Annotated in this window: 52 protein-coding genes and 1 pseudogene (1 of these 53 only partly in view); 26 read left to right on the forward strand and 27 right to left on the reverse strand. The window is 70.6% G+C overall.

Annotation, left to right across the window (positions count from 1 at the left end):
• Positions 1-265, reverse strand: a 265-nt coding sequence (locus tag IMZ11_RS11470) for a hypothetical protein (protein WP_228640523.1), incomplete at its 3' end; no start/stop codon positions are given.
• A gap of 252 nt (positions 266-517) precedes the next feature.
• On the opposite strand from IMZ11_RS11470, the gene IMZ11_RS11475 reads away from it, so the two are divergent.
• From IMZ11_RS11475 to IMZ11_RS11490, 4 genes are read left to right on the forward strand one after another with little or no spacing between them, the layout of a single operon-like run.
• The gene (locus IMZ11_RS11475) at positions 518-1,408 is read left to right on the forward strand and encodes an ABC transporter ATP-binding protein (protein WP_228640525.1); all 891 of its coding nucleotides are present in this window, start codon (positions 518-520) and stop codon (positions 1,406-1,408) included.
• Positions 1,405-2,472 (forward strand): ABC transporter permease subunit, encoded by a 1,068-nt coding sequence (locus tag IMZ11_RS11480; protein WP_228640527.1) that lies wholly within the window; start codon positions 1,405-1,407, stop codon positions 2,470-2,472. Before IMZ11_RS11475 ends, IMZ11_RS11480 begins: the two co-directional genes overlap by 4 nt.
• Entirely contained in the window at positions 2,469-3,890 is a 1,422-nt protein-coding gene (locus IMZ11_RS11485) for a S41 family peptidase (RefSeq protein WP_228640529.1), read from the forward strand. Before IMZ11_RS11480 ends, IMZ11_RS11485 begins: the two co-directional genes overlap by 4 nt.
• A 12-nt stretch (positions 3,891-3,902) precedes the next feature.
• On the forward strand, positions 3,903-5,057 hold the full coding sequence (locus tag IMZ11_RS11490) for an alpha/beta hydrolase (RefSeq protein ID WP_228640531.1): 1,155 nt from the start codon (positions 3,903-3,905) through the stop codon (positions 5,055-5,057).
• A 99-nt stretch (positions 5,058-5,156) separates the two neighbouring features.
• Here IMZ11_RS11490 and IMZ11_RS11495 read toward each other — a convergent pair whose 3' ends face one another.
• On the reverse strand, positions 5,157-5,912 hold the full coding sequence (locus tag IMZ11_RS11495; RefSeq protein ID WP_228640533.1) for an SDR family NAD(P)-dependent oxidoreductase: 756 nt from the start codon (positions 5,910-5,912) through the stop codon (positions 5,157-5,159).
• Entirely contained in the window at positions 5,912-7,093 is a 1,182-nt protein-coding gene (locus tag IMZ11_RS11500) for an acyl-CoA dehydrogenase family protein (protein ID WP_228640535.1), read from the reverse strand. Before IMZ11_RS11500 ends, IMZ11_RS11495 begins: the two co-directional genes overlap by 1 nt.
• 83 nt (positions 7,094-7,176) lie before the next feature.
• Here IMZ11_RS11500 and IMZ11_RS11505 point away from each other — a divergent pair, with 83 nt between their 5' ends.
• Together IMZ11_RS11505 and IMZ11_RS11510 are read left to right on the forward strand one after the other, a co-directional pair.
• Entirely contained in the window at positions 7,177-8,541 is a 1,365-nt protein-coding gene (locus IMZ11_RS11505) for an enoyl-CoA hydratase-related protein (protein ID WP_228640537.1), read from the forward strand.
• A 15-nt stretch (positions 8,542-8,556) separates the two neighbouring features.
• The gene (locus tag IMZ11_RS11510; protein WP_228640539.1) at positions 8,557-9,669 is read left to right on the forward strand and encodes a CaiB/BaiF CoA-transferase family protein; all 1,113 of its coding nucleotides are present in this window, start codon (positions 8,557-8,559) and stop codon (positions 9,667-9,669) included.
• Between the two features lie 43 nt (positions 9,670-9,712).
• Here IMZ11_RS11510 and IMZ11_RS11515 read toward each other — a convergent pair whose 3' ends face one another.
• The 4 genes from IMZ11_RS11515 to IMZ11_RS11530 all read right to left on the reverse strand — a co-directional run bounded on the left by IMZ11_RS11515 (position 9,713) and on the right by IMZ11_RS11530 (position 14,015).
• Positions 9,713-10,696, reverse strand: a complete 984-nt coding sequence (locus tag IMZ11_RS11515; protein ID WP_228640541.1) for a nitronate monooxygenase family protein — start codon at positions 10,694-10,696, stop codon at positions 9,713-9,715.
• 69 nt (positions 10,697-10,765) lie between these two features.
• Positions 10,766-11,587, reverse strand: a complete 822-nt coding sequence (locus IMZ11_RS11520) for an SDR family NAD(P)-dependent oxidoreductase (RefSeq protein ID WP_228640543.1) — start codon at positions 11,585-11,587, stop codon at positions 10,766-10,768.
• Positions 11,587-13,209, reverse strand: a complete 1,623-nt coding sequence (locus IMZ11_RS11525; RefSeq protein ID WP_228640545.1) for a class I adenylate-forming enzyme family protein — start codon at positions 13,207-13,209, stop codon at positions 11,587-11,589. Before IMZ11_RS11525 ends, IMZ11_RS11520 begins: the two co-directional genes overlap by 1 nt.
• The gene (locus IMZ11_RS11530) at positions 13,206-14,015 is read right to left on the reverse strand and encodes an enoyl-CoA hydratase/isomerase family protein (protein ID WP_228640547.1); all 810 of its coding nucleotides are present in this window, start codon (positions 14,013-14,015) and stop codon (positions 13,206-13,208) included. Before IMZ11_RS11530 ends, IMZ11_RS11525 begins: the two co-directional genes overlap by 4 nt.
• 115 nt (positions 14,016-14,130) lie before the next feature.
• Here IMZ11_RS11530 and IMZ11_RS11535 point away from each other — a divergent pair, with 115 nt between their 5' ends.
• From IMZ11_RS11535 to IMZ11_RS46155, 6 genes are read left to right on the forward strand one after another with little or no spacing between them, the layout of a single operon-like run.
• On the forward strand, positions 14,131-15,009 hold the full coding sequence (locus IMZ11_RS11535; protein ID WP_061252775.1) for a branched-chain amino acid ABC transporter permease: 879 nt from the start codon (positions 14,131-14,133) through the stop codon (positions 15,007-15,009).
• Positions 15,009-16,820, forward strand: a complete 1,812-nt coding sequence (locus tag IMZ11_RS11540; RefSeq protein WP_228640549.1) for an ATP-binding cassette domain-containing protein — start codon at positions 15,009-15,011, stop codon at positions 16,818-16,820. The genes IMZ11_RS11535 and IMZ11_RS11540 overlap by 1 nt, the downstream gene beginning before the upstream one ends.
• The gene (locus IMZ11_RS11545) at positions 16,817-17,512 is read left to right on the forward strand and encodes an ABC transporter ATP-binding protein (protein WP_228640551.1); all 696 of its coding nucleotides are present in this window, start codon (positions 16,817-16,819) and stop codon (positions 17,510-17,512) included. Before IMZ11_RS11540 ends, IMZ11_RS11545 begins: the two co-directional genes overlap by 4 nt.
• 36 nt (positions 17,513-17,548) lie before the next feature.
• Positions 17,549-18,760, forward strand: coding sequence for an ABC transporter substrate-binding protein (locus IMZ11_RS11550; protein WP_228640553.1), 1,212 nt, complete (start codon positions 17,549-17,551; stop codon positions 18,758-18,760).
• Positions 18,761-19,927 carry an acyl-CoA dehydrogenase family protein gene (locus tag IMZ11_RS11555; RefSeq protein ID WP_228640556.1) on the forward strand — a complete coding sequence of 389 codons (1,167 nt, stop codon included), beginning with the start codon at positions 18,761-18,763 and terminating at the stop codon, positions 19,925-19,927.
• Positions 19,917-20,870, forward strand: a complete 954-nt coding sequence (locus tag IMZ11_RS46155; protein WP_228640558.1) for an acyl-CoA dehydrogenase family protein — start codon at positions 19,917-19,919, stop codon at positions 20,868-20,870. The genes IMZ11_RS11555 and IMZ11_RS46155 overlap by 11 nt, the downstream gene beginning before the upstream one ends.
• Positions 20,871-20,939: 69 nt before the next feature.
• Here the strand turns inward: IMZ11_RS46155 and IMZ11_RS11565 are convergent, their stop codons facing one another.
• The 5 genes from IMZ11_RS11565 to IMZ11_RS11585 all read right to left on the reverse strand — a co-directional run bounded on the left by IMZ11_RS11565 (position 20,940) and on the right by IMZ11_RS11585 (position 25,278).
• The gene (locus IMZ11_RS11565) at positions 20,940-21,752 is read right to left on the reverse strand and encodes a FadR/GntR family transcriptional regulator (protein WP_228640560.1); all 813 of its coding nucleotides are present in this window, start codon (positions 21,750-21,752) and stop codon (positions 20,940-20,942) included.
• Complete coding sequence (locus IMZ11_RS11570) at positions 21,752-22,576, reverse strand: SDR family NAD(P)-dependent oxidoreductase (protein ID WP_228640562.1); 825 nt, start codon at positions 22,574-22,576, stop codon at positions 21,752-21,754. The genes IMZ11_RS11565 and IMZ11_RS11570 overlap by 1 nt, the downstream gene beginning before the upstream one ends.
• On the reverse strand, positions 22,573-23,679 hold the full coding sequence (locus IMZ11_RS11575) for an acyl-CoA dehydrogenase family protein (protein WP_228640564.1): 1,107 nt from the start codon (positions 23,677-23,679) through the stop codon (positions 22,573-22,575). The genes IMZ11_RS11570 and IMZ11_RS11575 overlap by 4 nt, the downstream gene beginning before the upstream one ends.
• Positions 23,676-24,758, reverse strand: coding sequence for an acyl-CoA dehydrogenase (locus IMZ11_RS11580; protein ID WP_228640566.1), 1,083 nt, complete (start codon positions 24,756-24,758; stop codon positions 23,676-23,678). Before IMZ11_RS11580 ends, IMZ11_RS11575 begins: the two co-directional genes overlap by 4 nt.
• 259 nt (positions 24,759-25,017) lie before the next feature.
• Positions 25,018-25,278, reverse strand: coding sequence for a hypothetical protein (locus IMZ11_RS11585; RefSeq protein WP_228640568.1), 261 nt, complete (start codon positions 25,276-25,278; stop codon positions 25,018-25,020).
• A 26-nt stretch (positions 25,279-25,304) separates the two neighbouring features.
• On the opposite strand from IMZ11_RS11585, the gene IMZ11_RS11590 reads away from it, so the two are divergent.
• The gene (locus IMZ11_RS11590; protein WP_228640571.1) at positions 25,305-26,015 is read left to right on the forward strand and encodes an NAD-dependent epimerase/dehydratase family protein; all 711 of its coding nucleotides are present in this window, start codon (positions 25,305-25,307) and stop codon (positions 26,013-26,015) included.
• On the opposite strand, the gene IMZ11_RS11595 is transcribed toward IMZ11_RS11590, so the two are convergent.
• The 3 genes from IMZ11_RS11595 to IMZ11_RS11605 form a co-directional block, all read right to left on the reverse strand.
• Entirely contained in the window at positions 25,994-26,935 is a 942-nt protein-coding gene (locus IMZ11_RS11595) for an RNA polymerase sigma-70 factor (RefSeq protein ID WP_228640573.1), read from the reverse strand. The two genes, IMZ11_RS11590 and IMZ11_RS11595, sit on opposite strands and share 22 nt — an antisense overlap.
• 156 nt (positions 26,936-27,091) lie before the next feature.
• Positions 27,092-27,568 carry a carboxymuconolactone decarboxylase family protein gene (locus tag IMZ11_RS11600; RefSeq protein WP_228640575.1) on the reverse strand — a complete coding sequence of 159 codons (477 nt, stop codon included), beginning with the start codon at positions 27,566-27,568 and terminating at the stop codon, positions 27,092-27,094.
• Between the two features lie 646 nt (positions 27,569-28,214).
• Positions 28,215-29,123: a hypothetical protein gene (locus tag IMZ11_RS11605; protein WP_228640577.1), complete on the reverse strand. Its 909-nt coding sequence runs from the start codon at positions 29,121-29,123 to the stop codon at positions 28,215-28,217.
• Between the two features lie 301 nt (positions 29,124-29,424).
• On the opposite strand from IMZ11_RS11605, the gene IMZ11_RS11610 reads away from it, so the two are divergent.
• The 3 genes from IMZ11_RS11610 to IMZ11_RS46680 all read left to right on the forward strand — a co-directional run bounded on the left by IMZ11_RS11610 (position 29,425) and on the right by IMZ11_RS46680 (position 31,356).
• Positions 29,425-30,411 (forward strand): DUF1259 domain-containing protein, encoded by a 987-nt coding sequence (locus IMZ11_RS11610; RefSeq protein ID WP_228640579.1) that lies wholly within the window; start codon positions 29,425-29,427, stop codon positions 30,409-30,411.
• A gap of 362 nt (positions 30,412-30,773) precedes the next feature.
• A complete protein-coding gene (locus IMZ11_RS11615) occupies positions 30,774-31,316 on the forward strand; it encodes a Chromate resistance protein ChrB (protein WP_308066782.1) in 543 nt (180 codons plus the stop codon).
• Positions 31,294-31,356, forward strand: coding sequence for a hypothetical protein (locus tag IMZ11_RS46680; RefSeq protein ID WP_374462262.1), 63 nt, complete (start codon positions 31,294-31,296; stop codon positions 31,354-31,356). The genes IMZ11_RS11615 and IMZ11_RS46680 overlap by 23 nt, the downstream gene beginning before the upstream one ends.
• A gap of 111 nt (positions 31,357-31,467) precedes the next feature.
• On the opposite strand, the gene IMZ11_RS11620 is transcribed toward IMZ11_RS46680, so the two are convergent.
• Positions 31,468-32,808 carry a M1 family metallopeptidase gene (locus IMZ11_RS11620; RefSeq protein ID WP_228640583.1) on the reverse strand — a complete coding sequence of 447 codons (1,341 nt, stop codon included), beginning with the start codon at positions 32,806-32,808 and terminating at the stop codon, positions 31,468-31,470.
• A 77-nt stretch (positions 32,809-32,885) separates the two neighbouring features.
• Here IMZ11_RS11620 and IMZ11_RS11625 point away from each other — a divergent pair, with 77 nt between their 5' ends.
• Positions 32,886-33,467 carry a tyrosine-type recombinase/integrase gene (locus IMZ11_RS11625; RefSeq protein ID WP_228640585.1) on the forward strand — a complete coding sequence of 194 codons (582 nt, stop codon included), beginning with the start codon at positions 32,886-32,888 and terminating at the stop codon, positions 33,465-33,467.
• On the opposite strand, the gene IMZ11_RS11630 is transcribed toward IMZ11_RS11625, so the two are convergent.
• Complete coding sequence (locus tag IMZ11_RS11630; protein ID WP_228640587.1) at positions 33,382-33,756, reverse strand: DUF1622 domain-containing protein; 375 nt, start codon at positions 33,754-33,756, stop codon at positions 33,382-33,384. The genes IMZ11_RS11625 and IMZ11_RS11630 overlap by 86 nt on opposite strands.
• Positions 33,757-33,927: 171 nt before the next feature.
• A complete protein-coding gene (locus IMZ11_RS11635; protein WP_228640589.1) occupies positions 33,928-34,803 on the reverse strand; it encodes a DMT family transporter in 876 nt (291 codons plus the stop codon).
• Between the two features lie 668 nt (positions 34,804-35,471).
• On the opposite strand from IMZ11_RS11635, the gene IMZ11_RS11640 reads away from it, so the two are divergent.
• Together IMZ11_RS11640 and IMZ11_RS11645 are read left to right on the forward strand one after the other, a co-directional pair.
• Complete coding sequence (locus IMZ11_RS11640; RefSeq protein ID WP_228640591.1) at positions 35,472-35,861, forward strand: hypothetical protein; 390 nt, start codon at positions 35,472-35,474, stop codon at positions 35,859-35,861.
• Positions 35,862-36,279: 418 nt separating this feature from the next.
• Positions 36,280-36,780 carry a hypothetical protein gene (locus IMZ11_RS11645; protein ID WP_228640593.1) on the forward strand — a complete coding sequence of 167 codons (501 nt, stop codon included), beginning with the start codon at positions 36,280-36,282 and terminating at the stop codon, positions 36,778-36,780.
• A 187-nt stretch (positions 36,781-36,967) separates the two neighbouring features.
• Here the strand turns inward: IMZ11_RS11645 and IMZ11_RS11650 are convergent, their stop codons facing one another.
• The 3 genes from IMZ11_RS11650 to IMZ11_RS11660 form a co-directional block, all read right to left on the reverse strand.
• Positions 36,968-37,366: a hypothetical protein gene (locus IMZ11_RS11650; protein ID WP_228640595.1), complete on the reverse strand. Its 399-nt coding sequence runs from the start codon at positions 37,364-37,366 to the stop codon at positions 36,968-36,970.
• Positions 37,367-37,675: 309 nt separating this feature from the next.
• Positions 37,676-38,296, reverse strand: a complete 621-nt coding sequence (locus tag IMZ11_RS11655) for an L-threonylcarbamoyladenylate synthase (RefSeq protein ID WP_061261631.1) — start codon at positions 38,294-38,296, stop codon at positions 37,676-37,678.
• Between the two features lie 344 nt (positions 38,297-38,640).
• Positions 38,641-41,307: a helix-turn-helix transcriptional regulator gene (locus tag IMZ11_RS11660; protein ID WP_228640597.1), complete on the reverse strand. Its 2,667-nt coding sequence runs from the start codon at positions 41,305-41,307 to the stop codon at positions 38,641-38,643.
• 207 nt (positions 41,308-41,514) lie between these two features.
• On the opposite strand from IMZ11_RS11660, the gene IMZ11_RS46160 reads away from it, so the two are divergent.
• Positions 41,515-44,316, forward strand: coding sequence for an AAA family ATPase (locus tag IMZ11_RS46160; RefSeq protein WP_228640599.1), 2,802 nt, complete (start codon positions 41,515-41,517; stop codon positions 44,314-44,316).
• On the opposite strand, the gene IMZ11_RS11670 is transcribed toward IMZ11_RS46160, so the two are convergent.
• The 4 genes from IMZ11_RS11670 to IMZ11_RS11685 form a co-directional block, all read right to left on the reverse strand.
• Entirely contained in the window at positions 44,247-45,602 is a 1,356-nt protein-coding gene (locus tag IMZ11_RS11670) for a discoidin domain-containing protein (protein WP_228640602.1), read from the reverse strand. The two genes, IMZ11_RS46160 and IMZ11_RS11670, sit on opposite strands and share 70 nt — an antisense overlap.
• 100 nt (positions 45,603-45,702) lie before the next feature.
• Positions 45,703-47,022 carry a discoidin domain-containing protein gene (locus IMZ11_RS11675; RefSeq protein WP_228640603.1) on the reverse strand — a complete coding sequence of 440 codons (1,320 nt, stop codon included), beginning with the start codon at positions 47,020-47,022 and terminating at the stop codon, positions 45,703-45,705.
• A 106-nt stretch (positions 47,023-47,128) separates the two neighbouring features.
• Positions 47,129-48,370, reverse strand: a complete 1,242-nt coding sequence (locus IMZ11_RS11680; RefSeq protein WP_228640605.1) for a heparin lyase I family protein — start codon at positions 48,368-48,370, stop codon at positions 47,129-47,131.
• A gap of 63 nt (positions 48,371-48,433) precedes the next feature.
• Positions 48,434-48,982 carry a hypothetical protein gene (locus tag IMZ11_RS11685; protein ID WP_228640608.1) on the reverse strand — a complete coding sequence of 183 codons (549 nt, stop codon included), beginning with the start codon at positions 48,980-48,982 and terminating at the stop codon, positions 48,434-48,436.
• A 239-nt stretch (positions 48,983-49,221) separates the two neighbouring features.
• On the opposite strand from IMZ11_RS11685, the pseudogene IMZ11_RS11690 reads away from it, so the two are divergent.
• Both IMZ11_RS11690 and IMZ11_RS11695 read left to right on the forward strand, forming a co-directional pair.
• A pseudogene (locus IMZ11_RS11690) lies at positions 49,222-49,476 on the forward strand (response regulator transcription factor); the annotation flags it as partial.
• A gap of 164 nt (positions 49,477-49,640) precedes the next feature.
• Positions 49,641-50,282, forward strand: a complete 642-nt coding sequence (locus IMZ11_RS11695; RefSeq protein WP_228640610.1) for a gamma carbonic anhydrase family protein — start codon at positions 49,641-49,643, stop codon at positions 50,280-50,282.
• On the opposite strand, the gene IMZ11_RS11700 is transcribed toward IMZ11_RS11695, so the two are convergent.
• Positions 50,200-50,835: an FAD-dependent oxidoreductase gene (locus tag IMZ11_RS11700; protein WP_228640612.1), complete on the reverse strand. Its 636-nt coding sequence runs from the start codon at positions 50,833-50,835 to the stop codon at positions 50,200-50,202. The genes IMZ11_RS11695 and IMZ11_RS11700 overlap by 83 nt on opposite strands.
• A 12-nt stretch (positions 50,836-50,847) precedes the next feature.
• On the reverse strand, positions 50,848-51,924 hold the full coding sequence (locus tag IMZ11_RS11705; RefSeq protein ID WP_228640614.1) for an NAD(P)/FAD-dependent oxidoreductase: 1,077 nt from the start codon (positions 51,922-51,924) through the stop codon (positions 50,848-50,850).
• Positions 51,925-51,988: 64 nt separating this feature from the next.
• Between IMZ11_RS11705 and IMZ11_RS11710 the strand changes: the two genes are divergently transcribed.
• The 4 genes from IMZ11_RS11710 to IMZ11_RS11725 all read left to right on the forward strand — a co-directional run.
• Positions 51,989-52,309 (forward strand): helix-turn-helix transcriptional regulator, encoded by a 321-nt coding sequence (locus IMZ11_RS11710; RefSeq protein WP_228640616.1) that lies wholly within the window; start codon positions 51,989-51,991, stop codon positions 52,307-52,309.
• Between the two features lie 188 nt (positions 52,310-52,497).
• On the forward strand, positions 52,498-53,883 hold the full coding sequence (locus IMZ11_RS11715; RefSeq protein ID WP_228640618.1) for an FAD-dependent oxidoreductase: 1,386 nt from the start codon (positions 52,498-52,500) through the stop codon (positions 53,881-53,883).
• A gap of 12 nt (positions 53,884-53,895) precedes the next feature.
• Positions 53,896-54,168 carry a hypothetical protein gene (locus IMZ11_RS11720; protein ID WP_228640620.1) on the forward strand — a complete coding sequence of 91 codons (273 nt, stop codon included), beginning with the start codon at positions 53,896-53,898 and terminating at the stop codon, positions 54,166-54,168.
• On the forward strand, positions 54,165-55,335 hold the 5' portion of the coding sequence (locus tag IMZ11_RS11725) for an MFS transporter (protein ID WP_228640623.1). The gene runs 86 nt beyond the window's last position; only the first 1,171 of its 1,257 coding nucleotides appear in the window; the start codon lies at positions 54,165-54,167; its stop codon lies beyond the right edge, outside the window. The genes IMZ11_RS11720 and IMZ11_RS11725 overlap by 4 nt, the downstream gene beginning before the upstream one ends.

Consider the following 55,335-nt stretch of genomic DNA (forward strand, 5'->3'; position numbering starts at 1 on the left):
GCGGTGTGTGCGGGGAGGCGGGTGGGAGGCGCAAGTACTCGATCACCGCGGGTCGATCCGCGCTTGGACCGTGGTGCCCCGACACGGTCACCGCGATGACCGTCAGGACGATCGCGACCACCACGTCGGCGGCGAGTGCTCTGCGGGACGGTCTCGGGGGTTCGTCGCCATTCGGCCCCGGCGTGTCGTCCAGGTAGTCGTCATCCGGCCGGCCGCCCAGGTCGGGCACATGCCGCCACCACGGTGGTCGTTCACCGATCTCCACCGGCACATTGTCACGCCTGCCCGTCCCTCCCGCATCGGCCGTCGTGACGGGGCTCATGGTCCTGGGGGAGTACATCGCAGGGATGACTCGGCGGCCCTTCGTTCTCAGGAGGTACGCGATCTCGGTAGGACGGCCGACGCGCACCGGCAGGGGAGTGCCTAGTTTCGTTCCCGCCGGCCCGCCGCTCTGGAGCCGCGATCTCGGCGAAAGCGGCGCGACGCCGTTCATGACCGCCTTTCAGGAGGACATAGCGTGACTTCTGTCCTGCAGGCCCAGGCACTGGGCAAGAGGTACGGCAAGCGCTGGGCGCTGCGCGAGTGCACCATCGACATTCCGGCGGGCCACGTCGTCGGGTTGGTGGGTCCCAACGGGGCCGGCAAGACGACGCTGCTGAAGCTGGCCGGCGGCCAGCTGGTACCGACCACGGGCGGCATCACCGTGCTCGGCGGCCGGCCCGCGGGCACGCCCGCGCAGCTGGCCAGGGTCGGGTTCGTCGCCCAGGACACCCCCGTCTACGCGGGCCTGACCGTCGCCGATCACCTGCGGCTGGGAGCTCGGCTCAACCCACGCTGGGACGCCGCCATGGCACGGGAGCGCATCGCGCAACTCGGTCTCGCCCCCACCCAGCGGGCGGGCAAGCTGTCGGGCGGCCAGCGCGCCCAGCTCGCCCTCACCCTTGGGCTGGCCAAGCGGCCCGAGCTGCTGATCCTGGACGAGCCGGTCGCCTCGCTCGACCCGCTGGCCCGCCGCGAGTTCCTGCAGGGGCTGACGGAGGCCGCCGTCGCGCACAAGCTGAGCGTGCTGCTCTCCTCCCACCTGGTCTCCGACCTGGAACGGATCTGCGACTACGTGATCGTCCTCGTCGACTCCCGCGTCCACCTGGCCGGGAAGGTCGGCCGGTTACTGGCCGCCCATCACCGGCTCACCGGCCCACGCCGCGACCCCGACCGGCTCCCCGCCGGCCAGCACGTCGTCTCCGCCGGCCACACCGACCGGCAGAGCACGTACGTGATCCGGACCGACACCCCGATCCACGACCCCGCCTGGACGGTCACCCAGCTCAGCCTGGAAGACCTCGTCCTCGCCTACATGGACAAGCGCACCACCGACAACCGGCGAGCCGCCCTGGAGGTGCAGCGATGATCTGGCTGACCTGGCGACAGTTCCGCGGCTCGGCCACGATGATGGCCGCCGTACTCGTGGTTCTCGCCGCCGCCCTGGTCCTGACCGGCCCGGATCTGGCCTCCGGCTACGCTGCCGGGATCGCCGACTGCACTCCGGACGACACCTGCCGCGACTTCTTCGACCGGTTCTTCGGCGAGTACGACATCCCCTTCCTGACCCTCACCCTCGTCGTGCTGATCCTGCCGGCGCTGATCGGGCTCTTCTGGGGAGCTCCGTTGATCACCCGGGAGCTGGAGGCGGGCACGCATCTGCTGGTGTGGAACCAGAGCGTCACCCGCGGCCGCTGGCTGGCGGTCAAGCTCGGGTTCACCGGCCTGGTGGCCATGGCCGCCGCCGGCGTGTGCGGCCTCGCGGTGACCTGGTGGTCCGACCCCCTGGACAGGTCGGCCGTTCCGGAAATGGCGCAGATGGCTCCCGTGGTGTTCGGCGCGCGCGGTTTCGCCCCGATGGGGTATGCGGCCTTCGCCTTCGCCCTCGGGGTGACCGTGGGCATGCTGGTGCGCCGCACCCTGCCCGCCATGGCCCTCACCCTGGCCGTCTTCGTCGCGATCCAGATCGCCATGCCGCTGCTCGTCCGTCCTCACCTGATGCCCCCGGTCACCGGGACCTTCGAGCTCGGCCGGGAGAATGTGGACGGCCTCGGCGCGCCGAGAGGCGGATCCCTGCAGATCTTCCTGAGGACGTCGGCCGTTCCCGGCCACGCGGGCGCCTGGGTCCTGTCCAGCAAGCTGGTCGATCCGTCCGGACGTACGATCTCCAGAGGAGACGGGAGCTCGGGACCGTCGTCGACGATCGTGCGGGCCGTCCCGGTCTCCACGACGTCGGGACCCTGCTCACCGCAGGGACTACCCGCGGGTGGGTGCATAGCCGAGATCAACCGGCTCGGCTACCGGCAGCAGGCGACCTACCAGCCCCTTGAGCGCTTCTGGCCCTTCCAGTGGATCGAGACCGGGATCTACGCTCTGCTCACCCTCGGCCTCACGTGGTTCTCCTTCTGGTGGGTCCGGAGGCGCCTGTCATGACCGTGATCAGGACCGCGGCCTCCGCCGGGCTCGCCCTCCTGCTGGCGGCGGCCTGCACGGCGCCGACGCCACCGCGTGGCCAGGCGGGCACACCAGCCGGTACGGTCTGCGCGCCACCCTCGGGAGTCCCCGGGGCGGAGACGGCCACCACGATCGACGTCATCGAGCAGGCGTACTTCTGCATCCTCGGCGACTACTACAGCGGCGCCACCCTGGACGCCCGCTCGCTGCTGACCGCCGGATTCGCCGCCCTGACGCAGGAGCTCAACCGCGACGGGCGCGACGTGCCCGGCGCCACCATGCCGGCGCTGACCGGTGACCGGAAAGCCGACTGGACCGCTTTCGAGACCGCCTACAGGAAGATCACCGATCAGGTCCCCGACCTGCGCGACAAGCTGGCCGTCGCCACCCTCCAGGCCGTCGTGGCCGCCCTCGGCGACAACCACGCCCGCTGGACGCACGACCTCAAGCGGCCGCTCGACTACTACGACGGCGACGGCTACGGCCTGGGCCTCGAAGCGAACGTCAACGGCCCGCAGGTGGACGGCAACCCCGGCGTCGCCCTCGGCCCGTTGTTCGTCACCACCGTGCTCGGCGGCGCCGCGCAGGCCGCCGGACTGCGCTCCGGCGACATCATCGAATCGATCAACGGATCGGCGCCCTTCATCGACGGCGAGGCCACCCCGGCGATCGCCGCTCTCTATCCCGAGTACCCGGAGGCGCGGCCGGTGCGGCTGCGGCTGCTGCGGCAGAGCGACGGCCGCCGCTGGAGCGTGACCCTCAAACCCGGCCTCTACCCGCGAGACCTGGCCACCCTGCGAGTAGTGCGGTCGAAGCTGCTGGACGACGACATCGCCTACGTCCGGATGACCGGATTCGCCCCCGACTCCGCGAACCGGGTCCTACGGGCGATCACCAGGCTGCGCACCGGCCAGACCATCACCGGCGTCGTACTGGACCTGCGCGGCAACGGCGGCGGCAACCCCGCGGAGGCGACCCGGCTGCTGAGCGCGTTCGTCCACGGCAGGAACACCGCCTACCAGTGCACCGTCGACGGCACATGCCAGGCCATGCCGACCGATGACACCGTCGAGTTGCTCAACCTGCCGCTGACGGTGCTCACCGACCGCGGCTGCGCCTCGGCCTGCGAACACTTCAGTTCCGCGGTCAAGGACCTGCGCATCGGCCCGCTCGTCGGCACCAGAACCGCCGGCGTCATCTCCGGCCCGGCGCGGACGTACCTGCTCGCCAACAACACCATGCTGAGCTTCCCCGCCAGGCACCACCTCGGCCCCGACCGCGAGGTGATCGACCGGATCGGCGTGCCGCCCGACCACTACGTGCCCCTGACCCCGAAGGACGCGGCCGCCGGACGCGACCCCGCCCTGGCCAAGGCCCTGACCCTGCTGCACACGTGAAGGGACCTCGCCATGAGAAGACTCCTGACCCTCGCCGCGGGACTGGCCGTCTACGCCACGTCCGCCTGCTCCGCGCCCGCACCGCCCAGAGCCGACGCCCCGCGGGCCGAACGGACCGGCCCCGCCACCCTGCCCGCCCCGACCGGCCCCCATCCGGTCGGCACCACCGTCCTGTATCTGAAAGACGCCTCCCGCCCCGATCCCTGGAACCTCGACGCCGATGCCAGGGAGCTCAAGGTCACCCTGTGGTATCCGACCAAGCAGCGCGACGGGCAGCGCTCGCCGTACATGACAGCCAAGGAGGCGGAACTGCTCCTGAGGGGCTCAGGGGTCTCGACCGCGCCCTACGACACGCTGAGCAAGACGCGAACGAACGCCGTCAAGGACGCCGAACCTGCGGGGCGGAAGCTTCCGCTGGTGGTGCTCTCCCCGGGCTTCACCAAGCCGGTGAGCACGCTCACCTCCCTGGCCGAGGAGCTGGCCAGCCGAGGGTACGTCGTGGCCGGGATCGACCACACCTACGAGAGCTACGCCACCACCCTGTCCGACGGCCGGGTCGCCGAATGCCTCGCCTGCGACAGCGACACCGACCCCGGCTTCGGCACGGGGGTGGTCCAGGGCCGGGCGGCCGACGTCTCCTTCGTCCTCGACCACCTGGCCTCCAAGTGGCAGCATTCCGACCTGATCGACCGCGAAAGGATCGCGATGGTAGGCCAGTCGATCGGCGGGGCCGGCGCCGTGGCGGCCATGATCAAAGACCCACGCGTACGCGCCGGAATCGATATGGACGGCACCACCTACGCCCGGATCTCCACGAGCGGCCTCTCCCGGCCGTTCATGTTCCTGGGCTCGGCGCAGCACGTCCCCGGCGGCCGCGACAATTCGTGGGACCGTGACTGGAAGTTACTGACCGGGTGGAAGCGCTGGCTCGTGCTGTCGGACGCCGAACACCAGTCCTTCACCGACATCCCGTTGGTGGCAGACGTCATCGGCCTCGAACCTCTCCCTGGCATGCTGCCCGCGGCCCGTGGCGCAGAACTCACCCGCACGTACGTGGCGGCCTTCCTCGACCAGCAGCTGAAGTCGCAGCGGCAGCCCCTCCTGGACAAGCGGTCATCGCGCTACCCCGAGGTCACGTTCTGCCCCGCGACCTGCGGTCGATCCTGAACCCCCGCGCATCTCGATGTGCGGGTAGCCGGCCCCAGCACGGGCGCTGCCCCCACCACTGGTTTCTGGAGAGTTCTGCCGGGTCCGTGACTGCTGAGGTCAGCGGGGTGTCATCCGGAGCGCGCCGTCCATCCGGATGACCTCGCCGTTGAGGTAGTCGTGGTGGATGATCGTCAGCGCCAGGTGGGCGTACTCGTCCGGGCGGGCCAGCCTCCGCGGGAACGGAACGCCGGCCGCCAGACCCTCCCGGAATTCCGCGGAGACCGTGGCCAGCATCGGCGTCTCCACGATGCCCGGGGCGATGGTGTTGACCCGGATGCCGTGCTGGGCGAGGTCGCGCGCCGCGGGCAGGGTCAGCCCGACGATGCCGCCCTTGGACGAGGAGTACGCGGCCTGCCCGATCTGCCCCTCGTAGGCGGCGACCGAGGCGGTGTTGACGATCACGCCGCGTTGGCCGTGCTCGTCCGGCTCGGTGCGGGCGATCGCCTCGGCGGCCAGGGCGAGCACGTTGAAGGTCCCGACGAGGTTGACCTGCACGACGCGCGCGTACAGGTCGAGGTCGTGCACGCCGTTCGTGCCCAGGATCCGCGCCGACGGGCCGATGCCCGCGCAGTTGACGACCGCGCGCAGCGGTCGGCCGGCGGCGGCCGTCGCGACGGAGGCCCGCACCTCCTCGGGGCTGGTGACGTCGGTGGGGAGGTACTCCACCCCCGGCGCCGGGTCCACGGCGTCGATGCTCTGCTTGAGATCGAGCACGAAGACGTGCGCGTCCTCCTTGGCCAGCAACTCGGCGGTCGCGGCGCCGAGGCCGGAGGCCCCGCCGGTGACGATGACTGCGCTGTCGGCGACCTGCATCAGTGCGTCTCCCTGCTGACTGCGGTGATCACGGGTGGGGTGTTCCCGGCGAGTGAGCGGCCGATGACCATGCGCTGGATCTGGTTGGTGCCCTCGAAGATCTGCATGACCTTCGCCTCGCGCATGTAACGCTCCACCGGGAAGTCGCGGGTGTAGCCGTAGCCGCCCAGCACCTGGACGGCGTCGGTGGTGGCCTTCATGGCGTTGTCGGTGGCGACCATCTTGGCGATGGACGCCTCCCGGCCGAACGGCAGGCCGAGGTCTTTCAGCCGGGCGGCGTGCAGCGTCATCGCGCGGGCGGTCTGCACGGCCGCCTCCATGTCGGCCAGCAGGAACGCCAGGCCCTGGTGCTCGATGATCGGCCTGCCGAACGTCGAGCGCTCCTTCGCGTACGCCACGGCGTGGTCCAGCGCGCCCTGGGCCAGGCCGGTGGCGACGGCGGCGATGCCCAGTCGGCCGGAGTCGAGGGCGGCCAGCGCGATGCCGAGACCGTCGCCCTCCGCGCCGATCCTGCGCTCGGCCGGCACCCGCACGCCGTCCAGCCGCATCGTCGCGGTCGGAGAGGCGGTCAGGCCCATCTTGTGCTCGGGCGGGTCGGCGCTCAGGCCCTCGGCGCCGGCCGGGACGAGGAAGCAGGAGATGCCCCTGCGGTCGTCCGAGGTCCGCGCCATCACCGTGTAGAAGTCGGCGCGCCCGCCGTGCGTGGTCCACGCCTTCGCGCCGGTGAGCACGTAGTCGTCGCCGTCGCGGACGGCGCGGGTGGTCATGGCGGCGGGATCGGAGCCGGCGTGCGGCTCGCTCAGACAGTACGCGCCGAGCAGTTCGCCGCCGAGCATGTCGGGCAGCCAGGCCCGCCGCTGATCGTCGGTGCCGAAGTCGAACAGCCCGAAGCACGACAACACGTGCACGCTGGTGCCGACGGCGACGCTGGACCAGACCCGGGCGACCTCCTCCAGCACCTGTAGGTACACCTCGTAGGGCTGACCGCCGCCGCCGTACTCCTCGGGGTACGGCAGGCCGAGGACGCCGATCGCGCCGAGCGTGCGGAACACGTCGCGCGGGAAGTCCTCGTCCGCCTCGGCCTTCGCGACCCGGGGGGCCAGCTTCCCGTCGGCGAGGTCCCGGACGATCTCGATCAGGTCGGCACTCTCTGCGCTTGGCATGACACGCGATGCGGGCATCGAAGCTTCCTTTAGAGTACGAAATCGAGTACCAAAGTATCAGAAATTGTACTGATTGCCAGGGGCGCCGTAGAGTCGGTGCCATGCCGTCGCCCGACAGGACTCGCACCCGGCGCGAGGAGACACTGGCGCAGCTCCGCGAGCTGTTCCTGGCCGAGGGATTCGCGTCGTTCAACATCGGCGACCTCGCCGAGCGGCTGCGCTGCTCCCGGACCACCCTGTACGCGGTGGCGCCCAGCAAGGAGCAGATCGTGGTGGCCGCCGTCCGCTCGTTCTTCAAGGCGGCGGCCGACCGCATCGAGGCCCGGGTCGCCGCCTCCGGCGACCCGGCCCGGCAGCTCGCCGTCTACCTGGAGGCCGTCGCCGCGGAGCTGCAGCCCGCCTCGGCCGCGTTCCTCGCGGACGTGGCCGCCTTCGGCCCGGCCAACGAGGTCTACCAGGAGAACACCCGGTACGCCGCGGAGCGGGTGCGGAGCCTGGTGACGGAGGGGGTCAGGGCCGGGGTGCTGCGCCCCATCCCCGCGTCGTTCGTGGGGGCCGCGGTGGCCGAGGTCATGAACTCCATCCAGCGCGGCGCCATCCGGTCTGCCACCGGGTTCGACGCCGCGCAGGCCTACCGGCACCTCGCCGACCTGGTCCTCGCCGGCCTGACCACCGCACCGGTGGACGAACAGGCGGTCACCGGGACCTCGGTGCGGTACGAGGTCGCCGACGGGGTGGCGACCATCGAGCTCGACCGGCCGGAGTCCTCGAACGCGCTGGACCTGCCCATGGCGCGGGCGCTCGGCGACGCTGTCGAGGCCGCGGCGGCCGACCCGGGGGTGCGCTGCGTGCTGCTGCTCGGCCGCGGCCGCACCTTCTGCGCCGGAGGGGACGTCATCGCGATGCACGGCGCCGCCGACCGCGCCGGCTACGTGCTGGAGCTGGCCCGGACGGCGCACCGCGCGGTGCTGGCCCTCGCCGGGCTGGAGGTCCCCGTCGTGGCCGCCGTCCAGGGCGCGGCGGCGGGCGCCGGACTGGCCCTCACCCTGGTGGCCGACGTGGTGCTCGCCGGCGAGTCGGCGACGTTCCTGACCGCGTACGCCCAGGCGGGGCTGACCCCGGACTGCGGCACGTCCTGGCTGCTGCCGCAGGTGGTGGGGCTGCGCCGGGCGCTCGCTCTGACGTTGACCGATCGCCGGCTGACGGCAGGGGAGGCCGCCGACTGGGGGCTGGTCACCGACGTCCACCCCGACGAGGGGCTCGCCGAGTCGGCCCGGCAGGCCGCGGCGCGGATCGCGGCCGGGCCGTTCCCGGCGCTCGGCCGGACCCGGCGCCTGCTCCGGGATGCCCCGGCGCGATCGCTGGCCGACCAGCTCGGCATCGAAGCCGCGACGATCGCCGAGGCCGCCGCGTCCGCCGCGGCCGGGGCCCGTCTCGACGCGTTCGTGAACGGCAAGCGCAAGTAGAGAGGCGGGAACCCGATGAAGGACGGCCCCCTGGCGGGACTGCGAGTGGTGGAACTGGCCGGGCTCGGCCCGGCCCCGCACGCGGCCATGGTGCTCGCCGACCTCGGCGCCGACGTGGTCCGGATCGAACGGCCGGCGGGCCGCGGGCTCCGGTTCGGCGCCCCGGACGCGACCGACGCCGTGCTGCGCGGTCGGCGCCCGGTCCACGCCGACCTGAAGTCCGCCGACGGGCGGGCCGTCGTCCTCGGCCTCGCCGAACGCGCGGACGTGCTGATCGAGGGACTGCGCCCCGGCGTGGTGGAACGGCTCGGTGTGGGCCCGGACGCCTGCCTGGCCCGCAACCCCGGCCTGGTCTACGCCCGGATGACCGGGTGGGGCCAGGACGGGCCGTGGGCCGGCCAGGTCGGCCACGACATCAACTACATCGGCCTGACCGGCGCGCTGCACGCCATGGGCCGCGCCGACCGGGCCCCGGCGCCTCCGCTCAACCTGGTCGGCGACTTCGGCGGCGGGTCCATGCTGCTGCTCGTCGGCGTGCTGGCCGCGCTGTTCGAACGGTCCCGGTCCGGCCGCGGCCAGGTGGTCGACGCCGCCATGGTCGACGGGACCGCGCTGCTCAGCCAGATGACCCTCGCCCTGCGCGGCATGGGGGCCTGGCGCGACGAACGGGAGGGCAACCTGCTCGACGGCGCCGCGCCCTTCTACGACACCTACACCTGCGCCGACGGCGGGTTCGTCGCGGTGGGCGCGCTGGAGCCGCACTTCTACGCGGCGCTGCTGGCCGGGCTGGACATCGACCCGGCCGAACTGGGCGCGCAGAACGACCCGGCCAACTGGCCGGCGATGCGCAAGCGGTTCACCGCCGCGTTCGCCTCCCGCACCCGCGACGAGTGGGCCGCGCACTTCGCCGGCACCGACGCGTGCGTCACCCCGGTGCTCAGCTTCGCCGAGGCCCCCGGCCACCCGCACCTGGCGGCGCGCGGCACGTACGCCGAGGCGGACGGCGTGGTCCAGGCGGCCCCGGCGCCCAGGTTCTCCCGCACCCCGGCCGCCCCGGTGGCCTCGGTGCCGCGGACGGCGGCTGACGCGGCGGACGTGCTGCGCGAGTGGGGGCGGCCGGGGAACTGACCGCCCGGTGCCGGGAGCGGCCACACCGCGGTGCCGACGCGGGTCAGACCGCCGGCAGGTACCCCGGCAGCCGGTGGCGGATGAGCTCCTCGGCGTCCGCGACGATCCGGTCCACCACGTTCCGGCAGCTGTCCACCTCGGTGACGAGCCCCTGGGCCTGGTTGGCCCACCACAGCCCGTCCTCCATGTCGCCCGCCCCGAGGACGCGTTCCCGTCCCCGTACCCCCGAGGCGAGGTGGGCGACGTCCTCGAAGGACGAGCCCGGCCGGCGTGAGATCTCGGCGATCTCCTCCGACACCGAGTTGCGCGCCACCCGCGCCGAGTTGTGGAACTCACGGAAGACGATGATCGAGTCCCGTTCGGAGTTCGCCACGATCTGCCGCTTGACGTTGTCGTGGACGGGCGCCTCGGTCGTCGCCATGAACCGGGTGCCCATGTTCGCCGCGCACGCCCCGAGGGCCAGCGCCGCCACCAGGCCGGCGCCGGTGGCGATGCCGCCGCTGGCGATGACCGGGACGTCCAGCGCGCGGCTGGCCGCGGCGATGAGCACGAGGCCGCCGATGTCGTCCTCGCCGGGGTGGCCGGCGCACTCGAAGCCGTCGATGCTGACCGCGTCCACGCCGAGCGCCTGCGCCTTGACGGCGTGCCGTACCGCGACCGCCTTGTGGATGACCTTGACCCCGGCGGCCTTGAAGTCGGGCAGGTGCGCGTCCGGGTTGCCACCGGCCGTCTCGACGACCGTGATCCCCGACTCGATGATCGCCGCCCGGTACTCGTCGTAGGGGACCGGGCGGATGGTGGGCAGGATGGTGAGGTTCACCCCGAACGGCTGGTCGGTCAGCTCGCGGGTGCGCTTGATCTCCAGGGTGAGCGCCTCGGGCGTCGGCTGGGTCAGCGCCGTCAGGAACCCGAGGGCGCCGGCCTCGGCGACGGCCGCGATCAGTTCGGCCCGGCCCAGGCCGGTCATCCCGCCGCACAGTAGTGGGTGCCGCACGCCGAAGGTCTCGGTGAAGGCGGTAGTGATCATTTCAGCGGTGGCTTTCGTCTCGAAACGGTGGTCCGGCCGCGGACCCGGGCCGGGGTGGACAGGGGGTGTTCAGGCCGCGGCGGGGCCGCCGATCCGGGCCAGGACCCCCGCGATCGACTCGGCGGGGTCCCTGGCCGTCCAGCCGGTGACCGGGGTGAGGGCTTCCGGCGTGTACACGCCGAGATCGGTGCCGTCGAAGCGGACGATCCGGCCGGTCACGCCGCGGGTGGCGTCGCTGAGCAGCGCGACCACCACCGGCGCCACGTCCCCGGGCGCGCCCATCGCGGGCCGGTCGGGCCGGGTGTCCAGCGCCGCCATGCCGGTCTCGGCCAGCGGTGACACGGCGTTGACCCGGATGCCGGCGGACGCGCAGTCCCGCGCCCAGCCGGCGGTCATCGCGGCCACCGCCCCCTTCGTGGCGCCGTAGGCGCTCATGCCGGGGATGCCGAACCGGGCGCCGGACACGATCGTGACGATCGACCCGCCGGCGCCCCGCCGGACCATCGCCCGCATGGCGTGCACCGCGGCGAACTGCACGCCGAGCACGTTGACCTCGGTTATCCGCCGCAGCCGCGCCTCGTCCTCCTCCCACGGCAAGGCGTGGTGGGTGATCCCGGCGTTGGCGACGAGGCCGTCGAGCCGGCCGAACTCCAGCTCCGCCGTCCCGGCCAGCCGGGCCGCCACCTCCCACGACCCGGCGGATCCCGGTTCCGCCACCGCGTACCCGCCGGCGGCGGCGATCTCCGCGGCCACGGCGTGCGCGGCGGCCCCGTCCACGTCGTTGACCACGACCCCGGCGCCGTGGGCCGCGCACGCGAGCGCGTAGGCGCGGCCCAGGCCCATCCCGGCGCCCGTCACGACGACGCAGCGCCCGTCCAGCAGGCCGCCCATCAGTCGGTTTCCGGGTCGAACAGCTCGACCACCGCGGCCTTGTTGATCTTGCCGGTCGGGTTGGTCGGCAGCGAGCGGACCACCCGCAGCAGCTCCGGCTGCTTGTGCCGAGCCAGCCCCTGGCCGGTCACCGCGCGGCCGACCTCCTCCAGGGTCAGGTCCTCCCGGTCCGAGACGACGGCCGCGCCGATCCGCTCACCGAGCCGGCCGCCGGGCACCGGGACGATCGCCACGGCCGCCACGTCGGGGTGCCTCACGATGGCGTCCTCGATCTCCCTGGCCGAGAACTTCTCGCCGCCGCGGTTGATGACGTCCTTCAGCCGGCCGGCGATCCGCACCTGCCCGTCGGCGGCCCGCGAGCCGAGGTCTCCGGTGCGGAACCAGCCGTCAGGGGTGAACGCGTGCGCGTTCAGCTCCTCGCGCACGTAACCGAGCATCATCTCCGGGCCGTGCAGCAGCAGTTCGCCCACCTCGCCCGGCTCGACGTCCCGACCCGAAGGATCCACGACGCGCAGTTCCACGCCCGGCGCGAGCCGGCCGTCGGTCTCCGCTCGGAACTCCAGCGGGTCCAGCTCGTTGGGCAGCGTCGCGGTGGGCAGCTCGGTCATGCCCCACGCCCGGTACGCCGCGATGCCCAGCTCGTCGGCGCGCCGGATGAGGTCCGGGGGCACCGCCGCGCCGCCGCAGCAGTACTGGCGCAGCGGCGACCGGTCGCGCCCGTCAGCGGCGTACACGTCGAGCAGCTCGCGCAGGAACGGCGTCGCGCCCGCCATGTAGGTCGCGCCGGTCCGGTCGGCCAGCTCGGCGCACACGGCCGGGTCCCAGCGTTCCATCAGCACCGCGGCGGCCCCCACCCGGCAGGGGATCATGAAGCCCTGCAGCAGGCCGGTGATGTGCGTGATGGGGGAGGCCATCACCATCCGGTCGCGGAACGTCAGGCCCCACTCCACGACGGTCATCCGCAGCTCGTGCCGCAGCCCCGCCACGGAGTGCACCACGCCCTTGGGCTCGGACTCGGTGCCCGAGGTGAACAGCACCAGGCAGGGGTCCGCGGGGGCGGCGGGTTCGATCCCGGACGGGAGCGAACCGGTCCCGGCCTGGTCCGCCGCCCGCCAGCCCGCCGACCGGCCGGTGGTGAGCAGCCGTACGGCGGGCTCGTGCGAGAGGTCGCGCAGTGCCTCGTCGAACTCGTCCGGGTAGGCCCGGCGCCGGTCGTCGGCGTACGTGACGATGGCCGCCGGCCGGATCTGGTCCAGCACGGTGCGGATCTCGCGCGGGCCGTACAGCGGCACGATCGGGCTGCTGATCGCCCCGATCCGCCAGATCGCCGCCGCGACGGCGACGGCGTCCGGGCCGGTCGGCAGCAGCCAGCAGACGGCGTCACCCGGCCGTACCCCGCCGGCGATCAGGGTCCGCGCCACCGCGGCGGACTTCGCGGCCAGCTCGGCGAAGCTCGTCTCACCGTGCGTGGTGATGATCGCCGGTCGGTCCGGCCACCGCGTCGCCCCGTGGTCCAGCAGGTCGCCGATCCGCTCCTCGGTGAGGAAGCCCCGGCGGCGCCAGACGTCCGCGAGCTCGGGGGTGACCACCCGCGGCCTGCGGTTCCAGTCGGCTGTCTTCACGACGTCGTCCACTTCGGTTCGCGCTTGTCCAGGAAGGCGGCCGGGCCCTCGACGGCGTCCGGGTGGTACCGGTGCCGCCGGATCAGTTCCCAGCCGAGGTCCATGTCGGTGGCGATGAGCCGTTCCTCGAACGTGCGCAGCACCCGGCGGCTGAGCCGCACCGCCTCCGGCGAGTTCCGCCCGATCATCGCGGCCAGCTCCATCCCCCGGTCGAGGAGCGCGTCCGGCTCGACGACCTCGGAGACGAGACCGGCGCGCTCGGCACTTTCGGCCGACAGCGACTCGTGCCGGCCGAGCAGGACGAGGCGGGTCAGCAGGTCCGGCCGCATGCGCAGCCGCAGCTGCAGCGGTTCCAGCGCGGACACCTGGCCGACGCTGACGTGCGGGTCCAGGAAGCGGGCCGCCGGCGACGCGATGCAGATGTCGGCGTCCGCCACGAAGTGCAGGCCGCCTCCGGCGCACACCCCGTTCACCGCGACGATCACCGGTATCCCCAGGCGCGGTCCGGGCAGGAAGTCGAGCTCCTCGGCCGCGGTGTCGCCCACCTTCGCCCTCGGCACCGAGAGCATGGACACGTCCGCCCCGGCGCAGAACGCCTTGCCCGCCCCGGTGAGCAGCACCGCGCGCAGCTCCGGCGCCCCGGCCGCCGCCCGCCACAGGTCCGCCAGCCCGTCCATGAGCTCGTCGTCAAGGGCGTTGGCGGATTTCGGACGGTTGAGGGTCACGACCAGCGTCCCGCCGACGACCGTGCTGAGCAGCACCCCATCCGCACGTTCCAGGCCTGCTCGGCCGCTCTTCCCCGACACGGGCGCCTCCCCACGGGCGCCGAGACGCCCTTCTTGACTGTCATCCAAATCATATATACGTTTCGCGCCATGGTGAAGAGAGACGTCATGTCACGCGCCGGGAGCGGGTCCCCCCATGGATGAGTTCCTCCAGACGGTGCTCGTGCCGGGTCTGGCGGACGGCGCGATCTACGGGTTGGTTGCGGTCGGCTTCGCCACGCTGTTCACGACGACCGGCGTCATCAACTTCGCCCACGGGCAGATGGTGATGCTCATGCCCATGTCGGTGCTGGTGGCGGTGGGCGCCGGCCTGCCGGTCTGGCTCGCCTACGTGGCCGCGCTCGCCGTGATGGTGGTGGTGGCGCTCACCGTCGAGTGGACCGCGGTGCGGCCGTTCGTGCAGTCGGGCCAGTCCGCCTCCTGGCTGCTGTCCACCCTCGCGGTCAGCGTGGTCCTGGCCGAACTGCTGGCCGTCCCCTACAGCGGGGAGTCCCGCAACTTCACGTACGGCGTCAGCAAGCACCGGTTCGACCTGGCCGGCCTGGCGGTGTCGCCCGCCGAGCTGACCGCGGTCGCCGCGCTGTTCGTCGTCGCCGGGTTGCTCGTCGTGTTCTACCGGCGCACCAGGATCGGGCTGGAGCTGCGCGCGATCGCCGACGACCTCGACGGCGCGGAGGCGATCGGCATCTCCCGGGCCCGCGCCTCGCAGATCGCCACGGTGTTGTCCGCGCTGGTCGCCGCGGTGACCGGGGTGCTGGTGGCCTCCACCCAGCTCGTCACCCCGTCGCTGGGGCTGTCGTACACCTTCTACGGGTTCGTGGCCACCGCGATCGGCGGCATGGGCAGCATCGGCGGCGCCGTCGCCGGCGGCCTGGTCATCGGCGTGGTCAGCCAGTTCGCCGGGGTCCACGTCGGCAGCCTCACGGTGAACCTGACGGTGTTCCTGCTGCTGGTCGTCGTCTACGTGGTGCGCCCGCACGGCCTGTTCGGCGCGGCACCGGTGCGGGCGGTGTGATGTCGTACCGGCTCTCCGACCTGTCCCGGACCCTGCGCGCCGCGGCGGCACGCGGCCGCGACGCCACCCCCGCGCCCGTCCGGCGGGTGCTCGCCAGGCCCGCCGCGCACGGCGCGGCGCTGCTCGTCGTGGCGACGGCGCTGCTGGCCCTGTGGGGCCCGCTGTCCTACAACGGCTACGTCCTGCAACTGGTGTGCCTGTACGCGGTCGCCACGCTGGGACTCAACATCACCACCGGCTACGCCGGCGCGCTGTCCCTCGGGCAGGGCGCGTCGTTCGCCATCGGCGCCTACGTCACCGCCGTTCTGGTGGTCTCGCACGGCTGGCCGATCTGGGCGGCGCTGCCGGTCGCCGCGCTGGCCGGGCTCGCCGCCGGGGCGCTGGCCGGGTTCCCGGCCGGACGGCTGGGCGCGATCGGCCTGGCCATGATGTCGCTCGGCCTGATGCTCGTCGTCAACGACATGCTCATCCAGTTCCAGTCGGTGACCGGCGGCAACAACGGCCTCGCCGGCATCGACGCCCGGTTGTGGTTCGGCGGCGAGCCGGTCTCGACCCCGTGGGTCGTGGCGATCGTGATCGTCGTCGTGGCGAGCGTCAGCTACTGGCTGCACGCCCGGTACCGGACGTCCCGCCTGGGCCGGGCCACCGTCGCGGTCCGCGACGAGCCGATCGGCGCGTCCGCGCTCGGCGTCTCCGGCTACCTCACCAAGGTCGTCGCCTTCGCCGCCGGGTCCGCGCTGGGCGCGCTCAGCGGAGGGCTGTTCGCGTTCCTGTCCGCCTACATCTCGCCGGACGCCTTCTCCTCCAACCTGTCCATCCTGTTCCTGGTCATGGTGGTGCTCGGCGGCAGCGGCTCCCGGCTCGGCCCGGTCGTCGGCGCGGTGCTGCTCGTGCTGATCCCGCTGCGCCTCGACGCGTACCCGCACCTGAACAACCTGCTGTACGGCGCGCTGCTCATCGTGCTCATGCGGCTGCGGCCGCGCGGCCTGTTCAGCCGTACCGCGGCGCCCGCCCCCCAGGCGCTGCGCGACCTGGCCGCGACTCCGGAGGTGGAGGTGCCGGAGCGCGCGCCCGGCGAGCCGATCCTGAAGGTCACCGACCTGCGGCGCAGCTTCGGCGGCGTGGACGCGCTCGGCGGGGTGTCGATGGAGCTGCGGCGCGGAGAGATCGTCGGCCTCATCGGGCCGAACGGGTCGGGCAAGACGACGCTGCTCAACGTCGTGTCCGGGCACTACCCGCCGACCGCCGGCCGGATCACCCTGCACGGGACGGACCTCGGCGGCCTGGGCGCCGCCGCGGTCGCCAAGCGCGGCGTGTCCCGCACCTTCCAGACCCCGAAGACGTTCCCCGGCATGAGCATCGAGGAGCACCTCGCGCTCCCGGCCGTCCACGGGGAACGTGACGAGGCGATGCGGGACGCCTGCCGGCGCGGCGCGCTCACCCTGCTGGAGCTCGGCGGCCTCGACCCGCACGACCCGGCCGCCGGCACCCGGGAGAGCCGGGTGATGAGCCACGGCCAGCTTCGCTTCCTTGAGGCCGCCATGGCCCTCGGCACCTGTCCGGAGGTCCTCCTCCTGGACGAACCCGCGGCCGGGCTGTCGGCCGCGGAGATCGAAGGATTCGAGCGCGTCGTCAGTGACGTCGCCGCAGCGGGAGTGGCCGTCGTGATCGTCGAACACCACCTGGACATGATCAGCCGCCTGGTCGACCGGGTCGTCGTCCTCGACCTCGGCACGGTGCTGTGGGAGGGCGAGCCCGGGGACCTGCACAGCGTGGACAGCGTCCGCGCCGCGTACATGGGGGTCGCGTGAACGGCGGCCGGCTCAAGGTGGACGCGCTGCGCGTCCGGTACGGCGGCGTCACCGCCGTCGAGGACCTGTCCCTCACCGTCGAGCCCGGCACCTGCCTGGCCCTGCTGGGCGCCAACGGCGCCGGGAAGACCTCCACGCTGCGCGGCATCGGCGGGCTGGAGTCGGCCGGCGGCGGGATCCGGCTGGACGACCTGCGCCTCGACAACCTCCCGGCGAGCAGGCGGGCCCGGGCCGGGCTCGGCCACGTGCTGGAGGGCCGGCACGTGTTCAAGAGCCTGTCGGTGGCCGAGAACCTCCAGGTCGCCGCGGCCCGCGCGGCCCGCAAGCCAGAACTCGACCCGCTCGACCTGCTGCCCGAGCTGCGCCCGATGCTGCAGCGCCTCGCGGGCGGCCTGTCCGGCGGTCAGCAGCAGATGCTCGCCATCGCCCGCGCGGTGGCCGGCGCACCCCGCGTGATCATGCTGGACGAGCCCACGAACGGCCTGTCGCCCAAGCTGGTCGGCCGGACCATCGAGATCCTCGCCGACCTGCGCGACGCCGGGTTCGCCGTCCTGCTGGTCGAACAGCGGGTCGAGGTCGCCCAGAAGCTGGAGGCGGACGTCGTGGTGCTCCGGCACGGGCACGTCGCGCACCGGGTGCGCGGCACCGACCCGGAACTGCCCGACCTGCTGCAGGCCGCCTACCTCTCCTGACCCACCCTACGGAAACCCCAGGAAGGACGACCCCCCATGAGGACACGTGCCACAGTGGGCACAGCCATGGTGTGCGCGGCGCTGCTCGCGCTCGCCGCGTGTGGCGACGATGGAGCCTCCGGCGACCAGGCCGAAGGCTCCACCATCAAGATCGGTTTTGTCGGGGCGCTCACCGGCCCGCTCTCCCCGAGCGGTCAGAACTCGCTGGCCGGGCTCAAGGCCGGCGCCGAGTACGTGCAGCAGCACAACCCCGGCACGAAGATCGTGATCGAGCAGCGGGACACCAAGGGCGAGCCGACCGCGGCCGTCGCCGCCACCCGGGCGCTCGCCCAGGACGGCGTGTCCGCGCTGTACTTCACCACCGAGGCGTTCCCGCCCGTGCAGGACGTGCTCAACCAGGTGAAGGTGCCCGGCGACACCGCCGGCGGCATCGGCTCGATCGCGGCCGACGTCGGCGACTCCAAGCGGTACAAGTACGCGTTCAGCACCGGTGCCGGCACCTCCGGCGAGACCTCGATCACGCCGCTGCTGGCGTACGCGGCGTCGGCCGGCAAGACGGTCGCCATGCTCGACGACTCCTCGGCCTTCGGCACCTCGCAGACCAAGGACACGCTCGCCATCGCGCAGAGCCAGTTCCCGGACGTGAAGATCGTGCACGAGAGCTTCCCGAACACCGCCTCGGACGTGACCGCGCAGCTCACCAAGCTCAAGGACTCGGGTGCCGAATCGCTCATCGTCTGGTCGTACGGCGCCCCGCTGGTCGCCACCATGTCCAGCCTGAACAAGATCGGCTGGAACCCGCAGATGTCCGCGGTGCTCGGCATCGGCGACCCGGCGACCACCGAGCTCATCCCGGAGGGGATGAAGAAGACCCTCGCCGCCGGGCCCATCGCCAAGACGTTCCTGTCGTCCTCGACCGGCGACGCGTCGATCACGGCGGACTTCGTCAAGCTCTACCTCAAGGCCAAGGGCAAGACCGAGTTCAACGCCCTCGACTCGGTGGGCGCGGTCTCCTTCGACTGGGCGCTGCTGGTGACCCAGGCGTCGCAGCAGGCCAAGTCCACCGAGGCCGACGCGATCAAGAAGGCGCTCGTCTCCGGGGGAACCTTCCAGGGCGCCAACGGCACGTACACGTTCGGTCCCGACAAGCGCATCGGAATCGATGCCGACCAACTCGGCGTCTTCGTACCCGCTCAGCCGTGCCCGGACGGCAAGTGTGTCGAAGCCGCCGTGAGTACAGGAGCGTAGATGCCCGAGGAGACCTCAGTGGATCTCCGGCTGGGGACGCGGGCGGACGCGTTGCGCGGCCGCCTGCGGGCCCTGCTGGCAGAGCTTCTCCCCGACGACTGGACGACCTCGTTCTCCCCGGACCCGGCGGTCCAGTCGGTGGTGACCAGGGTCGTACGGCGGCTCGCCGAGGAGCAGCTCCTCACGCTCAGCTGGCCCGAGGAGTACGGGGGCGCCGGCACCGACATCTGGCAGCAGGCCGTCCTGCGCGAGGAGATGTGGGCGCACTTCGAGCCCCGCGGCCCGCAGTACATGGGCCTGAACTGGGTCGGACCGGTGATCATGGAGGTCGGCACGCCGGAGCAGAAGGCCGTCCACCTGCCCGCCATCTCCTCCGGCACGGCCGTGTGGTGCCAGGGGTTCAGCGAACCCGGCGCGGGCTCCGACCTCGCCTCGCTGCAGCTGAACGCCGAGCTCCATGACGGCGAGTGGGTGCTGAACGGCCAGAAGATCTGGACCTCGTACGCGGGACTGGCACAGTGGTGCTTCCTCGCCGCCCGCAGCGGCAGGGGGACGGCCAAGCACGACGGCATCACCGTCTTCCTGGTGCCGATGGACTCACCCGGCATCCGGGTCGTCCCGATCGACTCGATCATGGGTGAGCAGCACCTCAACGAGGTGTTCTTCGACGACGTCCGGGTCGGCCCCGGAGCGGTGCTCGGCGAGGTCGGCCGCGGCTGGGACGTCATCCGGCGGGTGATGAAGCACGAGCGGATCGGCATCTCCCGGTACGCCCGGGACGAGCGGGTGCTCGCCGCGCTGGCGGGCCACCCGTCCCTGGCCGAACCGGCCGCGCTGCACGAGTACGCCCGCGCACTGGTGCACGCCCGGGTGGCCCGGCTGCTCAACTACCGCGCCGTCGCGCTGAACGACGCCGGCCGGCTCACCGACCGGGAGGCCTCCACCGCGCGGCTGGCCTCCATCCAACTCGACCAGGAGGTGGCTCAGCTGGCTCTCGACGTCTCCGGCGCCGACGCCCTCGTTCCCGACCCGTCGGCCGGCCTGCTCGGCCACGTCGAGGACGTGTTCCGGTACGCCCGTTCGGCGACCATCGCGTCCGGCACCATCGAGGTGCAGCGCATGCTCGTCGCCCGGTCGTCGATCGAGGGGGACCGGCGTGCGTCGTGACTGGCCACAGGCGGCCGTCGCCTACCAGGAGAGCGTGACCGGGGCCCTCGACGCGCTGGGCGGGGTGGACCTCGCGCGCGCCGCCGAGGCGGACCGGACCCGGCGGGAGGCGCTCGTCGCGCCCGCCCTGGACCGGCTCGGCCTGCGCGGCCTCGATCCGTGGGGCGAGGAGGACGAGTCGGCCGCCGTCATGCTGGCGGCCCGGGCGGCGGGCGCCGTCGTGCTGCCCTGGCCGCTGGCGCACGAGCTGGCCGTACCCGCGGACCTGCGCGGTGACGTCGGCGGCGTCCACCTGACCTCGGGGGACACCGGACGGCTGGACCACGCGGACCTGCTGCGCGACGCGGTCGCCGTCGACCTGGACCGGGGTGTCGCCCGCCGGGTGACGGCCGGTGCGCCGCGCCCGGCGCCGCTGGACCCGTTCGCGTCCGACGCCGTCCTCGGCGCAGAGGTGCCGGGCGTGGACGCGGAGCGGGTGACGGCGATGCGCATGCTGCTCGACGCCTTCTGGGTCGCCGGCGCGCTCGCCACCGCCGTCGAACTGGCGGTGACGCACGCCCGGGATCGGCAGCAGTTCGGCAAGCCGATCGGCAGGTTCGGCGAGATCCGGTGGCGCGTCGCGGACATCTCCCTCGCGCTCGACGGGCTGGAGGAGCTGGCGCTGCACGCGTGGTGGCTCGTCCGCCGGGGCGAGGCGCGGTCCGCCGACCTGCTGGCGCTGCGGGTGCAGATGATCGAGGCGGCGAACACGGTGCTGGCCAACGGGCACCAGGTGCTGGGCGCCATGGGCCTGTGCGAGGAGCACGATCTCACCGTGATCGACCGCCACCTGCAGAGCGTGCTGCACCGGCCGGCCGGGCGGATCAGGTCGACCGACCTGCTGGCGCGGGCCGTCGCGGCGGAGGGGTTCGACGGCATCTACCCGGTGGCCGCGTGGCGGTAGCCCGCAAAGGGAAAAGCCGGCCAGGTCCAGGACCTGGCCGGCCTTCGCGTACCGGTTCGTGGTCTCCGGTCAGTCCCGGGGATCCATGCGTGGATTGCCGTACTCGTCCAGCACCTGGACCGGCGGGGCGTCGTCCGAGGCGACGTACAGCTGCGACGCCTCCAGATGCGCCCGCATGAGCTTGCCGGCCAGCGCCGCGTCCCCCGCCTCGATGGCCTTCTCGATGGCGTCGTGCGCCCGCAGCACCGCGTGCCGCCGGTCCACCGCGGGGTAGCTCGCCTCGTCGTACGCCCGGCGGGCCCACCCCCGCTCCTGCACGCTCCAGACGCTCTCCAGCATCCCGACGACCACCCGGAGCGTCTCGTTGCCGGCCGCGTCCACCAGCCCCTCGTGGAACCTGACCGACGCCCCGGTGAACGCCGGCCCGTCCTCCACGACCTGCGCGGCCTCGTCGTTGAGTTGCCGGAGCCGTTCGGCGACGGCCGAGTGGTCGTCGCGGCGGGCCGCGTGCTCCGCGCACAGCGGCTCCAGCAGGTTGCGTGCCGCCGCCAGGTCCCGCATGGGGGTGGTGCGCGCGTGCAGCAGCAGCCCCATGTGGTACGCGGCGGACCCGGGGGTCGGGGCCTTGATGACGGTGCCGCCGCGCTTGCCGCGGCGGACGACCACCAGCCCCTCCGTCTCGAGGATGCGGAACGCCTCGCGGAGGCTCGGCCGGCTGACCGGGTACTCCTGGAGCAGCACCGGCTCCGTGGGCAGTTCCGCCCCGTCGGCGAGATCACCTTCCAGGATGCGCAGCCTGAGCTGCGCCGCCAGGGCCTCGGCCACCCGGGGTGTCCGCAATGGCATGCGGCGGGGGCGTGGTGGGATCTCGGACTCGGTCATCAGAGTGTTTCACCGCCGTCGATGAAGATGGTCTGGCCGGTGATGAACGAAGCGAGGTCCCCCGACAAGTGGACGGCCAGCGCCCCCAGCTCCCTGGGGTCGCCGGTGCGCCGCATCGGGATGCGCTCCTTCAGCCAGGCCTGACCTTCGGGACTGTCGTGAAGAGCCTGCGTCATGCTGGTGCGGAAGTGCCCTGGAGCGATGGTGTTGACGGTGACGCCGAACGCCGCCCACTCCTTGGCGAGCGCCCGGGTGAGCTGGGCGATGGCGCCCTTGGCGACCTGGTAGCTCACCGTCAGGTTGGCCGACCGGGCGACGCTGCTCGATGCGATGTTGATCACCCGGCCGCGCCCCCGCTCCAGCATCCCCGGAACGAATGATCTCACGAGGTGGAGTGATCCGCGGACGTGCGTGTCCAACACCGAGTCCCACTCCTCGTCGGTCATGGCGACGCCGGCCGGCCCCGAGCCGGGCTGCCCCACCTTCTCCCCGGACGCCTCGTCCACGGGCAGCGGGACGACCGGCCGCTTGACCAGGTTGCCGGCGTTGTTCACCAGGATGTCGACGCCACCCACCTCGGCCAGCACCGCGTCACGCAGCCGGTCCAGGTCGGCGGAGCTGCGGATGTCGGCGGGGAAGGCGTACGCCTGGCCGCCCGCGGCCTTGATCTCCGCCGCGAGGCCTTCCAGTTCCTCCGCGTTGCGGGAGACGCCGCACACCACGGCGCCCGCCCCGGCCAGCGCGGTGGAGATCGCCCGGCCCAGCCCGCGCCCGGCCCCGGACACGACGGCTGTCCTGTCCAGCAAGGGGTGGGTGTCTGTCATGGTGTGCCTTTCGGTAGTCCGAGCGTACGCTCCGCGATGATGTTGCGTTGGATCTCCGACGTGCCGCCGTAGATGGTGGCGCCCAGCGATTCGAGGCGCTCGTCGAAGAGGGCGGGGTCGTCGAACGCCCGCGCCCCGGCGGTCTCCAGCGACAGCAGGGCCGCGCGCTGCACCGACTCCGAGCCGAGCAGCTTGAGGATCGACGACGCGGGGGACGGCAGGCCCGCCCGCCGCTGGGCGGCGGTCCGCAGCCCGGTCAGCCGCACGCCCTCCGCGTCCGCCAGCGACCGGCCCAGCCGGACGAGCTGGTGCTCCGACAGCTCCGGCGCCGTCAGCGTGGGTTCCAGCGCCCGGGTGGTCTCCAGCCAGGTGTTGATCCAGATCATGTCCCGCTCGTGTTCGAGGCTGGACATGGCCACGCCCCAGCCGCCGTGCAGCGGGCCCAGCAGCGCCTCCTCGGGCACCTTCACGTCGTCGAGGAAGACCTCGCTGAAGGACTCGACCGCCGGCCCGGCGGTGCGGATCGGCCGGACCTCCACCCCGGGGCTGCACAGGTCGAGGACCAGGCAGGAGATGCCGCGGTGCGGCCTGGCCTCCGGGTCGGTGCGGACGTACAGCGTGCACCACCGGGCCTCGTCCGCCTGCGTCGTCCACACCTTCTGGCCGTTGACGGTGAACACCCCGTCGGCGAGCGTCGCCGTCGTGCGCAGCGCGGCGAGGTCGGACCCGGCGCCGGGCTCCGACATGCCGAGCGCCCACCACTCGTCCCCGCGCGCGGCCGGCCGGAGCAGCCGCTCCCGCTGGGCGGCGGTGCCGAACGCCCGGATGGCCGGCGCCGCGACCCCGACGCCCTGGATGTTCATCAGCCGCGGCACCCGGCGGCGCGCGCCGGCGAGCTTGACGGCCAGCGCGTTGGGGACGCTCAGGTCGCGCCCGCCCTCGCCTGGGCCCCACTCGGGGATCAGCCAGCCCGCGTCGAACGCGGCGGCCTGGTACTCGGTGCGGAGTTTCACGTCGCGGCGGTAGCGCTGGTAGTTCTCGGCGTAGTCGGCGGGCAGGAAGCCGTCGAGGAACGCCTCGAACTCGGAGGTCACATCCGTCATCGGGAGATCCGCCTTTCGATCCGCTCGATCCGCGCCGCCGCCAGGTACAGGTCGTCCGGCTCCCCGAGCAGGCAGGCCGTCTGGTGGGCGCGCCGCAGGAACAGGTGGCAGTCCGCCTCGAAGGTGACCCCCATGGCACCCATCAGCTGGGTGAACAGCGACGCGACCCGGACGGCCGTCTCGGCCGCGACCGCGTTGGCCAGCAGGCAGTCCCGGGTGGCCGCGTCGCCGGGCGGCCCCCCGGCCAGGCTCAGGGCCGCGCCGTAGGCGAGGCTCCGGGCCTGTTCGACCGCCGTGTAGGCGTCCGCGAGCCGGTGCTTCACCGCCTGGAAGGTGCCGATGGCCCGGCCGAACTGCCTGCGCTGGAGCACGTGTGCGACGGCCGCGTCCAGGGCGCCCGCGGCGGTCCCCACCAGGTCGGCGGCGACACAGGCGCGGGCTCCCGCCAGCACCCGGTCCAGGTCGCCGAGCGGGAGCTCCCGGCTCTCGGCGCTGGCCACGCCCGCCTCGCCCCCGAGCCGGAACACCGGGAGCGGCCGGGAGGGATCGATCAGGGTCGCCTGCTCTACCGGCTCGACCCCCTCGGCCTCCGGATCGACCACGACGACCCACGCCCGGTCCGGTCCCTTCACGATCAGGGTGAACGCGGCGGCACCGGGGCCGCCCAGGACGTGCGCCCGCTCGACGTGGCACCGGCCGTTCCCGTCGTCCCCGTCGACGACCCCCTCGGCGATCCCGAAGCCCGCGGGCGCCCGCCGGAAGTCCTCGCGGTGCACTCCGGCCGCGACCTGCGTCCGGTACGCGAGTGCCGACGCCAGCAGGGGAGCGGTCAGCAGGGCGCGCCCGGCTTCTTCGAGCATGACCACCAGGTCGATCAGCCGGCCGATCCCGCCGAGGTCCTCGGGTATCCCGATGTCGGCGTAGCCGCCGTCCGCGATCGTCTCCCACCCGTCCGGCACACCGCCGTCGAGGGCGGCACGCATGGCCGCCGGGCCGTGCAGCGATCGGAACTGGGCGCGGGCGGTGTCGGCGAGGGCGAGGGTGTCCTCGTCCGGGGCTAGAAGCTGCCAATCCGTCATCTTTGTCTGGGTTCTCCTCAGCGGTGTGGGATCGCCATCAAGGCAGATGGTACCGGATTTTCGCCTTTGCCTATATATGATTTAGATGTTACCACTCAGCGGTGGGCCCGCTCGGGGAGCGGCCCGTTCTGCCGGGTCCCCTGTCGGAGGTGGGCTCGCCGGTGCGCGTCCGATCGGCCACGACGTACCTGCACGGGTGGGAGGTACGGCGCGCAACTGGCCCGGACCCCGAAGACGGCCAACGGAGGGATCCCCGAGATCAGGTCCTCGTGGTGCTGCGGGCGCACGTGGACGTCCTGATCGTCACCGAACCCGTCCGGCCGCCGGCCTCGGCCGAGCCGTACCTGACAGGAGAACTCATGACGCGTGAGCCGATCGGGTCGGTGTGGGCGACGGGATCGGGGGCCCGGCTGTCGGGATAGCGGGTGGCCGCCATGCGCAGGTAGCTGACCGCCGTGACGGCGAACCGATCGGAGGCGCCCATGCCGTAGACGGAGACGACCGTCCGTCCATCGGACAACTCGCTGCGGAAAGGCAGCGCGAAGCATGCGTATCTTCATCACCGGCGCGAGCGGCTATGTCGGCGGCGTCGTCACCGAGCATCTCGTCCGGGCCGGCCACGAGGTGGTCGCCCTGTCGATGCTGGACGGGCTGAACGAAGGGGCCGCGTTCCTCTACACCAGCACCGGCCTCGTCTACCCGGACACCCAAGGCGCCACGGTGGACGAGGAGCACCCGGTCGACCCGCAGAGTCCGCAGCCCTTCAAGATCCACGGTGAACGGCAGGTCCTGGACGCCGGCCACGTCGCGGGCACGGTGATCCGCGCGGGGCTCGTCTACGGCCGGGCCGGGTCGGGGCTGTTGCAGGGCATGCTGGCCTCCGCCCGGCAGCAGGGCATGGTCGCCTACATCGGCGAGGGGACCAACGAGTGGTCGTCGGTCCACGTCGACGACCTCGCCGCGCTGTACGCGGCCGTGCTGGCGCGGCGTTCGCCTGGGACGGTCGTGAACGCCGCCGGGGTCGAGCGGACCCCCATGCGCGGGATCGTCGAGGCCGTCGCCGCGACGGCCGGAGCCCGCGCCGTGTCCGTCACCCCCGAGCAGGCGGCCGAGACGATGGGACCGGCCGCCGCCATGCTCACCCGTTCATCGCCGCTGGACTCCGCCAAGGCGCGGCGGCTGTTCGGCTGGAATCCCACGTCGCCGAACCTGCTCGACGAGCTGACCTCCGGTTCCTACGTCCGCGCTTCCGCCTGATCCGTGGGCCGGCGTGCCTGTCTCATCGCGCGGTCGATCGCCCAGGCGTCCGCTACCGGGCCCACGTGCCCGAGCTTGTCGGGGTTGATCACTGAGCGGATCGTCTGGATCTGCCCGTCGAGTACATCGAGCGCCAGGATGTGGAGCACCTTGCCGTCCCGGTCGAGGAAGATCGCGCCCGGCTGGCCGTTGACCTCATGCGGCTCGAACGTCACGTCGATCCGGGCCATCCACGGGAAGACGGAAGCAAGCAGCCGGGCCACGTTCTCGGCGCCGATGACGGCCCTGGCCAACTGCGGGGCCTTGCCGCCGCCGTCGCCGACCATCGACACGTCGGCGGCGAGCAGTTCTCGCAGGCCGGCGACGTCGCCTTCGCGGAGGGCGTCGAAGAACCTCGACGCCAGTTCCTCGCGCTCTTTGCGAACGGCTTCGAAGCGCGGCCGCCCGGCCTCCATATGCCGCCGCGCCCGCACCAGCAACTGCCGGCACGCCGCCTCCGACCGCCCCACCGCCGCAGCGACATCGTCGAACCCGAAGCCGAACACCTCCCGCAGCACGAAGACCGCCCGCTCGAGCGGGCTGAGCCGCTCCAGCAGCACCAAGGCCGCCATCGACACCGAGTCGGCCAGCTCCGCCGACCGCTCCGGGTCCTGGTAAGGGTCGGCGAGCAGCGGCTCGGGGAACCACGGCCCGACGTACGCCTCCCGACGGACGCGGGCCGAGCGCAGCACATCGATCGAGATCCGCGTCACCGCGGCCGACAGAAGAGCCTTGGTCGACGCGGGCCGGGTCGCCGAGCCGTCAAAGCGCAGCCATGTCTCCTGCACCGCGTCCTCGGCCTCACCCACACTGCCCAGAATCCGATAGGCGATCGAAAACAGCAGCGGCCGCAGCTCCTCGAACTCCTCGACCTTGCTCACGCCCGATCCCCTCCCCTTGAAACCCTCCCACCCGGCCGTACTCGCTGGCGCAAGCATCTTCTGATGATCATCCAGACCACCGGCAGGCCAGAGTAACGCCCCCGAGCCCGGGGCCCGGAGCCCGCAGCCGGACCCCGAGCCAGTTGCTGATGCCGTTCACTGGTGGAACTGTCCGGGCTCGTAGGTGCCGGCCGGCTGCCGGGTGATGATATTCAGCCGGTTCGCCGTGTTCATGAAGGAGACAAGGATCACCAGAGCGGTGAGCTGCTGCTCGTCATAGTGCTTGGCGGCGTGGGCCCACACCTCGTCGCTGACCCCGCCGGCCGCGTCCGCGACCCGGGTCCCCTCCTCCGCCAGTTCCAGCGCGGCACGCTCGGCCTCGGTGAAGACCGTGGCCTCCCGCCACGCCGCGACCAGGTTCAGCCGCACCGAGGTCTCGCCGGCAGCGGCGGCCTCTTTGGTGTGCATGTCGATGCAGACGGCGCAGCCGTTGATCTGGCTCACGCGAAGCGCCACCAGCTCCTGCGTGGCGGTCGGCAGCGGCGAGTCCTTGAGCGCCTTGCCCGCCGCCATGAAGTACTTGAGGACCTTGCCGGCGGTCGGGTCGGCGAAATAGTTCAGTCGCGCGTCCATGGTGTGCTCCTCTGTGGTCGTCCGTTGCTACACCCCCTGAGACGGGGTAGCCCGCCTCCCTGTGACATGGACGGAATGAGACCTGCGTCTCCCGGTCGCCGGGCTCGGCCAACTCGGCGTCGATCTGCTGGGCCGGCCACCGACACGACACCGGGTGTAGCTCACTGGGAGTCGCGAGTACCGATCACTCTCAAGCCGCGTCAAAGCCAAACAAGAACGCCCCGAGCGAGCGATCATCGCTCGGGGCGTTTGGGCTGTTCACGTGCTGCGGTCAGGGGCAGGGTCGATCTGCCGACCTTCCACTTTTCAGGCGGACCAATCACCCTGTCTGGCTCCTTCGACACGAGTCAGAGAGTGCCTGAACGTGCCCAGCGTGTGCTCCTGATAGCCGACGTTGCCGTCACCGTTGCCCCGTCAGTTCCCACGGCGTGAGTACTTGCTTGCAAACGGGGGCCGGTCATGACGCAGGGGGCTCTTCGCCCTGGCCATGTGGAAGGTCCGGGCTGATGGCGTGTGATCGCGTGAGGCGGTGTTGCTGTATTCCGCGAAAGGGGCCGCACACGAAGCGTGGGAGGCATGGTTTTCCTCGATCGATAGTGTGCTGCCCCTTCGTCCCCTCGCAAGCGCGACAGCGGTGCGTTGGCTGTCAGGTGACGTGCACGGTTATAGCGGCCGTGTGGAGCCTGCCCTCGGTCTGGAACTGCAGGAACAGGCGCCAGTCGCCCGACCTCGGCAAGTTGGCATGGAACAACAGTGTCGGCCCACCGCGATCGCCGTGGACCTTGGTCTCCGGATGGAGGTGCGCAAACGCCTGATCACCCTGGTGGAAAGCGGTCAGATGGGCGTAGGTGTCGAGGTAGGGCTGCAGGTCGGTGACAGGCTTGCCGGCCTTGGCGAAGGTCACGGTCAGCGCGCTGCCCGTACCCGCCTTCAGCTCGCCGCTCACGTTCATGACATAGCCGTCGACCGTCGTAGAGGTTGAGGCTTCGGGCAGGGCGACGGGGGTGACCGGTCCGGGGACAGTGACGGTGCGGCTGAGCACGAAGTCTTGGCCCTTGCCCGAGCCGGTGTCCGGCGTGAACTGGGTGAACAGTCGCCATGTCCCAGGCTGAAGCGCGGCCAGCGAGGCGGTCCAGACGCCATCGGAGGCCATCGTCGGGTGGATGTGCTGGAAGCCGGTCAGGTCCGAGCGGATGGCGTAGAAGTGCAGCCGCTTGGTCTGCGTGACGGCGAAAGCGGTGACAGGTTTGCCGTTCGGGCCGGTAATGGTGAACCGGTAATCGGTCGCCTTGCCGGAGGGCAGTGTGGCGGCGCTGGAGAACATCGTGTAGCCGGCCTGCTCGGAGGATAAACCGTCCATAGCGCCCATACCGGGCATGCCAGGCATTGGTGACGACGTGGCGGGCACCGAGCTGTGGTCCATGCTGAGCACCGACGCATGGTGCCCGGAGCCGGGGTCGGGGCCGCAGGCGGCGGCGACGAGCGCGAGCGCGACAGGAACTACGGCCACGACGGCAGCACGCCGACGCGACAAGCAGCGGGAAGAAACAATCATGACGAGGTCCTTTGGGTGCGCACCATATGCGGGCGAGGCACGGCCAAGCGATGCCCGTGCTTATCGGTGTTCAGAGCGCCTGGATGACGTGCACGTCATGAGTCACGTGGCAGGAGGCTCCGCTCCCTGACCCGTTCCCCCGCTGGCCACTCCCAAGACGGCGACTACGAGTTCTCCGGCCCTGGGTAGGTCGTGGAATCGCCAGCAATCGGCATGGAAGACGGGGATGCCTTCCATCCGGGGCGGGTCGATGTAACCGTGGTTGCATAGGTGTTTCGTCGGGTGCTGAGGGGAGCACGCGATGCACACTGTTTCGTTCCCGCACATCGGCCGGATCAGCACAACAGGGCTTGCGGTGATAGCCACGCTGGTGACGGCATCGGGCGGCTCGGGCATGGCGACCGCGTACGCGGCTGACGGGGACGGACCACATCAGGACCGCCTCCTGCGGCCGGTGGCCACCAGTGAGGCCGACTGGAAGGCGACCGCGCAGACGCTGGGAAGATCCGGCAAGCTGTCAACCGATCACACCGTGTATCGGGTGGGATTCCCTCGCTCGGACCTGAAGGTCACATCCCAAGGAGTTCCCATCAAGCCGGGGTTCGCGCTGGGCTCGTACGCGGCCTTCGCCCGCTACGGAGACGGCCAGGCGATGATGATGGGCGATCTCGTGGTCACCGAAGACGAAGTGGGCAAGGTGACCGACGCCCTACAAGCGGCCGGGATCTCCCAGACCGCACTGCACAAACACCTGCCGGCCCACGAACCGCCAGTCTGGTGGACCCACATCCACGCCATGGGAGACCCCGCGACGATCGCCCGCGGCATCCGCGCCGCTCTGGACCAAACAGCCACTCCACCGGCGTCCACGCCGTCCTCGCCAACGCCGATCGACCTGGACACCGCCGGGATCGACGCCGCCCTGGGGACCAAAGGCACGAACGACGGCGGCGTCTACAAGTTCACCTTCGCCCGCCGCGAGGACGTCTCCTCCGGCAACCGGGTCACCCCAGCGGGGATGGGCGTGTCCACCGGGCTGAACTTCCAGCCGACCGGCGGCGGCAAGGCCGCCATCAACGGCGACTTCGTCATGACCGCCCCAGAGGTCCAAAACGTCATCCGCGCTCTCCGGCGGGGCGGCATCGACATCGTCGAGCTGCACAACCACACCCTCGACGATCAGCCCCGCATGTTCTACATGCACTTCTGGGCGGTCGACGATGCCGTCAAGCTCGCCCGCACGCTGCATCGGGCGGTAGCGGTCGGCAACGTCAAACCCGCCTCCTGAGAAGACGCGAACACAAAGCAGCACGAAGGGGCGCCGATGAAGCTGAGTGGCGACGCTTGGGCGCCCGCCTCGGCGCCCGACGCGATCCGCTCGCCCAGAAGGTGCACGCGGTCATGCGGGCGAATCGGGACAGATGAAACCGAAAGGGGGACGCGGCCACACGACCAGCGGGATGGGCTGACTTTCGACCTGTCAACCAGGGCGTTCGCCGGAGACGCTCATCACCGGCCCTCCCGCACGAGATCAGGTACAGGAACCGCTCCGATACGGCGTGCATGACATCGCATCCGCGCTGATCGGCGCCACCGGCTACGCGGCGCCCGCCGTACGGCAGGCCCCGGCAGAGGTGATGGGCCGTGAACATGCGGCAAGGCGGGACGGGTGAATGGGTGCTGCTGTCCTACCGGCTGCCCCGCGAGCCGTCCACGCCGCGCATCGGCGTCTGGCGCAAGCTCAAGCGTCTGGGCGTGGCACAGCTGTCCGACGGGCTGGTCGCGCTGCCGGCCGACGCGCGCACCCGCGAGCAACTGGAGTGGATCGCCGACGAGGTGATCGAGGCCGGCGGGACCGCCGGGATCTGGCTGGCCCACCCGTCCACGTTGGCACAGGAACAGCGGGTGGCGGCGTCGATGGCCGCCGCCAGAGCCGCCGAGTACGCCGCCGTCACCGAGCAGGCCGCGCTCGCGTCCGGCCAGGACGAGGCCATCCGGCACTCGACCGCCCGACGGCTACGGGCCGAGCTGCGCCGCATCGGCCGCCGCGACTACTTTCCCCCGCCCCAGCGTCGCACCGCCCATCTCGCGGTCGACGCCCTCATCACCCCGGGCGCCGTAGACAAGGAGACGAGGGGTTCACATCGACAGGGCCGCGTGCGCGTGGCTGATCCGGCGGCACATCGACCCTGACGCGGAGTTCGTGCTCGTCACCGCCCCGGCCGAGCTATGAGCCGACCGACCCGGTGCTGCCGGACGTTCCGAGCGCCTGGGACAGCTCGTGTTCCCCGGCGGAAAGTCCGGGCCCCGGTCGAGGCCCGGACTCGTGAGCGTGCGGGTTCGCTCAGCCGTCGATGCGGTGGGTGGTCCAGAACGATGACAGGTCGACCGAGGTGGCGGCCTGGGCGGCGGCCTTGAACTCGGCGGTGGTCGAGATCCCGTACCAGTGGGCGCTGGCGTAGTTCCTCAGCAGGTTCTCCATCGCCGTGGTGCCGATCACGCGCCGCAGGTCGTGCAGCGCGCACTTGCCGTAGGTGTAGACCACGGTTCCGTACCGGCTCGAGTGGGCGTCCCAGTAGGCCATCGAGTTGCTGATCTTCTCGGCCGACGACTGCCAGGTGACGTTGTTCCAGCAGTTGGTGCCCGAGATGCCGTTGTAGAGATCGGTGGCGTAGTCGGTGAACGACTCGTCCAGCCACGGGCTGGTGTACTCGTCGTCACCGACGATGCCGTACCACCACTGGTGGGCCAGTTCGTGGGCGAGGGCTGTGGAGCTGACCACGTCGAGCACGAAGCCGGGATACTCCATGCCGCCGAACCAGAAGTTGTTGTCCAGCACAACGTCCGCCTCGCCGTACGGGTAGGCCCCGAACCGCCCGGCGTGGGCGACCAGCGCGTTCTTGGCGGTGGTCATCATCGAGGAGGCGCTGCCCGAACTGATCGAGCTCACCCGGTAGACGTTCACCGTGACGCCGGTGGTCGTGGTGCTTGTGGTCTTCACGAACGGCCCGGCCGCCCAGGCGAACTCCCGCACGTTGGCGGCGGTGGCCGTGGTGACCGTACGACCGGACGTCCCCGGCGTGTCGACTGAGGTGCCTGTGGCAGGCACCAGCAGCGAGGTCGGGTGGTCGAGCGTGACGGAGTAGTCACTGGTGAGCGCGTAGAAGGACTCGCCGTTGTTGCTGTACGGATCGAGGTGCCAGCCGCTCGCGTCGCGGACCGCCAGAACGGGCAGCGCGTTGCCGATGAAGTTGTAGGACCCGTCGCGGCCGAACCGGTCCGCGCCACTGGGCACCACGATGCTCAGGTCGAAGCCGATCGAGGCGCTGTCGTTCTGGGCGAGCGGGGCGGGCAGTGTGATCTTCAGCGCGGTGCAGGAGACCGACAGCGGGGACGGCGTGCCCCCGGTCACGTTGGTCACGGTTATCGGTGTGGACGGGCACGTGCCGTGGTAGTTGTCCCACAACCGGAGGTAGACCTCCGTCAGGGGATCCGCGGACGGGTTGGTGAAGGTGATGCCTTCGTGTCCGGTCCATGTACTGCCCGACGTGTCGCTGGTCAGGCTGACCGTGTAGGAGGGCGAGGCCGGCGTCCGGGTTCCGTCCACCGCGAAGGCGGCCGGTGGAGTACCCCAGATCAGGAAAAGTAAGGCTGCGAGGGCGGGAATCAGGGCTCGACGCACCATCAGGACGGTCTCCCTTTTCGAGCGCGCGGGTCCCCCGATCTGTCAGCAGAATGTAAATTCTTGTCAAATCGCAGTCAATGATCGATTTGGCTGGCCCTGGTGTGCTCGGTCGGAAGTACCCGCTGACGTCGACCCGAGAGAGGGTCCCTGGACGGATAGGAAGGACGGTCGGCTGTGATCGCCGGAGCCGTCACAGACGCGTCCTGAAGCCGCTCGACAGGTGGCACGTACGGCGAGAGTTCCAGCAGATCACCAAAGCGGTGGGGCTCGGCGAGGACTGGAGTCCTCGGGGACTCCGTCACAGCTTCGTGTCCATCCTGAGCGCTCACGATGTTCCCGTGGAGGATATCAGCGATCTTGTCGGGCACGTCAGCACGCACGTGACGGAGACGGTCTACCGCCACGAGATCAGGCCGGCGCTGACCAAGGGGGCGCAGGCCATGGTCAGGATCCCTAAGAAGCGGGCCGAGTTCGCCGTAACGTGTCGGCCCCCTGTCTCGCTCCCGAAGATCAGAAAAGGAGTTTCGGACGATCTCCGAAACTCCTGCTCCCGGTCGACGAACGAGCCCCCCGTCAGCCTGCCGTTCGCGGTGGGTGTGTACGCGCGGGTCGCCGCCATGGCCACTGGCCCTCCAGCTCGACCTCGAGGGAGAAGCTAAGGAACGTCCGCACCAGCACGATCACCGCGAGCACGCCTACGCCGGCGAACGTCGGCGAGACCGCGACCGTACGGATGATGTCACCGGCGACCAGAAACTCCAGCCCGAGCAGGATGGCCCGACCCAGGCTCTGGCGGTACAGCCGGTACGCGTCCGAGAACTCCTTGCGGCGGTGGAGTAGTCGACGTATGAACACACCCGTGGCGATCAAGGCACCGCACACGATGACGGCCACTCCAGCGACGTCCACCGCCTCGCCCACCGTCTCAACCGTGGTCGCAAGCTCCATGACGGCTCCTCCGTTCGAGCTCGCGCTCGGCACCTTGTCGTGCGCTCGGTGGGGCAAACGTTATGGCCGGACCGCTGACCGCTGTCGACCGGCTCGCCGTGGACGGAGAACGCGATCGGCGGGCCGTCAGCGGGCGGACACTGTCAGACGCTGCGCCCACCGAGTCGTTCCTCACTCTTCCTGCGGGGCCATGAGGTCTTGTCCGCGGATGTGCGGGGACTGGGCGAGCTTGACGCTGCCATAGAAGATCAGGACCACGCCGAGCAGTTCGAGCACGATCCAGGCGCCCAGGCGGATGCTCTCGCCGAAGAGCGCGACACCGAGGCCGATGCTCGTCACGGGGTCAGTGACGTTGAGCGTCGGCTGAACGACGACGAGGTTGCCGCTCTGCAGGGCGGTCTGCAGCACGAAGACGCTGAATATGCCCGCGGCGACCATGGCGTAGACCGGCCAGGTGGCCAGCACAGCGGCCTTTTCTGTGTCGAAGAGGCGGGTGCTCTCCTTCATCAGCGCGGCGGTGACGGCGAACCCCAGACCGGAGGTGATGCCGAGCAGCGCCGCACGGTGCGAGCCGCGCCTGATCTTGGCCATCCCGATCAGGAACGCAGCGATGCCCGCGCAGACGATCGCGGTGATCACCCAGTCCTGGGCGGTCGGGGCCCGGTGTCCTCCTCCCGGGCTGGCGGAGGCGAGCAGGAGCGCCAGCCCGAGGGTCACGGAGATGATGGCCATCCACAGCTGACGGTCCAGCTTGATCCCGAACATCAGCCAGATGATGAGCATGGTGAACGGCAGCTCCATGATGAGGAGCGGCTGTACCAGGGAGAGCATGCCGAAGTTCAGCGCGCTCGCCTGGAAGAGGAAACCGCTGATCATGGCGCCGATGCCGCCCAGCCAGACCGGTCTGCGCATCATGTCCCACAGCAACGACAGCTTGAACGCCTCGCTCTGTGGGGCGGTCCGTGCCGCCCGGCGCTGCAGTACGGAGGAGAGGGCGTTGCAGGCCGCCGCGCACACGGCCAGGACCACCGTGAGCACCGAACTCACCCAGCCTTCCGGCCCGAGGCCGCCTGCTGTTCGTCGGTGGAGGTCATAGGGCTTCGCACATGCTCCGGCGGTCTCGTGGCGCTCGACATCTCGAGCATTTGGTGAACGCGCTGGTGGCGCAAGCACCCCACGCCGCGTGCGGACATAGCCGGGACCCGCCTTTGCGCTCCCCTTTGTGCCCTCCCCCGCGCGGCTCCTCGCGTGGCCGTCCTCGGGTTCTCCCGGGCTTCCCTGAGAGACGAAACGAGGTCGGTCGCGACTCACGCACGTTCCGCTGGAGCCACTGGCCAAAGCCCTGGCCAAGCGACGTAATCGACGACCGGGGGAGGGCCTCGGGATGCCGTACGTTCCCGAGGCGCGGAGGACGGCATGGCCCGGAGATCAACCGCTGCATCGGATGACAAAGCGCGCAGCCAGGCGGGCACAGGCAGGAAACCACATGTCACCGTGCCACTGTTCGACACCTTAACTGAGCCGTTTTCATCCTCGCTTCTCGAGCCTGAAGGACGTGTTTCTGGTACTCGCTGGCAGAGCAACACCGAGGCCAGTCGCTTCGCTCGCTGGCGGTTGGCAGTCAGCGACGTCCGTGAGCACGACCTCGGCGTGCGCGTGCACCGCACATCTCGGTCAATCCGCCGATTGTCGCCCCTTTCTGTGACACTCCCAGAATGCTGAACGTAGACCTGTTGCGGCCGTTGATGTGGGCCGCTTGGGGGCCTGACACCTGCGATCCAGTAAGCCGCGAACAGTGGCGGTCTGACAACCCGGCAAGGGGCCAGTGTGGGACGACGGCACTGGTCGTGCAGGACTTACTCGGGGATGACCTGATCCATGGCGAGGTCCATGTCGGTGGAGCCAAGGTCTGGAACCATTACTGGAATCGGCTGCCTGACGGCACCGAGGTGGACTTCACCTCCGATCAATTTCAACCCGGCGAGGTCGTTGTCGGTGGTCGCGTACAGCAGCGGCCACCGGATGGGCCCCGCCGGTGCCGCGAGCAGTACGAGCTGCTGCGGCAGCGGGTGTTTACCGCCCTGGCCTCACCGCGACTCGACTGAGGAGACATGCCATTGTCGTCATGGTTCGCGATCTCGTAATGCCCGGGGGGCCCACATCCGGGACGCCGGGCCATGGGGTATCGGCGGCATTGCTCGCCGTGTGTGCGCCTTGCCATACTCGGCCTTGCCGAGGGGGCGGCCTTTCCTTACGCGAAGGGCGGAGAGACGGATGAGCGAGCAGCCGACGGGTCGGTCGGACGGTGCGGACAGCGGCCCGTCTCCCGTCTGGGGTCAGCAGCCGGGTCAGCCGGGACCTGGCGAGCAGGTCTGGGGGCCGCCACCGGGTCAGCCCGGACCTGCCCAGCACGTCTGGGGTCAGCAGCCGGGCCAACCGGGGCCCGTCCAGCATGCCTGGGGGCCGCCACCGGCGGCGAGTCCGAAAAGCGGCCTGCCCAAAGGCTGCCTTATCTCGCTTGTGGTGGTTGTGGTCATCGCGGTCCTGGGTATCGCGGGCGTGGTCGCCGGTGGCCTGTTCCTGGCGAACAAGGTCAACGATGTCGCAGGTCAGGGCTCGCCTGGATCCGACAAGCTGCCGCAGACGATCGACGGTCTCACCCTCAGCAAGGGTGGAGTGGCCGGGCTTGCGTGCAGCCTCGGAGGTGGCACGATGAATGACGTTTCCGAGGCCGGCAGCATCGGTTCGTACTGCTATGTCGCGGACGAGGGCAGTGGGTTCGCCATGGCACTCGCGGGCAAGGGCGAGGCTTTCGACATGACCTGGTCGACGATGCTCTCCAGCGCCGGTGGTGGGGCGGAGCCGAAGAACGTCAACGGCGCCCAGTGCGTCCATGACACGGATGCGGCAGCGATCTGTGTCGCGAGCAAGGGGGACGTCTCGGCCCTCGTCGTGACCTCAGGTGGCGTCAGTGAGGACACCGCGGCCAAGATCGCGGTGGTTGTCGCCGAGAACATCGTTTGAACCGTGTGGGTGCCCGAAACTCGGCCGTTGGTGCTGACCTGGGTTTGGGATTTCAGTTCTGGCAGGCATGATCGCTGTTCATGGCGCTGCGGCTGGTTTATCTGATCTTCGTCCGGCTCGCGGGTCGGATGGTGCTGCTGGGTCGTTCGCAGCGGTCGAAGGACGCGGAGATTCTGGTCTTGCGTCATCAGTTCGCGGTGTTGCGTCGCAGGTGGCAAGGCCTCGGCCGTCGTGGGCGGACCGAGCGGTGATCAGCGCGCTGGCGCGCCTGCTGTCTCCAGCCGGTCGTCGGCAGTTGTTCGTGACGCCGGGCACGCTGCTGCACTGGCAGGCCGATCTGGTGCGGCGGAGCTGGACGCGCAAGCGCCGTAGCCAGGGGTTCGCCGGACGTCGTCTCCACATCGTCCTGGTTGACGATCGACAGGCGGATCGTCACCTCGCCCTCGCGGGGCTTGCCCGTCATCGTTCCCTCCACCCGGGAGAGGTCGCCCAGGTAGTTGAACCGGCGCAGTTCGAGCCGCAGCGAGGCCAGCCAGCCGTCGTCGCCCATCCAGTCGGTCAGCAGGTACAGCGGCGGGGCCACCATGCCGCCCCATCCTGCATAGCCCACATTGCCTGCAAGATCATCCCGCGCATATCCCGTGCCCGCCGAGGCTGGAACCTCGACACTGGCCCGCCCAGGGGCCCGGCGGAGACAGCACACGGTGAGCGCCCCCTGCGGGCCGGGGCGCGGTCCGCCCCGCAGAACTATCACTCACCGCAGATCGGAAAGGAAGATCGCTGACTACCGGCCGGCCGCAGGCCGTGGTTCGAGTGGGGGCGAAGGTCTGCCGTCGCGGCCATGCGGATCCCCGACAGCAAGGCGATGTCGGCGCCTCAGACGACGGCGACCGTTCTACTCGAAGCGGGACGGGTCTCCTGCTCCTCTGCGGAGGATCTCCGGTTGGTCCTGCGAGAAGTCGATGACCGTCGTCGGCACGGCGCCGCACTCACCGGCGTCGACCACGGCGTCCACCACGTGATCGAGCCTTTCCTTGATCTCCCAGCCTTGTGTCATGGCTTCGGTCTCTTCGGGCAGGAGCAGGGTGCTCGACAGCAACGGTTCTCCGAGCTCGGTCAGCAACGCCTGCGTGACGACGTGATCGGGGATCCGGACGCCGACGGTCTGTTTTCTGGGGTGTAGCAACCGGCGCGGCACCTCCTTCGTCGCAGGCAGGATGAAGGTGTAGCTGCCGGGGGTCGCCGCCTTGATCGAGCGGAACAGCGCGTTGCTGATGTGGACGAACTGGCCGAGCTGAGCGAAGTCCTTGCACACCAGGGTGAAGTGGTGGTGGCTGTCGAGACGGCGGATCTCCCTGATCCGGTCGATGCCCTCCTTGTTGCCCACTCGGCAGCCGAGCGCGAAGCACGAGTCGGTCGGGTACACGATCAGCCCGCCCGCGCGGATGATGTCCGTCACCTGACGGAGCGCCCGAGGTTGCGGGTTGTCCGGATGTACGTCGAAGTACTTTGCCATGCGTCAGAGCTTAGAAGCGCTCAACTTCTGGGGCTGATAAGGCATGAGTGAGAGCTCGACCACGATGAGAAGCGTCATCAGTACGGGTGGTAGCCGACGTGCGCCCCGGAGCTCCACGCTGGTGCAGGCCCAGACCGGCCTTGAAGGAGAAACGCCCGGCTGGGCAAGGACGGCCTTACAGTCCGCGTTGCGCCACCACCGGACCCATGCCCCGCGGCTCACCCCCACGGGCCTGGGGAGATCGCTCCCGGGCCGACGAGCGCGTCGCGGTGTCCGCACTTGAGTTCGGGGTCGACTGCTTCCATGCGCTGCTCACCGGGTCGTGGACCTCTCTGGGGTGCCGCTCACGTTGACAGCGAAAGCGCGTCGGCGAGCTGCCGTCGGTCGTGGACGCCAAGCTTGTGATAAGCCCTGCCCAGAAGGTTGGTCACAGTACGGACCGAGATGCCGAGATTGGCGGCGATGGCGGAGTTGCTGAGCCCCGCCGCCGCCAGCTCGCACATCTCTCGTTCCCGGCTGGTCAGAGACGGGAGATTCCCTGAGGAGGACGGCAGCGGCGCGGAGATGGGCGGCAGCCAGGGGGGACGGTAGCCGTCGCAGCGGTCGGCGAGATCGTTCACGTAGCGCCTCGCTGCGCGGCCGCCCCCCGGCATCGCTTGGGCGGCCTCGAGAGCCAACCCCGCGTAGCCGAGTTCGGCGAACCGCTCGGCGAGCTCGCGCAGCACGGGGCCATCCCGCGCGACCAGCGCATCACCGTGCGCAGCGAAGAGCGCGAAGAGCGAGCTGTCGCACGCGTCTGCGGCCTCGCGAAGGCGGGCGGCCGCCCTGTGTGAGGGGCGGAGCCGGACATGGTAGTAGGCGCACTCGACGCCGGTTGTGAGCCGCGACTCGCGTAGGTAAAGCTCGGCGAGCCGGTTAGCCAGCTCGGCGGCGTGGGCCGGCCTGCCGGAGTGGGCGAGTAACCGGATCCGGCTGAACTCCAGCCTTTCGTGCAGGCTGAGACTGCCGGGGATGAGAGCACGGATCTGGTCGAGCTCCTCAAACGCCTCCTGTGGGCGGCCGAGGGCGGCCAGGCATACGGCGTACTCGCAACCGATGAAGACCCGCAGCGGAAACGGCGTGTGCTCGTCGACCAGGGCCCGCGCCTCGCGGAGAGGGGCGAGCGCTCTGCTGGGCCGCCCCTCCCACATCCAGCAATGACCTCGCATTTGCCCCGCGATCGCGACTTCGGAGGGCTCCGCACGCCGTACGGCCTCCTCGTAGTAGATCTCGACGAGGGGGAGCGCCTGGCGCAGCCTTCCCGCGAGTATGAGCGCGTTGACATGGCAGGCCGCGGCCGACCCCCGCATGGCCGGCCACCGGGCGGGCAGCTGCAGCGACCCGCGGTCGAAGTCCTCGGCCGCCTGGGCCGGCCTGCCGCGGAAGGTGAGTTGGTAGGCCCTTAAGACCGTGGCGGCATCGGCGACCAGCGGGTTCAGGGCGCCCTCGTTCATGGCCGGGAGCTGAGTCGTCTCGGCGAACGGCACGCTTTCGCGGGCCTGAGCGCTACCGGTGAGCGGGGCTGTCCTGGTGAACAGCGCCAGCCCGAGCTCGGCCACATCGAGGTCGGCGGACCGGGCCGCGTCAGATGGGAGTGCGCGGGCCATCTCCTCCTGCGCCTCCGCGGGCCGGTTGAGTCCCCAGAACAGGTTCAGCGAGCGCAGCGCGACCGTCTCACCACCGTCTCCGCCGTGGTCCGCCAGCAGGCGCTCGGCCTCCGCCGCCCGGCCCTGTGCGATCAGGGCCTGCCCCCTGAGGGCTGACCCGGGCGAGCCGTGGACGTGCTGGGCAAGATTTTCGGCGAGCACGGGGTCGCCCGAGGCGAGGGCGAGCCGGCTGGCGACGACCGCGTGTGACATAGGTACGTCGAGGCCGGCTTCCAGCCGCCACAGCACGGTTGCCGGGTCGTCGCGGTCGGGAACGCCGATCTCGGCGGCGGCGGCCGCCAGCTGCCGGTACCTCTGCCGGCGGCGCAGGAGGCCCAGTCGGGCCAGCAGGGCCTCACGCTGAAGCGCATGGGACATGGCGACCGCGTCCGCTCCCGCACGAGAGGTGATGGCGACGACGGCGCGGTCCACCAACTCGCTGATAGTGGATGATCCGGCCAGGTGTTCGGCCGTCACCCGGGGGAGGAGGCCCGTCAGGGCAACGTACTCCAGTGCCTCCGACTCTGCCGCGGAGAGCGTGGCGAGATCGGCGGCGACCAGACCGTGCAGGCGGGAGGGCTTGCCAGGAGCTTCTCGCCAGGACCAGACGCCGCGCTCCGGAGAGAGGTCGCCGGTATCGAGGCCGATGCCGACGACACGCCGCAGCAGCAACGGGTTGCCCCGGCTGATCCGCCAGAGCACGTCTGCGGTGAGCCCGTCGACCGGCCCTCCCAGGACGCGGGTGAGCAGACGGAGGACCACCGCGCGGGACAGGTTCGCCAGGCGCAGCACCATCGGTGGGCCCTGGCCGCACATACGGGTGAGCCGCCGGTCGAGGCACGATCCGGCACGCGCGGTGAGAAGCAGCGTGACGCGCGTGGTCCTGACGAGGTCGCCCACGACGGCTGCCGAGGCCGCGTCGATGTGCTCGATGTCGTCGATGCAGAGCAGGATTCGCCCCGTCGTGGGGCACCCGTCGGAGGCGCCACGGCGGGCCTCGTCGAGAACGCGCGAAAGGCGGGAGAGGCCGTGGCAAGCAGCGGCGGAGGATCGGCCGACGATGTGAAGGCCGGCGACCCCCAACCCTGAGATGTTCCTGGTGGCCTCGGTCGCGGCTCCCCGGACGATCAAAGTGCCCGTTTCCGCGCACCTGTCAAGGATATGGTCCAAGAGGCGGGTCTTCCCCACGCCCGGTTCGCCGGTGATGAGCACCCCCGGTCCCGAGCGAGTCCTTAGCACCGAGATGATCTGCCGCGTCTCTTCCTCGCGGCAGATCATGGGCCATTCCACGGCGTCCATCGGGTGGTCGACGGCAGTGTCGATCATGACCTCTCCGAATCTCAGGGCACCCTTCCGTTCCCCCTGGATCGCCTCCCATTCCCCTGTCAGCAGATCTTCTGTCCATCGTTCTCCGGGCCGTTCCCGGACCGCTGTCCAGGTTCGTCAATTTGAGTGTCAATTGATGGGCTTTATCCCATACTCGTAACGCGTAGAGATCGGTCGGCTGGAGATCCGACAGTGGGGGAGGGTTTTGTGCGGCCGGACAGCGACGCGCGGGATGACGCCGACCGTAGCCGGGTTCTTCGGCCCCCCTGGCCCTTCGTCGGGCGGACGGCCGAGATCCGGACCGCCGTGGCCCAGCTCAGACGGCAGGGTGAGCCTGGCGTATTGCTCGTCGGGGAGGCCGGGGTCGGCAAGTCCCGCCTGCTGAACTCGATCGTGTCGTACTGCCAGGACGAGGACATGCACGTCGTCGTCACAGCCGGGGCCGAGGCGTCGCGTGGGCTGCCGTTCGCGACGATGGCGGCCCTGCTGCCAGAACAGGCCGACCGAGAAACAGCGAACGTTTTCGGCGCCGCCGTGGGCGCGTTGCGCGAGGCCGCGGGCGGCCGCACCTGTGTCGTGGCCATCGACGACCTGGATCACCTTGATGACGTGTCCGTCGCTCTTGTCCAGCATCTGGCCGTCACCGCCGGCGCCCGCGTTCTGGCCGCGGTCAGGGCAGGTTCCACGGAGGCGCCTGCTGTCAAGGCGTTGCTGCGCCGGCCGTTCGTCCAGGCGTCGGTGGTGGAGGCACTGGACCGCACGACGGTCGGTGCCCTGCTCGACGCGGCACTGGGCGGGCCGGTCGACGGACTGACCGTTGACAGGCTGTGGCGCGCGACGCGAGGCAACCCCCTGTTCCTGAGGCATCTCGTGGAGGAATGCCAGGCTTCTGGCAACCTCCGCCAGGTCAGGGAGGTATGGCGGTGGAGGGGGCAGATGCCTGCCCGACGTGGGCTGCGCACCCTGGTCGCGGATCTTCTTGGCGCCCTCACGGATGAGGAGGCCCGCGCGCTTTCGTATGTGGCGTATGCCGAGCCGGTGCCACTCGACGTGATCGAGGCGCTCGCCGACACGTCCGTACTGGTGCGACTCGAACAGCGCTCGCTCATCACGGTCGAGCGGGTCCGCCGCGAGCTGCTGGTGCGAATCGGACACCCATTGTACGGAGAGGCGGTCCGGGCTCGATCCGGCGAGGACAACCGTCGAAGCGTCTACCGGGCGCTCGCCCACGCGGTGATGCAGGCTCCCCCAGCGATGGACGGGATCGGCCTGCGCGCCGTGACGTGGCAGCTGTCCGCAGGCGACCCGGTGCCCGGCGACCAAGTGGTGCGCGCCGCCTCCGAAGCGCTGGCCCGGTGCGATGCTCCCCTGGCCGAGCAACTGGCGCGCCACTTGGGCTCCGACGCCGCCGTCGATGTGCTGGCGCGGGCCCTCGTGGCCCAGAACAAGGCGGACGAGGCGGAGGACCTGCTGAGCGGACGCATGGATGGCGGGCCGGGTTCGCCGTCGGAGCGCGCCAAGGCCGCGGCGTTGCGCGCGCTCAACCTGTTCTGGAACCTGCGACGGCCCGCCGAGGCCGAGGAGGTGGTCTGGGCGGCTCGTGCCATCGGCCCTCTCACAAGCGAGGCCGCCGCCGAGCTTGCCGTCGCCGAGCTGGCACTGGCGGCCTTCGGCGCCGGTGCGACCGGCCTCGCCTCGGCTGGTCTGGCCCACCTGCCCGCCGGGGTGCGGGACGGTGTGATCGCGAGCGTCAGCGAGCCACTCCGCGCCTACCTGAACATCTACCTCGGCCGGCCGGCTCTGGTCGCCGACGACTACGCCTCGGGACGGTTGGGCGCACCGCGGGTATGGAGCGCGATGGGGGCCGCCACGGCCGCCTGTCACGTGCAGGCCCTCGCCCTTGCCGGCCGCCTCGAGGAGGCCTTCGCCACGGCCCGCTCCGGCTACTGGGCGGCAATCGAGCAGGAGGACAGCGCCTGCGCCGCCCTGCTGTCCTTCGAACTGGGCATCTGCGAGGTGTGGGCGGGACGGCCGAGCCGGGCGCTGCCCCATTTCCGGGAGGCCCGCGCGCTCCTCGATCACAATGTGCCCTTCCCGATCCAGGTCTACGTCTTCGCCGAGCACGCGACCTGCCTCGCCGCCGTGGGCCGGTTCGACGAGAGCCGCCGGGTGCTCGAGGACATCGCCGGTCGGCTTCCCGATAGGTCGAACCTGCACCACCATCTGACCCTGGCGAGGATCCGCATTGACGCCCTGGCCGGCGTGGAGCGGGCGGAGGCCGCCGAAGCCGCCGCCTCGCTGGGCGAACGCTACCGATCGGAGGGGTGGCTCACCAAGGCGGTCGAGGCCTTCTACCACTCTGTGCGACTGCGCCCCTCGCTCCCCGTCGCGGAAGCTCTGCACGAGGTCGCCGGCCGCTGCGACAGCGAACTGTTCCTGCTGTTCGACCGGCACGCCCAAGCGGTCGTCGGGGAAGACGCCGAGGGCCTGGCCGCGGTGGCCGAAGTTCTGGCGGAGCGGGGCTACAACGCCCTGGCCGGTCAGGCCGCGTCGACCGCGGCCGAGATCGCGGCCGAACGGCGCGAGCGCCGCCTCGTGGCCCGGTTGCGGATCCGAGTCCGGGAACTGGCCCAGTTGTGCGAAGGCTACTGGCCGCCATGGACAGCGAGACTCGAGCCACAGGCGGTCCTCAGCCGGCGCGAGCGCGAGACATGCGAGCTCGCAGCCGGCGGCATGACCAACGACGCCATCGCCGCGCATCTGGGCCTGTCCAAGCGGACCGTCGCCAACCACCTCCAGCACGCCTACGGCAAGCTCGGCGTCCGGGGCCGGGAGGACCTGCCCCAGGCCCTGGGCCTGCCCCGGCCGGTACCCCCCGTCGGGGCCGCCTGGGCCACGGACAGTCCACCACGTGACGGTACCGGCGCGCTCGATCCGGATCAGTTGCACGGGACAGGGCCTCCGCTGTCGAGGATTTCGCCGTCGTCCCGCACGAACTGCCACGAGTAGCCGGTCGCCGCCAGATCGAGCTTGACGACTCCGTGCGCCAGCAGCCGCTTCTGACTGTTGGCCCGGATCGTGCCGAAGGGCTTCAGCGACGAGCCCCCGGTGCCGACGACGAACTGCCGGATTCCCGACGCGGACGCCTCGGCGGTCGGTGTCTGCTTCGCGAACCGCTCGTAGTCGTGGTCGTGGCCGTTGAGCACCAGGTCCGCGCGGACGCCGTACAGGGCGTCCCAGAACGGCTTCATATTGGGGAAATCGCCGTGCTCGGAGCCGGAACTGAACATCGGGCGGTGCCAGTAGGCCAGCACGCAGGGCCTGGTGTTCCGGCTGAGGTCGTTTTGGAGCCAGGTGACCTGCTCGCTGCCTGCGTTACGGCTTACTTCGGAATTGAGCGACACGATGTGCCAGTCGCCCAGGTCGAAGCTGTACCAGCTCTTACCCGCGGGCGCGGCCGCGCTGCCGAAGTACTCCAGATAGCCCGCGGCGCTGTCGCCGAGCGCGTACTCGTGGTTGCCCGGCGTTGGCTTCGTCTTCGCCTTGAAACGACCCCACGTCGGCGCGTAGTAGCGGGTGAACTCGGCATAGGCGCCGCTCTCATACTGGTTGTCGCCCAAGGCCAGCACGGCGGCGGGGTTGATGGCGAGGACCCGGTCGGAGGTGCGCGTGTGCGCGCAACCGCTGCCCTCGCAGGTGGTGACGATGTCACCAGCCGCCACAACCACGTGCTCGCCGCCCTGGCCCGGATCGGGGCCGAGGGCGGCCGTCTCCAGAATGCTGGCCCAGGAGCCCTCCTGGCTCTGCCAGAACGAGATTCGCACGTAGCGGGCGCTCACCGGCGCGGCGTACGGGTAGCTCTCGAACCCGGCGGTGCTTCCCGAACTGCGGCCGGCCCAGACCACGGTGTAGTTCGCACCGTCCGTCGAGGTGTAGATGTTGAAGTCGTTCCACCGCAGGTCACCACGGTGCCACGCGATCTTCAGTCCGCACAGACTGCGCGTTTGGCCGAGGTCCAGCACTAGGCTTGCGCCGAGCCCCTGCCCTGACCAGCGGGTGGTCATGTTGCCGTCGACCGCCTGTTGCGGCGGGTTCACCGCCTCCCAGGTGCTGGCCGTCACGGCCGAGACCGGCTGAGTCGTGGTGCATCCGGGAATAGTCGGGACGATCGTCGAGGAGACATCGGCGGCCCGGCCGCGGACACCTTGGTCGGCTCGCGCGGTGCCCCCGATGCCGAGAGTTGACAGCAGGAGGAGGGCACCGAGCGCGGCCCGCAGCCGCTTCTTGCGTAGCATCCTTCATCTTCCTGTCGGTGTTTGGACGGCGGTGAGCGTCCGCCTCGGACGGGTCAGCAGTGCTGAACGAGTCGTGCCAGGGGCGCGCCGAACGGCCTGGTCAGGAGGCGCCGAACGCGGCGGCCTCGGTGATGCTGGCCCAGCCGTTGCCCGCGGAGCTGTTCCACCAGGCGATACGGACGTACCTGGCCTGCCGCTGTGCGAAGCGGTACGGCTCCGGGTTCAGGGTCGTACCCGAGCTGCGGCCCTCTGCCGCCTTGGTGTAGGTCACGTTGTCCGTCGAGGTGTAGACGGTGTAGTCGTTCCACCGCACGTCTCCCTGGTACCAGGCGACGTTTACCCCGCACACCGCCCGCGAGGCACCCATGTCGAGTGTCAGGTACGCTCCGGACCCGCTGCCCGACCAGCGCGTCGCCAGGTTGCCGTCGGTCGCGTTCGAGGGTGGGTTGATGTCTTCCCATGTGCTGGCGGTCACACCGGCGGAAGCCAGTTTCGCCGGGCAGGCAGCCTCGCTGCCCGGGGCGATCTCCCGGACGCTGAGCTTGGCCAGGTCGACCCTGGTGGCCTCGTCCCAGCGGAACGCCGCCTTCGGGCCGCCCCAGGTCACCTTCTCGTCACGGGTGCCCCCGCAGGGATTGGCCGTGTCGATGGACCACCCGCCGGTGTCGTCGCGGGTCGACACGAGCGTCCACGTGCCGTTGTTCGCCCGGTCGAGGTATGCCTCCAGCCGCACGCCGCCCGGGATGTTGTACATGACCATCTTGAAGCCGACCATCTTGCCCTTGATCGTGGCACCGCCGCCTTGGTAAGAGCCCTTCGCGTAGCCGGCCCCCCCGTCGTGGTAGATCTCCTTCTCGAACTTGACGCCGCCGTCGGAGAAACGCAGGTCGCCCTTGTAGGCGGTGCCCCAGCAAGCCTCCGGGGCCACGCCCTCGCCCGTGTGCCGGCCACCGCGTGCGTACCAGGTGAAGGCGTCTCCGTCGTTACCACTGACGTAGCGGACATATCCGGTGATCTCAACGTCCCGCCAGTCGTTGGCATCGTGCATGAAGCCCTGGAAGCGCAGGTCGGGCTGGCGCCAGGTGAGGGAGCCCTCCTGCGTGCGCTGATCGTAGGTCGTCGTGGAGATTCCGATCCGGGTCTTGATATCGCGGACGGTGAAGGTGCCGTCCGGGTTGGACGTCATGGGTGTCCCGTCGAGGCGGGGATCGCCGGAGGGATTCGCCGACAGGTGCCAGACCTGCCCTCCTGGTTTGGTGGGATAGATCATGCCGATGCCGTCGACGGGGTCGATCCCCGCTGACGGGACCGAGGCCGATGCCGTGGCCGGCGTACGGGGACCGGAGGTGAAGCCGGTGGTGCAAAAGGTGCCGGCGATGGCCAGCACGATCATCAGGTACGAGGTACGGGATCGTCGCATAGGGAACCGCCTGTTGTCGTGAGGAGGTCGTCGGGGGAGGACCGCTCCCGTGCCACCCGGCGCGTCCGGGCGGCACGGGAGCGGCAGGATGATGAGGGGACCGGGGTCAGGAGCCGAGAACGGCCGCTTCTGTGATGCTCGCCCAGTCGTTCTGGGGGTTCTGCCAGAAGGAGATCTTGACGTATCGGGCGTCGCGCGGGCCGTTCGTGAACAGCGCTTGCTCCAACCCGGTCGTCGTGCCCGAGCTGCGGCCTTCCCACGCCTTGGTGTAGGCCGCGCCGTCCGTCGAGGTGTAGGTGGTGTAATCGTTCCACCGCTGGTCGCCCAGGTGCCAGGCGACTCGTGTCCCGCAGACAGGGCGTACCGACCCCAAGTCCAGGATCAGCGAGGCGCCGAAGCCCTGCCCCGACCAGCGGGTGGACAGGTTGCCGTCGATCGCCTGCGCCGGCGGGTTGATCGCCTCGTAGGTGGTCGCGGAGGCGGACGCCACAGGGACGGTGGCCGTGCAGGACGATCCGCCGCCGGGTTTCACGTCGTCGTAGGTGGCCCGCTGGTCACCCAGCCGCAGCGAGTCGTAGAACATGACCCGCTCGTTGGTGTCGGACGGCTTCTTGGGGTCGTTCCAGTCCCACTTGTAGATGCCGAACTTGAAGTACGGCGAGCGCGGCCCGCCTGCGTGCGTGGCGCCGGTTCGCTGCAGGACAGGCTGTCCGTTGCGCCACACTTCGAACATTCCCTGGCTGTCGGTACGCCACTTGACATGGAAGACCCAGTCGGTCCACGTGCCAGTGGCGTAGGGGCCCAGGTCGATGGTGGCCCCGCGAAAGTCGATCTTCCAACGTCCCTCGTCCGTCAGCAGCGCCAGCGGCGGTGAACCACCCCCGCAGTCATCGCACTGGTGCCACTGGCTCACGATCTCCGCGGACACGTCGGGGACCCAGCTCGTGGGCAGGTTGACGCTGAAGCCGTACCACCGCTCGGCGTTGAGGGGCTGCTCGTCGCGCTGGCTGATCTCGGCGCGCTTGCTGCCGGACTGGATGGGGTCGCCGCGGTTGAGCTGGAACCGCGCCGCGTAGGAGCCGTCCCGCACCGGGCTGGTCACGGTGGCGGCGCCATGGTCCGCCACCCACTGCTTGAGGAAGTTGGGGGGAGCCGCCGTCGGCATGGTCCGGTCGGCGGCGACTTCCCAGTTCAGGGTCCTGAAGACACCCGCCGGATCGGCGTGCGCGGGCAGTAGGGAACTCCCCAGTGCCGCCACCAGTGCTGCGGTCAGCGCTGCGGCTCTCTTCCAGATCATTGTCATCGACTCCCTGGCGGACGCGACCTTCGCCACTCGGACGAGGGCCATTGCTGGTCTCCGTGTGGCGACAGCGTCTCGGAGCGCGGGCCGACGGTCATGAGTAAGCGATGCTCATTCGGATTCCGATTCCCAAGGCGCGCATCGGGCCTGGGTCAAGGCCCCGTCGTCAGGTGGGCCGTCCCTCTCTCGCCTGATCAAGTCCTCGAAAGTGTGGGGCAAGGGCACTGCTTCGGGTACGTGCAGGGCGAGGAACCAGACCTTGTCCTGCGAGCCGCCGAGCTTGATGCCGAAGGGGGCCGGGCCCTGCGGGAACAGTCCGAGGATGCCCACGGCCATGGCGGACCACATGAGGGTCTGACGTCTGCCCGACATCGTCGAGAACGGGGACTCGCCCGTCTTCCCGGCGGGGGCGGCCGGTTTGCCCGATCGCATCAGGTGCAGCAGTTCGGGCCCCTTGTCCCTCAGCGTCCTGGCCGCCATGGAGCCGAGCATCACATGGCAGAGCACGCCGGTGAGCAGGGCGACCGGGACGCTTGCCCACAGCAGGGAGGGCAGGTCCAGGGCATGGCCCGCCCAGGCGGCCCCGAGCGCGGGGCACATCGCGATGGTGACCAGGAAACACATCAGGAAGGACTGGCCGGTGACGTCACCGTGGTCCATCGGTGAGTTCTTGCTCTTGTGCGGGTCCGGACCGGGCACCAGGGCACTGACTCATGAGTACGTCGACCGAATTCTCGACGCCCTCTTCACCGGGATCGGCCCCACCCACGCATATTGACGAAGCTCGCCGTCCGGTACTACACCGCCCGCTTCTAAGGTCGTGGCGGTCGTCGGCGATGGCGAGGCGTTCCTCGGCGCCGTCGTCGAGCACCGCCCCGACATCGCCATCGTCGACGTGCGACCCCCTGGACACTCTCACGTCTCGCGAGCGAGAGTCACTCGCCCCCATGGCGCAGGGCCACGATAACGCCACCATCGCCGAGCGGATGCGCATCTCCGACAACGCCGTCCACAAGCACATCGGCAACATCTTCGCCACGTTGGGCCTGGCACCGGACGACTCTGGCCACCGCCGCGTCCTCGCCGTGCTCGCCTACCTGGATGGCACATCCCGGCCGGCCGAGGCAGACCCCGGCCGCGGGAGCCCGCGCTGATTCGGGGTGTGTCCAGGGTTTTCGGTGTATCTCGATCTTGACTAGTGCCGTGTCAGCCAACGTTCGCCCTGTAGTGCCTCAGATCGTGGATGGCACATGTCTCGGCGAACGTGACGTCTGAAATCCGCCAGCATGCTCGCGGTCGGTCGGGCGAGAATCCGCAGATGAACGCTGAAGCGCAGGGAATCCGCATCCGGCACCGCGGGTATCAACCGCAGATCCATCCCACCGCCTACGTCGCCCCGACGGCCACGCTCGTTGGTGATGTCCGCGTGGGGCCGAGGGCGCGGGTGATGTACGGTGCGGTGCTCGATGCCGAGGGGTCTCGGATCGAGGTCGGGGAGGCGGCGGTGATCTGCGAGAACGCCGTGTTGCGCGGGTCTGCGGTCGCCGGCGATCAGCCGGTGCTTGTCGACGACCACGTCTTCGTGGGGCCGCATGCCACGCTGCTGGGCTGCGAGGTCGGCAGGTGCGTCTATGTGGCGACCGCGGCGACGGTCCTGCAGTGCGCACGGTTGGGGGCCGGCTCGGTTGTCGCTGTCGGCGCGCTCGTCCATGCGCGCACTGTTTTGCCGGACGAGTACTTCGTGCCGCCGTACACCGTCGCGCTTGACGCGCCGGTGCGGCTGCTGGCACCTGGCGATCCGGGCCTGGCCGAGGCCGTTAGGCGGGTGGGCTTCGCGCAGGTGGCGTTCGGCGTCGACGCGGAGTGGACCGACCGGATCAGCCGGTACGAGCAGGTCGCGGAGGTGCGCGTCGCCGAGTTCGGCACGCACGCGGACGATGAGGTTCTGAATCTCGGCTAAGGGCTTGCGGATGATTAACACGCCGAGTTGGTCTTGTGATGGCGCCGGTGCTGATGCCATGGGCGGGTAGCCCGTTGGCGCCGAGCACGTTCGGCGTTCTCCAGGTGCCTGCGGCGTCGATCACCGCCTGCGCGGTGATTTCGGTGCCGTCCTGCAGGCGGACGACGTACGGCGTCGCGTCGCGGCCCGCTGTGCGCAACCGGTCGATGTCCACCCGGCTGATCGCGATCACCCGGGCTCGGTACCGGATGTGCGGGGCGATGGGCTCGAGGTCGGCCAGGGGCTGGAGGTACCGGTCGGCGAGTTCGGCTCCGGTGGGCAGCGTTTCCGGATCGGGCGATAGCCAGCCTGCGGCGCTCAGTAGGCGGCGCGCAGCGGCGTCGGTGTTGTAGCGCCACGGGCTGAACAGCCGGACGTGTCCCCACCGGCGTACGGAGGCGGCGGGGCCGACGCCGGATTCGAGGACGAGGAAGGGCAGGTCGCGTTTGACGAGATGGGCGGCGGCGGCCAGGCCGATGGGCCCGGCACCGATCACGACTACAGGGTGATCCATGAAGCACGCTCCTTACAGGCCGTAGGCGGCGCGGGCCTTGACGGCATACGCGGCAAGCGGGGCGGCGACGTGCTCGGCGTCCCGGGCGACTCCGCGCAGGGTGTTGGAGGCGAAGGAACGCTGGAACTCCAGTCCGACGTAGACGAGCCCGGCGTGCGTGGTGGAGATGCCGCCCACGTGCTTGGGCATGCCCGCCTCGTCCAGCGCGCCGAGGCGCCGCAGGTAGGGCAGGTTGGGCAGGTTGGGGCGGTAGCCGGCGGCGAAGATGACCGTGTCAACCTGCTCCGCCGTGCCGTCGGCCCAGATGACGCCGTCGCCGTCGAAAGCGGTGAACATGCTCCGCTGACTGACGCGTCCGGATTCGAAGGCGTCCGCGTAGTCGCCGGTGTCCATGACCAGGGTCGTATGGACGATCTGGGCGAGCCACTCCAGAGGCAGCTCGTCGAATCCGGTTGTGGTGTGCCAGTAGTGCAGATCCTTACCGCCGAGGAGCTGTGGCATGAACGCGACGGGGTGGTTGGTGGCCAGGGTAACCGTGGCGGCCTCGGCGAGTTCGTAGCCGATCTGCACAGCGGAGTTGCCCGCGCCGACGACGATGACGCGCTGACCCGCGTACTCCTTGGGCGAGCGATAGTCGGCCGCGTGCAGCAACTGTCCGGCGAAGGCTTCCTTTCCGGGAACGTCCGGCAGGTACGGGTTGCCGAAGCTGCCGCTGGCGGCGACCACGCCCGCGGTGGGGAGTCGACTGCCGTCAGCGGTGCTGACGACAAAGCCTCCGCTGCCGTCCGCCTCAACGGCGGTGACGCGGGTACCGGTACGGATCTCCACGTCGAGGGTCTCGGCGTAGCGCTGGAGATAGTCGACGACCTCGTCCCTGGTGGGGTAGTGGTCGGGGTCGCCGGGGAACGGCATGCCGGGCATGGCGCTGTAGCGGGCGGGCGAGAAGGCCGTGAGGCTGTCGTAGTAGTGCGGCCAGGAGCCTGTGGGCTGGTCCCCTGCCTCCAGGATGACGGGGCTGACGCCGAGGTTGCGTAGGGCGCGAGCGGCGGCGAGGCCGGACTGGCCTCCGCCGATGACGATGGTCTCCATGCGGCGCATGGTATCGTCAAATCTAGAAATGACAATATGATGCGTTGAGGGCGATGCTAGGTGCATGACGACGAACGGGATCGAGCTGACCCAGGCGGCGCGCGGCTTCCTCAAGGCCCTGGCCAGCGATACACGCCAGCAGATCCTCTTCCTGTTCGCCGGCGGAGTGGAGCTGACCGTGAACGAGGTGGCGGAGAAGCTGTCGCTGGCCCAATCCGCCGCGTCGACCCACCTTGCGACTCTGCGCGATGCCGGGGTCCTGGCATCCCGCCGCGAATGGAAAACGGTCTACTACCAGGTCAACCCAGACGGAGTCGCCCAGGCACTGACGGACCTCCAGGTCGCCCTGCGCGCCTGCTGTCCTCCGTCCGCCGAGTGCGGCTGAGCGCGAGGCGGTGGCCCACCCATCCGTCGATGTGAACTGCTTAGCGCACGGTCTAATTTGACATAGTTCTAATCAGTGGGCATGCTCATTACTACTTCGACATGCTTCTAATCAGAGTGTGGGTCCTGCCTGACCGTGCCCACACCGCCGACCTGGATGCTTCGCCGACAACCGAGGAGACAGCCACCATGGGTGGATGCTGCAGCACAGAGCCCGTCGAGATCGAGCAGTTCACGCCCCACGCCGGCCTGCCGGTCGTGGTGATCGGCGCCGGGCCCGTCGGCCTGGCCGCCGCCGCCCACCTGACTGAGCGCGGCCTGGACTTCCAGATCATCGAGGCGGGCGAGCAGGCGGGCGAGTCCATCGCGCAGTGGGGCCACGTGCGGGTGTTCAGCCCGTGGCGCTACAACATCGACGCCGCCGCCCGCCGTCTCCTGGACGCCCGCGGCTGGACCGCGCCCGATCCCGACTGGCTGCCGACCGGCGCTGAGATCGTCTCCGACTACCTCGCCCCGCTGGCCGACGTTATCGGGGACCGGCTGCGTACGGGTGTCAAGGTGACCGCGATCAGCCGCCTCGGATACGACCGGGTCCGCACCAACGGTCGCGAGGGCGCCCCCTTCCTGGTACGGCTCGACACCGGCGAGGAGATCCAGGCCAAGGCGGTCATCGACGCCTCCGGCACCTGGACCGAGCCGAACGTGCTCGGAGCCAGCGGCCTGCCCGCCTTCGGCGAGACCGATGCCGCCGACGTCATCGACCACGCCCTGCCGGACGTCCTGGGCGCCGACCGCACGACCTACGACGGCAAGCACGCGCTCGTCGTCGGCGCGGGACATTCTGCCGCCACCACGCTGATCGCCCTCGCCCAGCTCGACGACGCGCAGATCACCTGGGCCATCAGGGCCGGATCGGCCAGCCGTGCCTACGGGGGAGGCGACGCGGACGCGCTGCCCGCACGCGGCGCGCTCGGCACCCGCCTGCACGAGCTGGTCACCTCCGGCCGGGTGCGGCTGCTGACCGGCTTCTTCACCCACTCCGTGCGGCGGACCGGCGACCAGGTGACGGTGATCAGCCGAGACCCGTCCGGCGCCGAGCAGTCGGTCACCGTCGACCGGATCGTCTCGGCCACCGGCTACCGGCCCGATCACTCGATCGCCTCAGAGCTGCGCCTGGACCTGGACCCGATCCTCGGCTCCACCCGACAGCTTGCCCCGCTGATCGACCCCAACGCCCACTCCTGCGGCACCGTCCCGGCGCATGGTGTCGATGAACTGGCTCACCCCGAGTCCGGCTACTACGCGGTCGGCGTCAAGAGCTACGGCCGCGCGCCGACGTTCCTCATGGCCACCGGTTATGAGCAGGTCCGCTCCGTCGTGGCCGCGCTCGCCGGGGACTGGGAGGCCGCCCGGGACGTCCAGCTCGACCTGCCCGAGACCGGCGTGTGCTCCTCCAACCTGGCCGAAGCCCAGGAGCAGCGGGTGGGCCTGGCCACCGGCGTCAGCGGCGGCCTGCTCGCCACACCGCTTCCCCTGGCCACCGTCTCCTCCGGCGGCGGTAGCTGCTGCGGCTGAACGAGAGCTGACATGTCCGACGGATTTCCCACCGCCGCGCAGAAGCAGGCCCTGCGCCTGATCTGTGACCACGAGCCGATGCGTGCGGACCGGCTGGCAGGAGAGCTCGTCGCTACCCGCGCGCCGAGCGGCAACCCCGGCTACGCTCCGGCGATCGCGCGCATGGCCGCGACCCTGGCGTGGCGGCTGCACGCCCAAGGCTTCATCGCCGAAACCGGCGAGGGAGCTTGGAGAACGACAACGAGCGGTCGTGAGCTGATCGCCTGCCCGGGCGGGGGCTCGTGAGCTCATCCGCTGAGGCCGCCGTTCCCGAAGTCCGGAGCGGCGGCCGGACCCGTTTCACGCACGGCTGGCGGATCGTCGCCGCCCTGGCCGTCACCCAGACCATCGGCTACGGCGTTCTGTACTACGCCTTCTCGGTCTTCCTCACCCCGATGACCGGCGCGCTGAGAGCCAGCGGGACACAGATCGCCGGCGCACTCACGCTCGCCGTGCTCACCATGGCGCTGTGCTCACCGTTGGTCGGGCGCTGGCTGGACGCCCACGGCGGTCGCGCCCTGATGACCGCCGGCTCCGTGCTCGGCACGCTGGCGGTGCTGGCCTGGTCGCACGTCACCAGCCTCCCCCAGCTCTACGGGGTCTTCGTCGCCATCGGCATCGCCTCGGCGATGGTGCTGTACGAGCCGGCCTTCGCCGTCGTCGTCTCTTGGTTCGACGGCAACGGGCGCGCGAACGCACTGCTCGTGCTCACCATCGTCGCCGGTTTCGCCTCCTCGATCTTTCTGCCTCTCACCGGACTGCTGGTGGAGCACTACGGGTGGCGGCAGGCGCTGGTCGTCCTCGCTGTCCTCTACGGAGCGACGGCGATCCCGCTGCACGCGTTCGTGCTGCGCCGCCGTCGGACGGCGGCGGAGGTCAAGCCGCACCAGCGCGCCGACCTGGTCAAGGCCGCCGTGCGAGCGCGGCCGTTCTGGCTGCTGGTCGCCGCGTTCACCGCGCACGGCGGCGCGGTGGCCGTCGTGGGCGTGCTGCTGGTCACCTATCTGATGCACCTCGGACATTCGCCGGTCTTCGCGGCCACCATCGCCGGGCTGCTCGGCGTCTTGTCGGTGACTGGCCGCCTGGTCACCACGGGGCTTCGTAGCCGCTGGTCAGCGGCTTCCGTCGCGGCCGGTGTCTTCGCCCTGCAAGGCGTCGGGGCCGTACTGTTGCCGCTGGCCGGCCACACCGTGCCCGGCGCGATCGGGTGCGTGCTGATGTTCGGACTCGGCTTCGGTGTCGGCACCATCACCCTGCCGTACCTGCTGGCCGAACGGTACGGCACCGCCGCCTACGCCAGCCTGTCGGGCCGGATCGCGATGTTCTCGGTCGCCGACAAAGCCGCCGCTCCCCTGGGAGCAGTGGCCCTGGCCCAAGCCGCCGGTTACGGCTGGGTCATGGCCGCCGTCGCCA

The organism is Microtetraspora sp. AC03309, from assembly GCF_020826795.1.
Lineage (GTDB): Bacteria > Actinomycetota > Actinomycetes > Streptosporangiales > Streptosporangiaceae > Microtetraspora > Microtetraspora glauca.

Bases quoted from the DNA above. Each gene is read 5' to 3' on its own strand.
- IMZ11_RS11700 (WP_228640612.1), bottom strand. From the start codon at position 50,835: ATGGATCACCCTGTAGTCGTGATCGGTGCCGGGCCCATCGGCCTGGCC.
- IMZ11_RS11480 (WP_228640527.1), top strand. From the start codon at position 1,405: ATGATCTGGCTGACCTGGCGACAGTTCCGCGGCTCGGCCACGATGATG.
- IMZ11_RS11685 (WP_228640608.1), bottom strand. From the start codon at position 48,982: ATGGACCACGGTGACGTCACCGGCCAGTCCTTCCTGATGTGTTTCCTG.
- IMZ11_RS11670 (WP_228640602.1), bottom strand. From the start codon at position 45,602: ATGCTACGCAAGAAGCGGCTGCGGGCCGCGCTCGGTGCCCTCCTCCTG.
- IMZ11_RS11535 (WP_061252775.1), top strand. From the start codon at position 14,131: ATGGATGAGTTCCTCCAGACGGTGCTCGTGCCGGGTCTGGCGGACGGC.
- IMZ11_RS11650 (WP_228640595.1), bottom strand. From the start codon at position 37,366: ATGGTGGCCCCGCCGCTGTACCTGCTGACCGACTGGATGGGCGACGAC.
- IMZ11_RS11695 (WP_228640610.1), top strand. From the start codon at position 49,641: ATGAACGCTGAAGCGCAGGGAATCCGCATCCGGCACCGCGGGTATCAA.
- IMZ11_RS11505 (WP_228640537.1), top strand. From the start codon at position 7,177: ATGCCGTCGCCCGACAGGACTCGCACCCGGCGCGAGGAGACACTGGCG.
- IMZ11_RS11680 (WP_228640605.1), bottom strand. From the start codon at position 48,370: ATGGCCCTCGTCCGAGTGGCGAAGGTCGCGTCCGCCAGGGAGTCGATG.
- IMZ11_RS11655 (WP_061261631.1), bottom strand. From the start codon at position 38,296: ATGGCAAAGTACTTCGACGTACATCCGGACAACCCGCAACCTCGGGCG.
- IMZ11_RS11720 (WP_228640620.1), top strand. From the start codon at position 53,896: ATGTCCGACGGATTTCCCACCGCCGCGCAGAAGCAGGCCCTGCGCCTG.
- IMZ11_RS11590 (WP_228640571.1), top strand. From the start codon at position 25,305: ATGCGTATCTTCATCACCGGCGCGAGCGGCTATGTCGGCGGCGTCGTC.
- IMZ11_RS11660 (WP_228640597.1), bottom strand. From the start codon at position 41,307: ATGATCGACACTGCCGTCGACCACCCGATGGACGCCGTGGAATGGCCC.
- IMZ11_RS11540 (WP_228640549.1), top strand. From the start codon at position 15,009: ATGTCGTACCGGCTCTCCGACCTGTCCCGGACCCTGCGCGCCGCGGCG.
- IMZ11_RS11605 (WP_228640577.1), bottom strand. From the start codon at position 29,123: ATGATTGTTTCTTCCCGCTGCTTGTCGCGTCGGCGTGCTGCCGTCGTG.
- IMZ11_RS11580 (WP_228640566.1), bottom strand. From the start codon at position 24,758: ATGACGGATTGGCAGCTTCTAGCCCCGGACGAGGACACCCTCGCCCTC.
- IMZ11_RS11570 (WP_228640562.1), bottom strand. From the start codon at position 22,576: ATGACAGACACCCACCCCTTGCTGGACAGGACAGCCGTCGTGTCCGGG.
- IMZ11_RS11625 (WP_228640585.1), top strand. From the start codon at position 32,886: ATGATCGATTTGGCTGGCCCTGGTGTGCTCGGTCGGAAGTACCCGCTG.
- IMZ11_RS11515 (WP_228640541.1), bottom strand. From the start codon at position 10,696: ATGATCACTACCGCCTTCACCGAGACCTTCGGCGTGCGGCACCCACTA.
- IMZ11_RS11620 (WP_228640583.1), bottom strand. From the start codon at position 32,808: ATGGTGCGTCGAGCCCTGATTCCCGCCCTCGCAGCCTTACTTTTCCTG.
- IMZ11_RS11510 (WP_228640539.1), top strand. From the start codon at position 8,557: ATGAAGGACGGCCCCCTGGCGGGACTGCGAGTGGTGGAACTGGCCGGG.
- IMZ11_RS11710 (WP_228640616.1), top strand. From the start codon at position 51,989: ATGACGACGAACGGGATCGAGCTGACCCAGGCGGCGCGCGGCTTCCTC.
- IMZ11_RS11715 (WP_228640618.1), top strand. From the start codon at position 52,498: ATGGGTGGATGCTGCAGCACAGAGCCCGTCGAGATCGAGCAGTTCACG.
- IMZ11_RS11610 (WP_228640579.1), top strand. From the start codon at position 29,425: ATGCACACTGTTTCGTTCCCGCACATCGGCCGGATCAGCACAACAGGG.
- IMZ11_RS11675 (WP_228640603.1), bottom strand. From the start codon at position 47,022: ATGCGACGATCCCGTACCTCGTACCTGATGATCGTGCTGGCCATCGCC.
- IMZ11_RS11495 (WP_228640533.1), bottom strand. From the start codon at position 5,912: ATGCAGGTCGCCGACAGCGCAGTCATCGTCACCGGCGGGGCCTCCGGC.
- IMZ11_RS11615 (WP_308066782.1), top strand. From the start codon at position 30,774: ATGCGGCAAGGCGGGACGGGTGAATGGGTGCTGCTGTCCTACCGGCTG.
- IMZ11_RS11575 (WP_228640564.1), bottom strand. From the start codon at position 23,679: ATGACGGATGTGACCTCCGAGTTCGAGGCGTTCCTCGACGGCTTCCTG.
- IMZ11_RS11600 (WP_228640575.1), bottom strand. From the start codon at position 27,568: ATGGACGCGCGACTGAACTATTTCGCCGACCCGACCGCCGGCAAGGTC.
- IMZ11_RS11705 (WP_228640614.1), bottom strand. From the start codon at position 51,924: ATGGAGACCATCGTCATCGGCGGAGGCCAGTCCGGCCTCGCCGCCGCT.
- IMZ11_RS11640 (WP_228640591.1), top strand. From the start codon at position 35,472: ATGCTGAACGTAGACCTGTTGCGGCCGTTGATGTGGGCCGCTTGGGGG.
- IMZ11_RS11500 (WP_228640535.1), bottom strand. From the start codon at position 7,093: ATGCCCGCATCGCGTGTCATGCCAAGCGCAGAGAGTGCCGACCTGATC.
- IMZ11_RS11555 (WP_228640556.1), top strand. From the start codon at position 18,761: ATGCCCGAGGAGACCTCAGTGGATCTCCGGCTGGGGACGCGGGCGGAC.
- IMZ11_RS11550 (WP_228640553.1), top strand. From the start codon at position 17,549: ATGAGGACACGTGCCACAGTGGGCACAGCCATGGTGTGCGCGGCGCTG.
- IMZ11_RS11490 (WP_228640531.1), top strand. From the start codon at position 3,903: ATGAGAAGACTCCTGACCCTCGCCGCGGGACTGGCCGTCTACGCCACG.
- IMZ11_RS11565 (WP_228640560.1), bottom strand. From the start codon at position 21,752: ATGACCGAGTCCGAGATCCCACCACGCCCCCGCCGCATGCCATTGCGG.
- IMZ11_RS11630 (WP_228640587.1), bottom strand. From the start codon at position 33,756: ATGGAGCTTGCGACCACGGTTGAGACGGTGGGCGAGGCGGTGGACGTC.
- IMZ11_RS11485 (WP_228640529.1), top strand. From the start codon at position 2,469: ATGACCGTGATCAGGACCGCGGCCTCCGCCGGGCTCGCCCTCCTGCTG.
- IMZ11_RS11520 (WP_228640543.1), bottom strand. From the start codon at position 11,587: ATGGGCGGCCTGCTGGACGGGCGCTGCGTCGTCGTGACGGGCGCCGGG.